Consider the following 57,120-nt stretch of genomic DNA (forward strand, 5'->3'; position numbering starts at 1 on the left):
GCGGGGCCCCGGTGTTCACGCTCACGCTGAGCACGGCGGGCGCATGGCAGTTTACGCTGGAAGGCGTGCTCGACCACGACGTAGCCGGCACCGAGGACGACATCGCAATCGACTTCGGCGGCCTGGTAACAGGCACCGACGCCGATGGCGACAGCGTCACCGCAACCGGATCGCTGACCGTGACGGTCGACGACGACAGTCCGGTGGCGGTCACGGGCGGTCCGGCGGGCGTGACGAATGGCCCCGCGCCGATCAGCGGGCCGTTCCTGCTCGATCTGGATGGTACGCTGGCCGACAATTATGGTGCGGATGGACCGGGAACCGTCCGGTTCCCCGACAGCATCGACGGGACCGACAGCGGCCTGACATCGAGCTTCCAGCCGATCATCTACAATCGCGTCGACGACCACACGCTACAGGGCGTTGCCGACGGCACGGTGATTTTCGAAATCACGCTCGACCCGGCAACGGCAACCTATCGCGTCGACATGGACGGAACGATCGATTCGACCAGCGACATCACATTCAACCCGCTGACGAACAATTTCGTCGGAGGCAATTCGAGCTGGGCCGGCTTCGTCCCAAATAACGAGGATGAAACTACCGATATCGACAACGACAGTCTCGACCTGCTGCTGACCCCCCAGGTCAACGGCCTCGACGATGGTACGATCAATTCCAACGATTTCGCCGGCGGCGTCGGCGGGGGTCCGGGCCAGGGTTCGGCAGTCGGAGCAACAGAGACCTTCAGAGTGGACTTCGTGGTGGACCTGACCGGGAATCCGGCCGACGGTCCGGGCGATTACGATCGCCCTGCGAACCGCGACTTCGACTTCGACCATCACTACACGGTCAACGGCGCCTTCGCCCTGCTGAAGAGCACGAGCGGCTCCAGCGTCAGGATTTCCGCATTCGATGACGACGACGGCCTGTCGCCGACCGATCCGCCGAATACGTTGCGCGCCGAGAACGATGTCGGTGACGGAGCGATGGATACCATTACGGGCGTTTCCATAGTCTATCGCGGCGTCGGCTATCAGGGGCCGGGCGGCGAGAACCTAATCACGACCAGCGGCACCTATACCGTCAACAACCGCGATTTCGTGGTGACGTTCAACGCCGATGGATCCGTGACGGTCGACAATGTCGAGGGCGATCCCGGGAATTCGCAGGTCGGCACGCAGATCGCCGTGTTCACCGACGATGGCTTCAACAGCGTCGAATACGAGCACGTCGGTGGAGAACCGTTCCAGATCGGCGGGTTTGGCGGGTCTTCGATCACGACCGACCCGGTGACCTGGGACGTGCCGGTCGAGGTGGTGGATTTCGACGGGGACGTGTCCGGCACGGCGGATCTCACGATTACCGCGACCACACCTACGGTGAGCGGTGTGCCAAGCAGCGCGCAGACCTTGACCGAATTCGATGGTGCGGCCGCGCAATTGCTGGCTGCCAATATCGACGAGGCGATGCCCGGGGCGTCGCTGTTCGGAGCGTCGCTTTCTCTGGCAATGCCGCATCACGGCATGGCCCGTCAGGCAGGTGTGGGTGCCATGGCGGCTGCCGCAGCCGGTCTCGCAATGAACCACCAGTTGTTCGAGTACGATGCGCATATCGCATTGCCGACCGGCGATTCCCGGTTCGAAGCTATCGGCCTGCAGCCGGTCGCCTCACCGGTCGCGTTCGAGACCGCGCCGGCAACGTTCGCACCTGCCGCAAGCTTGGGCACCGGCATGAACCTGGAATTCGCGCCAGTCGTTCCCGACGCCGCCACGCTGTCTGCGCAGGACCTTTCCGGCGCGCCATCTGTGGCAGTTGCGGGGAGCGCGCTGCGAGGCGCTGAACAAGCTTTCCATTACGACGACACGGGCATCGAGGTGGCCGGGACGGCTGCCAGCGCGATCCCTCTGGGCGATTACACGACGGGTATGGAAGCCTTGTTGGCAATGGCCGAGACATCTGCCGAAGCTCCGGCAAGTGGAGCCGCGAGCGACAGTCATCCAGCCATCGCGGACATTGCGGCAGAGGCCGAGATCGATCGCCTGGTCGAGCATTTTGCCGAGGACATCACGACGCTCGAGAGCGCCGGGCCCGCAGGCTTCGACGATCTGCCGGGCCTGCTGGCGATGCAGGTCGAATTCGATGTCGGGGGGCTGGCACGCCAGGCCGTGCTGCCGGATGCCGAAATCCAGGTGAATACGCCGACCGACGTCTGACCATCCCGGAAGCAACAGGGGGAAACAATGACAAGAACAAAAATCATGGTGGTGGGCACCGGTGCCATGCTGGCGCTGGCAGCGTCGCCCGTAGCAGCCCAGGACAATTGGCAGGACAGGGACATCTCGTCGCTGCGCGGCGAGACGCAGCAGCGCTACGATGCGGCTCTGGCGCTTACCGATGACGCTGCAGTGGTCGAAGCGAATGACCCGCGGTTCATCTGGGCATCCGAAGCCAAAGTCCAGTGCGGTATCGCGCTCGGCTATCTCAAGTCGCGCACTCGGGATTCCGTATCGCTCGGCAAATGCCGCGATGCCTATGCCCGCATGACCCAGACGACGCGGGCGATGGCCCCGCCGCCGCCGCCTCCCCCTCCTGCCGAAGCCTGCAACACCGAACTGCCCGGCCTGATTTTCTTCGAATTCGATTCCGCCGTACCCGGGACGGAGGCAAGCCAGATTGCAGACTATGTCGCCCAGAATGCGGCGGCTTGCAGCTGGCGCACTTTCAACGTGGTCGGCCATGCCGATCGATCGGGCAGCAACGCCTACAATATGGACCTGTCCCAGCGGCGTGCGGATGCCGTCGCCAGCCTCCTGGGCTCGCGCGGGATCGCGACCGGATCGATCGACACTACGGCGCGCGGCGAGGAAAACCCGCGCGTGCCGACGGACGATGGCGTGCGCGAACTACAGAACCGGCGCGTCGAAATCCTGGTCAACCAATAGGAGGAGGGAAATCATGCGTAAGCCAACCCTTATAGCCATCGGCGCAGCTCTGCTCGGCGGTGTGGCGCCCGCAGCGATGGCCCAGACCGCCGCGGTGGAAGCAGTGCCTGGCGACACCCAGGCCGTCACGATGCAGGAAGCGATCTCCGTCGCGATGCAGTCCAACCCGGAAATCCTGCAGGCGCAGTTCAACAAGGAGGCGATCGAGTTCGAACGCGAACAGGCGCAGGGTCTGTACTACCCGCGGGTCGATATCGAGGCCTCTGCCGGAGTGCGACGACTGGAGAACAACACCCGCCGCACCCTCGGTATCGCTTCCGACGAGCTCTATCCCCTGGAAGCGGGGATTACCGGCGAGTGGACCGTGCTCGACTTCGGTCGGCGGCGCGGTGAATTGCTACGGCAGGCCGCACGGGTCGACGGTGCATCGCTGCGCGTTGTCGAGCGTTCGGAATTCGTCGCACTGCAAGTCGCGCGGCAGTATCTCGACGTCTTGCTGCAGCAGCGCGTTGCCGCTGTATCGCAGGACAACGCCGCCTTTCATCGCAGCCTCGTGGCCGATCTCGGCCAGGGGGTGGAGCAGGGATCGATCAGCATCGCGGATCGCCAGCAGGCCGAAGAACGGCTGCAAGCGTCGCTCGTGCAGCAGGAAGAGGCGCTGCAGGGTTTGCAGAACGCCTTTATCACCCTGCGTCGCTTGACCGGCCTCGACGTGACAGGCGCAACCATGCCGCCCAATCTCGCATCGGCGATGCCGCCCGGCCTCGAAACGGCGGTCGGGCAGGCGCGCCTGCGCAACCCGCTGGTTCGCGAAGCGCAGGCGGACGTCGATGCCGCCAACGCGCTCGTGAAGTCGGCTGAGGGCGACTACTGGCCGACCGTCGGCCTCGAAGTCAGAGGGCGCGTGGGCGAGGACATCGACGGTTTTGCCGGCGAGACCAACGATATCCAGGGGCGCGTCGTGATGCGCTGGAATATTTTCGATGGCGGCATCAAATACGCCCGCGCGCAGGAGACGATCCGTCAGGCCAGCGTGGCGCGCTACGCCTTGCACGATCGCCAGCGGCAGGCCGAGGAAGACGTTCGCCTCGCCTGGCAGGCGCTGGAAACGCAGGGCCGGGTGGTTCAGGCTCTCGATCGCCAGAGCCAGGTCAGTGACGATTTGCTCCTGTCATACAGAAGCCAGTTCAATGTCGGCAGGCGATCGTTGCTCGATGTGCTCGATGCACAGAACACGCGCTACAACACGCAGGTGCGTCTCGAAACGGCACGCTTCTCGCAATTGTTTGCGCAGTATCAGACCCTTGCTGCTACCAATAACTTCCTCGACGCGTTGCAGATCGCGCCGGGTGCCGGCGCCGGGGCGGCGGAGCGCGAACGCTTCGACTTCGGGCCTCCGGTTCCTGCGGAATTGCAGCGCCGGGTCGAACCGGGCTGAGGGTGGAGCGGGACGATAGATGATGTCCAAAGAGGTGGAAATTGAGGCAGGCGTCGAGATAGACTCGCTTAGCGAGTGTATCGCGGAAGCCGCGCGCCGCTTCGGCCCCTCTTTCGACACCACGCTGCTCGTTCAAATCCCCAAGAACGAGCGCGGCTTTCTTCCCTGGCACCAGGCCGGGGCGGCGCTCGATCTTGCGCGCCTGAACTTCGATCCCGCCAATCCGCGAAGGCTCCCGGTCGGGGCCGCCAACTACCCCGCCATTGCGAAGTTCGCCGAAGGAGACGCCGCGCTCCTGCTCGATGCGCGCGATGGCGAGATCCTCGTCTGGCGACCCGGGACCGGGCTGGAACAGTGGGAGGCCCATGCGCGGCTTGCCAAGGGCTATGCCGGGACGCTCTATCGGGTTTTCGGCGATCCGGACGAAATGCGCGAGAGCGAGGCGCCCTGGCATGCCAAGGCGCGCGGCCACTGGTTCTGGACCGAAATGCGCAAAGAGCGGCGGTCTTTCGGCCCGGTTTTCCTCGCATCGTTCCTGATCAACCTGCTAGCCATCGCGCTGCCAATCTTCACCATGAACGTCTATGATCGCGTGATTCCGAACCGCGCGGCCGAAACGCTCTGGGTTCTGGCCGTCGGCGTGGTTCTGGCCTTCGGGCTCGAATTCTTCCTGCGCCGGGCCCGGACAGCAGTCGTCGACCAGACTGCTCGTCGCCTCGATCTCAAACTGTCGCAAAAGATCTTCGGCCGCTTGCTCGCTTCCCCGCTGCAAGAGCGAAAAGGGCACACCGGATCGCTCGCCGCGCGCGTCTCCGAATTCGCAATCGTCAGGGACTTTTTCGCCTCGACCACGCTGGTCATGGTCATCGACGTGCTGTTCCTGTTCGTATTCGTCGGTGTGATCGCCATAATCGGCGGCTGGCTCGCGCTGGTCCCGCTGACGATCATCCTCGCGATGCTGGGGGTGGGTTACGTGCTTCAGCGCAAGGTGGTCGACGCGGCGCGGGACGCGCAGGCGGATTACGGTCTCCAGCAGACGATGCTGGTGGAATCGCTCGCCGGCATGGAGACGTTGAAAAGCGTTTCGGGCGAGGGGACGATGCTGTCGCGCTGGCACAAGCTGGCAGACATCGGCAGCCATTCCCAGCAGCGCCTGCGCGATATCAATTCGCTGGCGGTCGGCCTGGCCCAGACCTTCCAGCAGGTTTCGACCGTATCGCTGATCGTCGGCGGTTATTACCTGTTCGCCAATGGCGACATCACGATGGGCGCGATCATCGCCATCGTAATGCTTTCGTCCCGCTCGCTCGCGCCCGCAGGCCAGATTGCCTACCTGCTGACCCGTGGCCGCCAGGCGCAGGAAGCGCTCGACAGTATTGAAAAGCTTTTTGAAGGGGGGGACGAGCGCAAGCAGGGCAGTAGCCTGGCGCTGGGAGCTCTGGAAAAGCCGACGATCCGGCTGGAAGACCTCTCGTTCGCCTACGAAGGCACGGCACAGTCCGCTCTTTCGGGGATCGATCTGACGATCACGCCCGGAGAGAAGGTCGCCATCGTGGGGCGGGTCGCTTCGGGCAAGTCGACGCTGGGCAGGGTGATCTGCGGGCTATACCCGCCAAGCGACGGTGCCCTGCTGCTGAATGGCATCGACGCCCGGCAGTTCCGGCCCGAATTGCTGAGGCAGGCCTTGCGCTTCGTCGGCCAGGACGCCGTGCTGTTCACCGGATCGATCAAGGACAATCTGGCCATCTCCGATCACGGCATAGCCGACGAGCGGTTGATCGAGGCGATGCGCAAGACCGGCGCCGACATGTTCCTGTCTCGCGACGCGGGCGGCTTCGACCGCCCCGTCGGCGAGGATGGCCGCATGCTTTCGGGAGGCCAGCGCGCTTTCATGGCGCTGACCCGCGCCCTCGTCACCGATGCCGAGGTCCTGTTCCTCGACGAACCCACCGGTGCGATGGACAGCCACACGGAAAAGCTACTGGTAGAGCGGCTCGGCAAGGCGCTGGCACCGGAACAGACGCTGATCATCGCGACCCACCGGCCAGCCCTGTTTTCCATCTGCGACCGGCTCATCGTGCTAGATGCCGGCAGGATCGTTGCGGACGGTCCGGTACAGGACGTCTTGAAGCAGGCAGGGTCCGAATTGGCGAAAGGGGACCCGGCGTGACCTCCGTCCCGATCGCACGCATCGGCGGCATTCTGACCGTGGTCGCCGGATGCCTGCTGGCGGCAGCGCCTTCGATCGCACCCCTGCCGCAAAAAGCGCAGGCCATGGAGTTGGCGAAAGTGCCGGACGTCGGCGATATCGCCCAGATGTCGACCGGCGAGGACCAGCCGCTCAGCGTCTCGGCCGAGAGCGCGGAGGCCCGCAACGCGGCGATCCCGCTGGCCAGATTGCGGCTCGAGCAACCCGGCCACATATCGCGCCGGGACATGTCTGCGGGCAGTCTCGCAACGGCCGAGAAATGCCTCGCGCAGGCGATCTATTACGAAGCGGCGCTGGAACCGGTTTCGGGGCAGCGTGCCGTGGCGCAGGTCGTTCTCAATCGCGTGGCGCACCCGGCCTATCCGAACAGTGTTTGCGGCGTGGTCTACGAAGGGGTGTCGCGCCCGGTCTGCCAGTTCAGCTTCACCTGCGACGGGTCGTTGCTGCGCCAACCGATGGCGAGCCACTGGGCATCGGCCAAACGGATCGCCCGGGAGATGCTCGATGGCGGCAGGGCTCCCGAAGTCGGCACCGCAACGCATTATCATGCCGATTACGTCGTGCCGCGCTGGGCGTTCACGCTCGGCAAGATCCGTCAGATCGGCCGGCACATATTCTACCGTTTCCCCGGCAGGGCGGGCTCGGCAATGGCATTCAACCGCGCCTGGTCGGGCCGCGAGGCGATACCCATGGTGAATTTCGCCCGGCTGCGAGACCGCTTCGCGAGCGAGGAAGAAGCGGGCGCAGAGATCGCGCATGATCTGGTCCCCGGCACCACCGTTGTGCCCGATGTAACCGATCGGCACGCGGCTTCGGATGTGGGCGGGCGGCTCGATACGACGACAGGCTGGACGCTGAGCATTCCCGATCCCGTTTCCGCCAGCGCGGGTTATCGCGCCACTCTTGCAGGGCAGGCAGGCAATTCCGTCGAGCCGATGGTTGCGGGAGGCGGAGAATGAGCGGGCTGCGGCAACGCTTCGCGGGCCTAGATGCGCCGCAGCGCCTGATCGCGATTGCCGCCGTCGGGATCCTGCTGCTCTTCTCATGGTCGGCCTTCGCCCAGGTCGAACAGATCACCCGCGGCACCGGCAAGGTTATCCCGTCGAGCAAGGCGCAGCTTGTCCAGCCGGCCGAACCGGCCGTCATCTCCGAGATTCTCGTACGTGGAGGGCAATCGGTCAGCAAAGGCGACCTCCTCGTCCGCCTCGACGATACCCAGTCGGCTTCCGCACTGGGCGAGCTCGAAGAGGAAAACCGCAGGCTTGCTGCGCGGGCCCAGCGGCTGGAGAACGAAGCATCGGGCGGGGCGGCCGGGTGCGAGGCGGGCAGCCTGTGCGCAGAAGAACGACGGTTGCAACAGGTGCGCACTGCGACCGCCAGGGCGCGCGAAAGCGCACTCGGCTCGGCGATCGAACAGCGCCGCCGCGACTTGCAGGAAGCGCAGGCGACGGCGTCGGCCCTCGAAAACAGCGTACGGCTCGCGCGCGAACAGGTGCAGATGCTGGAGCCGCTGGCGCAGAAGAATATCGTCCCGCAAACCGAATTGATCCAGGCGCAGCGGGATCTCGTCGACACCCAGGGCCGGCTGGCTGCGGCCCGGCAGGCCGTGGGCCGGTCCTCGGCCGCGATCCGGCAGGCGCAAGCGGATCTCAGCCAGGCACGGCTCGATTTTCGCCAGCAGGCGCTTGCCGAACGTAGCGAAGTCACCACGCGCCTCGCGGTCAATGAGGAATCGATCCGCGGCGCCGCAGCGCGCCAGCAGCGCAACGAACTACGCGCACCAGCCGACGGGATCGTGAACGACGTCCAGATTACCACGGTGGGCGGGTTCGTGAATGCGGGCGAGAAGATCATGCAGGTCGTGCCGGTTGGCGACAAGCTGCTGGTCGAAGCGCGCATCGCTCCGAGCGACCGGGCCTTCATCAAGGTCGGCGATCGCGCAAACGTAAAGGTCACCGCCTATGATTTCTCGATCTACGGCGGGCTGCGCGGCAAGGTGCAGCAGGTTTCGGCCGATAGCATCTACGACGAGGCGGAACGCGAAGCTTACTATACCGTGGTGATCGAAACCGATCGCTCGTTCATCGTCAAGAATGGCCAGCGCCTGCCGATCGTGCCGGGCATGATCTGTGACGTGGAGATCATTACCGGACGCCACAGCATCCTGACCTACCTGTTCAAGCCGGTAAACAAGGCCCTGGACCGGGCGATGACCGAACGGTGATGCCGGCGATCAATAGCCGTGCAGCCAGCTCTTGCGGCCGCTGAAGCTCAACACCGGCCGATAGTCGTTGGCGGAACTGGCGTCGAGAACGGGGTCGCTTGCATTGTCGAGCATGCGGAATCCGTCCGGTGTACGCACGATCAGCACTGCATGATCGGCCCGGCGCACGAGATCCCGCGTGATGGTCAGGAACATGTCCTCACGCGGTACACCGGCCGCAGCGAGCATGTGCATCTTCAAAAGAGCGTAATCTTCGCAATCGCCCTGGCCCATCCGCAGGGTCTTGCGCGGTCCGGCCCAATAGTCGGCCTGCCCGAACAGGTCGCTATCTTCCCTGTAGGTGATCCGCTGGTTGACCCAGCGGTTGACGATAGCGAGTTTGTCTTCGAGTCCCTCGGACTGTCCGAGCAACTGGCGCGCCGAGCGACCCACGGAACCGCGTTCGCGGTTCACCCGGTCCCACGAGGCGTCGAAATTGGTCGTTGCGATCGGCACCCGGCGGCTGGCGAGGAAGTCGTTCGGTCCCGGCAAGCTTGTGCCGGCAATGGGTGAAGAAAGCTGCGCCAGTCTGGCGAGCGCCGTCCCTGGGCTAGAAGCGCATTCTGCCATGGGGGGAAGGGCCAGGGCTGCCGTGGTGGACATCGTTTCGACCGGCGGTTCGGCCGTTCCCGCCCCCGGCATCAAAGGGCCCATCGTTTCGAATCCATCCTGCCGCGCGCGGATCGTTTCAAGCGCGCTGGATGCACCGCCGAGAATCGCGGATGCCTTCGAGACCCCTGAACCGCTCGGCCGAGGCGTTGCGAGCGACGCGGATGCTGCAACCGGACACACGCCCGTCGACAAGGCCGAGCTCAGGGCGGGAAGGATCACAGGTGCGTAAACCTGTGCCGCCGCCGGAGCGGCAGTCATCCAAGCCGAGAGCCCGAGGCCGAGCGTGGCAATGACCTTGCGGTTCGGAAAGGTGAGGCGCTTTTCCATGCAGCATGGATTAGGTCGCCATCGTCAATCTACGGTTTCCGGTCTTGGTTAACGGGCGTTTGCCTCGAGGGAGCTGCTGCCCGGCTCGCCGGGACCGTATTGTAGGGAAATCACATGCGGCCAACGCCCGGGTGGCATGCGAAACGAAAAAGGGCGGCGCCATCGCTGGCACCGCCCTTCCTCGATTTCGAAAGTAAGAAAGAAGCTTACTTGAGCTCGACGGTACCGCCGGCTGCTTCGATCTTGCCCTTGATTTCTTCGGCTTCAGCCTTGTTGACGCCTTCCTTGAGCGGCTTGGGCGCGCCTTCGACAAGAGCCTTGGCTTCGGTCAGGCCCAGGCCGGTGATGGCGCGGACTTCCTTGATGACCTGGATCTTCTTGCCACCGTCGCCGGTCAGGACGACGTCGAATTCGTCCTTTTCTTCGGCTGCGGCACCACCGTCACCACCGCCAGCGGCGGGGCCGGCAACGGCAACAGCAGCGGCGGCGCTGACGCCCCACTCTTCTTCGAGCGCCGTAGCGAGCTCGGCAGCTTCCATGACGGTCAGTTTCGACAGTTCTTCAACAAGCTTGGCGATATCGGCCATGATGTTTCACTCCAAATAATAGGCCGGGGCGTCCGATCGGATCGACCCCGATGAATATGTGTTCGTCTCAAGAACCAGCTCTTACGCGGCTTCCTTGGCGCCATAGGCACCGAAAACGCGGGCGAGCTTGGCTGCGGGTGCGTTGACGACCTGGGCAATTTTCGTTGCCGGGGCGTTGACGAGACCCACGATCTTGCCACGCAGTTCGTCGAGGCTCGGCATCGAGGCGAGTGCCTTGACCCCAGCTTCGTCGAGCTTCGTTGCGCCCATCGAACCGCCGACGATTTCGATCTTGTCGGTGGTCTTGGCGAACTCCACCACGGCTTTCGCCGCAGCAACCGGATCCTCGGAATAACCGAGGGCGGTCGGACCGCTCAGGAATTCTTCGATTCCCGCATAGTCGGTGTCCTTCAGGGCGAGCTTGGCGAGACGGTTCTTCGCGACCTGGTAGGACGCACCGGCTTCACGCATCTTCGTACGCAGTTCGGTCGACTGGGCGACCGTAAGGCCCAGGTTGCGGGTCACGACGACCACGCCAGCCTGGTTGAAGACATCGCTGAGCTGGGCGACCGCGTCGGCTTTTTGCGAACGATCCATGCCATACTCCTTCACTATGGCCGCAACGGGCGAACCCGCAGCGACCGGCTACGTTTGTCCATGCCACCGGAGCGACACGGGCGAGTCCGTTGATGGGGGAAGGAGTGCGCCGGACTGCTTGGAGTTCCTGACGCGAAACGGCGAGCGCATGGCCCACCGGAAAATCTCTTTTCCCCGTCTAGGCTGGAAATTAAGACCGGCCAATCCCGGTCACCAACTGTCTCGGACGGATGAGGGCGAATACAAAGAGACCCGCCTTCGGGGGCGGGCCTCTAAGCTTTTCTGGCAGCGAGTCAAGCGAAAGCGCGTTTCGCCGGGCTCTCGATTATTCCGCGGGAGGGGTGCCCATGTCCTCGTCCATGACGGGGGGCTCGTCCATCGGCTCCATGGTTTCGTCGGCGGGCACGACGTCGTTCTGCAAAGGGCCGTCCTCGCCCGGCTGATACGTGTCGTCGGTCGTCTCGCCGGTTCCTGCCGTCACGGCATCGGGCGCGAGGTCTGCTGTGTCTCCCCCGTCGGGTGCTTCTCCGCAGGCGGCCAGCGCGATGGTTAGGGGGAGGGTGGCGAGAAGGGCGGATGTTTTCATGATCTGTCTCCGTGGGTCTGCAGTGGAAATGGCCTCAACTGGCCGATGTTCCCGCTGCAGCGCCTTCGATCGGCGAAGGCCGGGTGGCGATGGTGTACTGCGCCGCGACCATGACGATACCGAGCAGTGCGGTGACGAAACTGTCGACGACCAGCAGCGTCCACTTCAGCGCGTCGCCCTCGACGAATATCGCGCCGATGCCCAAGGCGTAGTGTATCGCCATGAGTGGCAGGATCGCGACAATCGAGAAGGCGATCGCGAACAGTGCGTCGCTTGCCATGACCTTGATCGATTCCAGCGGCGTGACGAGAATGCCAAGCGGTGCCGCCACCACGAACCGCACGATCAGCGGCATGAAGATCAGGGAAAAGACGAAGAACCCAATCCCCATGTAGCCGTCGGTCCAGACGAAGAGCGAAAGCCAGGCAAGGAACAGGCTCAGCGCCAGCACGAGGCCGAAGAGCGTGACCGCCTTGCGCGGGAAGGCGAGAGCGAAAGCCCGGTCCCCACCCGAATGCAGCCAGCGGATGACGAAATAGCCGACGACGTTCAACGCCGCGACCTTCGCGAAGCCGAACCACATGCGCGCCGGATCGTTCTCCGCGGCCTTGGCTCCTTCCACGCCGTCGTACATGCCGATCTGCATCTCGATCACGTGCTGGACGAATTCGGCAACCAGCGGGATTGCGAAGACAAGCGGCAGGGCGGCAGCGAAGGCGAGGCTGCTGCGATGCACATCGCGAAAGGCGGTCAGGAAGTTTCTCATCGTTTGTCCCCCTTGGATTCGTCGTAAGTCAGAAGATCGCCCGGCTGGCACTGCAGTTCGCGGCAAATCGCCTCCAACGTCGAGAAGCGGATCGCCTTCGCCTTGCCGGTCTTGAGGATGGATAGGTTGGCGAGCGTCAGTCCGATGCGCTCGGACAGTTCGGTCAGCGTCATGCCGCGATCCTGCAGCAGCTCGTCGAGCCGGACCGCGATGGCGTGCGTGTCTTCGGCGGGCATCAGACGGTGCCCTCCAGATCTTCGCGCATCGCCGCGCCCTCGCGGAAGACACGGGCCAACAAGAACAGCAGCAGCACGGCGAACCAACCTGTAAGCGAGAAAGTCCAGCCGAAATACTCGCCGCTGGCTTCGCTCGCCCAGATCGAAATCTGGCCGAATACGAGGTCGAGTATGTTCACGACCAGCAGCGCCCAGCCGACGGTCATCAGGCGCTTCGCATTTATCTCGCTGAACGCCCGACCTTCGGCCGCGTCCCGGAGCAGGGCGATGAGCCGGGTGAAGATGAGATGGATACAGACCGCCATAGGCACGACCAAAGCGCAAGCCGACACCAGCCATGTCCATACGGCCTCGACCGCCTGCTGCCCCTGAACTTCGAAGGCCTGCGTAATCGCTGGATAGAAGTGCTCGTTCGCAAGCAGCAGGGCGGCAAGGAGCAATGCGAAAAGCACGGCCCCGATCCAGTTGAGCCAATTTGCGATGCGTAAAAGCCAGATGGTGGTTCCGAACATGAGCGCGTCTCCCTTATCGATTTTCGATATGAGGGGACTCCGGCTTATCGTCAATCGATAATATCGAAAAACGATATGTCTGTCGGAGCGTCCGCCGCTTGACCCTACGCCGGTGGCTCCCTATATGCCCTCTCGACCGACCGCTTCGAGCGAGTCCGATTCATGCGCGGGGATCGGAACCAGGATGGAAGCGGCGTTTCCATATCGCGACGTTCTAGAAGAGCTGCAGCCGCCGCCCGACCGGGCGTGCATGTCCTGCGGCCTTTTCGCGTCCCGTATGGCTCTCACGCGCATGGGACATGAACTTCCGGCTCGCACTCCCGGGCCGATGCAGCACTGATACGAGGCACAGCACCTTTATGGCTACCAAGGCGAAGGCACCCCGCAACACATCGTCGGGCACCGCGAAACGGCGTATCCGCAAGATCTTCGGCGACATCCACGAAGTCGTCGACATGCCGAACCTGATCGAGGTTCAGCGCGAGAGCTACGAACAGTTCCTGCGCTCCGACAAGGAAGCGGGCCATGTGTCGGGGCTGGAAAAGACCCTGCGTTCGGTCTTCCCGCTGCGCGACTTCGCCGGCACCGCCGAACTCGACTTCGTCCATTACGAACTCGAACCGCCGAAGTACGACATCGTCGAATGCCGCCAGCGCGGGATCACCTATGCCGCGCCGATGAAGGTCACGCTGCGCCTGATCGTGTTCGAAGTCGACCAGGAAACCGAAACCCGCTCGGTCCTCGATATCAAGGAGCAGGACGTCTACATGGGCGACATGCCCCTGATGACGGGCAACGGCACCTTCATCGTCAACGGTACCGAGCGCGTGATCGTGTCGCAGATGCACCGTTCGCCGGGCGTCCTGTTCGACCACGATCGTGGCAAGACGCACAGCTCGGGCAAGCTGCTGTTCGCGGCCCGCATCATTCCCTATCGCGGCAGCTGGCTCGATTTCGAATTCGACGCCAAGGACATCGTGAACGTGCGTATCGACCGCAAGCGCAAGCTGCCGGTCACCGCGCTGCTCTATGCGCTGGGTCTCGATAGCGAAGACATCCTCCACCACTTCTACGACATCGTCAGCTGGAAGCGTGCCAAGGAAGGGTGGGAAATCCCCTTCGTCGCCGAAAACTGGCGCGGGCAGAAGCCGGCCTTCCCGCTGGTCGATGCCAAGACGGGCGAGGAAGTCTTCCCCGCCGGCCAGAAGATCAGCCCGCGTGCCGCCAACAAGGCCGCCAAGGACGGTCTCGAAACGCTGCTGCTGCCGACCGAGGAAATCTTCGGCCGTTATGCCGCGCGCGACATGATCGACGAGAAGACCGGCCGCATCTATATCGAGGCTGGTGACGAAGTCGCCGCCGAAAACCTCGAAGCGCTGGACGCTGCGGGTGTCGATGCGGTCGACCTGCTCGACATCGACCACGTCACCACCGGCCCGTGGATCCGCAACACGCTGAAGGTCGACAAGGCCGAGAATCGCGACGAGGGCCTCGAAGCGATCTACAAGGTCATGCGCCCCGGCGAACCGCCGACCAAGGAAACCGCCGAAGCGCTGTTCGAAGGCCTGTTCTTCGATGGCGAGCGTTACGACCTGTCGGCCGTCGGCCGCGTCAAGCTCAACATGCGCCTCGACCTCGATGCCGAAGACACCGTCACCACGCTGCGCAAGGAAGACATCCTCGCGGTCGTCAAGGAACTGGTCGACCTCAAGGACGGCAAGGGCGACGTCGACGACATCGACAACCTCGGCAACCGCCGCGTCCGCTCGGTCGGCGAGCTGCTGGAAAACCAGTACCGCGTCGGCCTGCTGCGCATGGAACGCGCGGTGAAGGAGCGCATGAGCTCGGTCGACGTCAGCACCGTCATGCCGAACGACCTCATCAACGCCAAGCCCGCCGTGGCCGCGGTGCGCGAGTTCTTCGGCTCGAGCCAGCTCTCGCAGTTCATGGACCAGACCAACCCGCTCTCGGAAGTCACCCACAAGCGCCGCGTTTCGGCGCTCGGCCCGGGCGGCCTTACCCGCGAGCGTGCCGGCTTCGAAGTGCGCGACGTTCATCCGACGCACTATGGCCGCATCTGCCCGATCGAAACGCCGGAAGGCCCGAACATCGGCCTGATCAACTCGCTCTCCACCTTCGCCCGTGTCAACAAGTACGGCTTCATCGAGACGCCGTATCGCAAGGTCGTGGACGGCAAGGTGACCGACGAGGTGATCTACCTCTCGGCCATGGAAGAGCAGAAGCACACGGTCGCCCAGGCTTCGGCCGAGCTGACCGACGACGGCAGCTTCGTGGAAGAGCTGGTTTCGGCTCGCCACGACGGCGACAACCTGATGGCGCCGAACGACCAGATCACGCTGATGGACGTCAGCCCCAAGCAGCTCGTTTCGGTTGCCGCATCGCTCATTCCGTTCCTGGAAAACGATGACGCCAACCGGGCGCTCATGGGCTCGAACATGCAGCGCCAGGCCGTGCCGCTCGTGAAGGCGGAGGCGCCTTGGGTCGGCACCGGCATGGAAGAGACCGTGGCCCGCGACAGCGGCGCGGCCATCACCGCGACCCGCGGCGGGATCGTCGACCAAGTCGACGCGACCCGTATCGTGATCCGCGCGATCGGCGATGTCGAACCCGGCCAGTCGGGCGTGGACATCTACACGCTGCAGAAATTCCAGCGTTCGAACCAGGACACCTGCATCAACCAGCGTCCGCTGGTGAAGGTGGGCGAAACGGTTTCGGCCGGCGACGTCATTGCCGACGGCCCGTCGACCGATCTCGGCGAACTGGCTCTGGGCCGCAACAGCCTCGTCGCCTTCATGCCCTGGAACGGCTACAACTACGAGGACAGTATCCTCATCTCCGAGCGTATCGTGAAGGACGACGTCTTCACCTCGATCCACATCGAGGAGTTCGAAGTCATGGCCCGCGACACCAAGCTCGGGCCCGAGGACATCACCCGCGACATTCCGAACGTCGGCGAAGAAGCGCTACGCAACCTCGACGAGGCGGGCATCGTCTACATCGGCGCCGAAGTGCATCCGGGCGATATTCTTTGCGGCAAGATCACGCCCAAGGGCGAAAGCCCGATGACGCCGGAAGAAAAGCTCCTGCGCGCCATCTTCGGCGAAAAGGCCAGCGACGTGCGCGACACCTCGCTCCGCCTGCCGCCGGGCGTGGCCGGGACCGTCGTCGAAGTGCGTGTCTTCAACCGTCACGGTATCGAGATCGACGACCGTACGCGCGCCATCCAGAACGAGGAAATCGAACGTCTCCGCAAGGATGCGAACGACGAACGCGCCATCCTCAACCGCGCGACCTACAACCGCCTGCGCGACATGCTGCTCGGCCAGACCGCTTCGGCGGCGCCGAAGGGCGTGAAGAAGGGTACCGAGGTCACCGAGGAAGTTCTCGAGGGCGTCGACAAGCACGAGTGGTTCAAGTTCGCCGTGGCCGACGATGGTCGCCAGCAGCAGCTCGAAGCGGTCAAGTCGCAATACGACGAAGCCGTCAAGACGATCGAAGAGAAGTTCGAGGACCGCAAGGAAAAGCTCGAACGCGGCGACGAACTCGCCCCGGGCGTACTCAAGATGGTCAAGGTCTTCGTCGCGGTGAAGCGCAAGCTGCAGCCGGGCGACAAGATGGCCGGCCGCCACGGTAACAAGGGTGTGATCTCGCGCATCCTGCCGGTCGAGGACATGCCGTTCCTGGAGGACGGGACCCCGGTCGACATCGTGCTCAACCCGCTGGGCGTGCCATCGCGCATGAACGTCGGCCAGATCTTCGAAACGCATCTCGGCATGGCAGCCCGCAACCTGGGCATGCAGATCGGCGAGCAGCTCGAGGAGTGGAAGAAGGCCAATCCGAACGCTTCGGAAGATTACGCCATGGCGAAGCCGCCCGAGGCCGTGATCGACCGGCTGAAAGACGTCTATGGCGAGCAATATATTGACGCCATCGACAGCCGCTCGACCGAGGAAATCGTCGAACTCGCCACCAACCTTCGCGCAGGTGTCCCGATGGGTACGCCGGTGTTCGACGGTGCGCGCGAAGGCGACGTGACGGTCGAGCTGGAAAAGGCCGGCCTGCATAGCTCCGGCCAGTCGGTGCTCTACGACGGGCGCACGGGCGATGCCTTCGATCGCAAGGTCACCGTGGGCATCATATACATGCTCAAGCTGCACCACCTCGTCGACGACAAGATCCACGCGCGTTCGATCGGCCCCTACAGCCTCGTCACCCAGCAGCCGCTGGGCGGTAAGGCGCAGTTCGGCGGCCAGCGCTTCGGGGAAATGGAGGTCTGGGCGCTCCAGGCCTACGGTGCGGCTTACACGCTGCAGGAAATCCTCACCGTGAAGTCGGACGACGTGATCGGGCGCACCAAGGTCTACGAAGCCATCGTCAAGGGCGACGACACCTTCGAGGCCGGCATTCCGGAAAGCTTCAACGTGCTCGTGAAGGAAATGCGCAGCCTGGGTCTCAACGTCGAACTCAAGTCGCATGGCGACGAGGACGAGGACGACGACCCCTTCGCGATCGCGGCGGAATAGGGGAGCCACGCGCTCCCAACCGCTCTTCCGCCCATTTGAATTCACCCGTTTAGGGAAAAAGTCATGAACGAACTGACCAAATTCACCAACCAGCTCGCGAAGCCCGAGACTTTCGACGAGATCCAGATCGGCATCGCCAGCCCCGAGCGCATCCGCTCGTGGTCCTTCGGCGAAATCAAGAAGCCGGAAACGATCAACTATCGCACGTTCAAGCCCGAGCGTGACGGGTTGTTCTGCGCGCGCATCTTCGGTCCTGTGAAGGACTACGAATGCCTGTGCGGCAAGTACAAGCGCATGAAGTACAAGGGCGTCGTCTGCGAGAAGTGCGGCGTTGAAGTCACCGTGACCAAGGTCCGCCGCGAGCGCATGGGCCACATCGAACTGGCCGCCCCGGTCGCGCACATCTGGTTCCTGAAGTCGCTGCCGAGCCGCATCGGCCTGCTGCTCGACATGCAGCTGAAGCAGCTCGAGCGCGTGCTCTATTTCGAAAGCTACATCGTCACCGAGCCCGGACTGACGCCGCTGGAGAAGTTCCAGCTGCTCACCGAGGACGAGCTGCTCGAAGCGCAGGACGAATATGGCGAAGACGCCTTCTCGGCCAGCATCGGCGCCGAAGCGGTCAAGATGATGCTGATGGATCTCGACCTCGAGCAGGAAAAGGAAGACCTGCTGGAAGAGCTCGCGACCACCAAGTCGAAGCTCAAGCCCGCCAAGATCATCAAGCGCCTCAAGGTCGTGGAAAGCTTCATCGAATCGGGCAACCGTCCGGAATGGATGATCCTCGAAGTGATCCCGGTCATTCCGCCCGAATTGCGCCCGCTGGTCCCGCTGGATGGCGGCCGCTTCGCGACGTCGGATCTGAACGACCTCTATCGCCGCGTGATCAACCGTAACAACCGCCTGAAGCGCCTGATGGAGCTGCGCGCGCCGGACATCATCGTCCGGAACGAGAAGCGCATGCTGCAGGAAGCCGTCGACGCATTGTTCGACAACGGTCGCCGCGGCCGCGTGATCACCGGCGCCAACAAGCGTCCGCTGAAATCGCTGTCCGACATGCTGAAAGGCAAGCAGGGCCGCTTCCGCCAGAACCTGCTCGGCAAGCGCGTCGACTATTCCGGCCGTTCGGTCATCGTGACCGGTCCGGAACTCAAGCTGCACCAGTGCGGCCTGCCCAAGAAGATGGCGCTCGAGCTGTTCAAGCCGTTCATCTACGCCCGCCTCGACGCCAAGGGTCTGTCGATGACCCTCAAGCAGGCCAAGAAGTGGGTCGAGAAGGAGCGCAAGGAAGTCTGGGACATTCTCGACGAAGTCATTCGCGAGCACCCCGTGCTTCTCAACCGCGCGCCGACGCTCCACCGCCTCGGCATCCAGGCATTCGAGCCCGTGCTGATCGAGGGCAAGGCGATCCAGCTTCACCCACTGGTCTGCGCCGCCTTCAACGCCGACTTCGACGGCGACCAGATGGCCGTCCACGTCCCGCTGAGCCTCGAGGCACAGCTGGAAGCGCGCGTCCTGATGATGTCGACCAACAACATCCTCTCGCCCGCCAACGGCAAGCCGATCATCGTACCCTCGCAGGACATGGTGCTGGGTCTCTATTACCTGTCGATGGAACGGCAGGAGAAGACGCCTGAATTCGTCGAGAACGAAAAGGGCGAGAAGGTCGAAAAGCTGCCCATGTTCTCGGACATGGCGGAAGTGCACCAGGCGCTGGAAACGAAGCAGGTTTCGCTCCACACCAAGATCCTCGCCCGCGTCCCGCAGGCCGACGAGGACGGCAATATCGCCATGAAGCGGTTCGAAACGACCGCCGGGCGCATGCTCATCGGTGAATGCCTGCCGAAGAACCACAAGGTCCCCTTCGACATCGTCAACCGCCTGCTGACCAAGAAGGACATCGCCGACGTGATCGACGAGGTCTATCGCCACACCGGCCAGAAGGACACGGTGCTGTTCGCCGACGCCATCATGTCGCTCGGCTTCCGCCACGCGTTCAAGGCCGGCATCTCCTTCGGCAAGGATGACATGATCATCCCCGAAGAGAAGGAAGGCATGGTCGAGGAAACCAAGGCGCTGGTTGCCGACTACGAGCAGCAGTACCAGGACGGCCTGATCACCCAGCAGGAAAAGTACAACAAGGTCATCGACGCCTGGAGCCGTTGCGGCGACCAGGTGGCCGACGCCATGATGGAGAAGATCAAGGCCCGCCCGATCGGCAAGGACGGTGTGCAGGCGGAGATCAACTCGATCTTCATGATGAGCCACTCCGGTGCGCGCGGTTCGCCGGCGCAGATGAAGCAGCTCGCCGGCATGCGCGGCCTGATGGCCAAGCCGTCGGGCGAGATCATCGAAAACCCGATCATCTCGAACTTCAAGGAAGGCCTCAACGTCCTCGAATACTTCAACTCCACCCACGGCGCTCGTAAGGGCCTCGCGGATACGGCGTTGAAGACGGCGAACTCGGGTTACCTGACCCGCCGTCTCGTGGACGTGTCGCAGGACTGCGTCATCGTCGAGGAAAACTGCAAGACCGAGAACGCGCTCGAAATGCGCGCCATCGTGCAGGGCGGTAGCGTGATCGCGTCGCTGGGCGAACGTATCCTCGGCCGCACAACGGCAGAAGACATCGTCAATGCCGCGACCGACGAAGTGATCGTCAAGGCCGGTACGCTGATCGACGAGCCGATGGTGAAGGAAATCGAGGCTGCCGAAGTGCAGGTCGCCAAGATCCGCTCGCCACTGGTCTGCGAAGCGAACCAGGGCGTCTGCGCCACCTGCTACGGCCGCGACCTCGCTCGCGGTACGCCGGTCAACATCGGCGAGGCTGTCGGTGTCATCGCCGCGCAGTCGATCGGTGAGCCCGGCACGCAGCTGACCATGCGTACCTTCCACATCGGCGGTGCCGCACAGCTCAACGAGACTTCGCATCTCGAAGCCGTGTCGGACGGCAAGGTCGTCTATCGCGACATGCCGACCATCACCGACAAGAAGGGCCGTATCCTGTCGCTCGCCCGTAATGGCGAACTGGCCGTAATCGACGCCGAAGGGCGCGAGCGCGAAATCCACAAGGTGCCGTACGGTACCGTGCTGATGCACAAGGATGGCGCGAAGGTTAAGGAAGGCGATCGCCTGGCGGAATGGGATCCGTTCAGTCTGCCGATCATCACCGAAACCTCGGGCGTGGTGAAATACCAGGACCTGATCGACGGTACGACCATGGAAGAACGCGTCGACGATGCCACCGGCATCGCCCAGCGCGTCGTCACCGAAGTGAAGACTTCGGGCCGCAAGAAGAACGAGGATCTGCGCGCGCGTCTGACCCTGTTCAACGATGCGGGCGACGAGAGCGAGCATGCGCGTTACATGCTGGCGCCGGGCACCGTGCTTTCGGTCGAGGACAACCAGCAGGTCGAAGCGGGCGACATTCTCGCCCGTGCCTCGCGCGAAGCGGCCAAGACCCGCGACATCACCGGCGGTCTGCCGCGTGTTGCCGAGCTGTTCGAAGCCCGCCTGCCGAAGGACAATTCGATCATCGCCAAGATTTCGGGCAAGATCGAATTCGTTCGCGAGTACAAGGCCAAGCGCAAGATCGCGATCGTTCCCGAGGAAGGCGATGCAGTCGAGTATCTGATCCCCAAGACCAAGGTGATCGACGTGCAGGAAGGCGACTTCGTGAAGAAGGGGGATACCCTGATTTCCGGCTCGCCCAACCCGCACGACATCCTCGAGGTGCTGGGCGTGGAGGCGCTGGCCGAATATCTCGTCAACGAGATCCAGGAAGTCTACCGACTCCAGGGCGTGAAGATCAACGACAAGCACATCGAGGTGATCGTTCGCCAGATGCTGCAGAAGGTCGAGATCACCGATGGCGGCGATACCGTGCTGCTGCCGGGCGAACAGGTCGATGCCGAGGAACTGGCCGAAGAAAATGGCAAGCTCACCAAGAGCAAGCAGCCGGCAACCGGTACGCCGATCCTGCTGGGCATCACCAAGGCTTCGCTCCAGACGCGCTCGTTCATTTCGGCCGCGTCCTTCCAGGAAACCACCCGCGTGCTCACGCAGGCGGCGGTCGAAGGGAAGAAGGACACGCTGATCGGTCTGAAGGAAAACGTGATCGTGGGCCGTCTCATCCCCGCCGGTACCGGCGCGGGCATGAACCGCATGCGCATCACCGCCTCCAGCCGCGATGCTGCCCTGCGTGCCCAGTGGAAGAAGGCACAGGAAGCGATCATCGCCGCCAACACTGCCGAGGAAGAGCATGAAGCCGAACTCGAGCAGGGGCCGGAAGCAGCGATCGGCGACGATCCGCTGGCGACCATGGAAGGCGAAACCCACGGCACCGATGCCGATGCGGGCAAATACCTGAACGAGGATGCCAAGGACGGCGAATAAGCCGACCGGTCATCCACCAAATCTTGAGGGCCCCGCGGAGCGATCCGCGGGGCTTTTTCGTTCCCGCAAACGGCCTTTTCGCGCGTGTGTGGAGAAGCTGTTGGAATCGGTGGAAAACTGTCGCATAGTGTGTCGACTACATGGGAAGCGAGACGTCCGGGGGCAGGAGTGGCGCGCTTGACAGGCCGATGACATATTCGGGCAAGACCCTTGCGCAGGCACTGAGCTTGCGCTGGCGGCTGGCGGATGCGCGCAGCGGCGCTGCCATCCTGCTAGTGCCGTCATTCTTCGCTGTTTTCGTCATCGCCTTTATCTTTTCAGACGACGTCCCGCCGCTATCCCTGGTGGCCTGGGCGGGCATCCAGTTCCTGTTCGTCGGGCTGCTCGCAGCGCTCTTCGTCCGGATGCAGATCGAGGAAGCGTCGCTCGCGCGATTGCGGCGTCAGTGGAGGCTGATCCAGTTCACGCAGGGCCTGATCACGGCCGGCTGGATGGCGATCTTTCCCTACCTCACACCGGTCGCCGGGCCCCGCGAGATGTCGGTTCTCGGGATCATCGCGACGGCCGTCTATTGCGCCACGCTGATCGTCCATCGCGGCAGCCCCCGCGCGGCGACCTTTCACATTCTGGCTCTGTCCGGCGTATTCGGCTGGTGTGCCTTCCTCGTCGCCGGATGGCGTAGCTGGCCGACCTTCCTCCTGATCGGCACGTTCGGCGCCGTACTGCTCGCGGCGGTCTGGCTGTACGAACGCAACTTCAAGCGGTCGGTGCGTTCCGAAATCGATCGGTGCGAAGCCGAAGAAACCGTGCGCATGCTCCTTAACGATTATCAGGAGCACACCAGCGACTGGTTGTGGACCGTCGGGCCAGACGGCAATTTGCGCGATGTCGGGCCGCGTCTTGCCGCGGCCTTCAATAGCAATATCGACGCGCTCGAAGGCACGCCTCTGGCAGGGTACTTCGAAGAGACCGACAATCGCCAACGACTGATCGATCTTCTGGCCGCGGGCGAACCGTTTCGCGACCTGCTCGTCCAGATCAGGGTCGAGGGTGTGAGGCGCTTCTGGCGGCTCTCCGCCCACCCGCGTCAGGATGGCCGGATGAGCGGGGTAGCACGCGACGTAACCGACAGCCGGCGAGCGGAAGAGCAGATCGCCTATATGGCGCATTTCGACAGCCTGACCGGCCTCGCCAATCGCCACCAGTTCGACGAGCGGTTGCGCAACGCCCTGAAGGCCAAGCCCTCCCGCAGCCGCAATCTGGCGCTGTTTTACCTCGATCTGGACGATTTCAAGTCGATCAACGACACGCGCGGACACCTCACGGGCGACAAGGTTCTAAGGGAGGTTGCCGCACGCCTCGGCGAAGAGGTGCGTCCATCGGACATCGTGGCGCGGCTGGGCGGGGACGAGTTCGCAATCCTGCTCGAAAGCCGGGCGGGCGTGGGCATGCTCATCGAACGTGCCCACCGTTTCCTCTCCGCCGTTCGGGAGCCGCTGGAGGTCGATGGCCACCTCTATCGGCTGTCGACCAGCATCGGCGTCGCGCGATGCAGCGAGGGCGAATGCGACGCGCAGGAACTCATGCGGCGCGCGGACCTCGCGCTGTTTGCAGCCAAGCGCAAGGGACGCGACACGCTGGCCCTGTACGAGCCCGCCATGGATCGCGAGGCGAGAGAGCGGCGCGATCTGGAAAGCGACTTGCGCGAGGCGCTCTCGCGCGGCGAGCTGCGCGTCCATTACCAACCGGTGATCGATCTCGATACCGCAGAGACCACAGGATACGAGGCGCTGCTTCGCTGGAACCATCCCCAGCGCGGCCTGATCGGGCCGAACGAATTTCTCGAGCTCGCAGAAACGACCGGGCTGATAATCCCGATCGGCGAATGGGTGATCCGGCAGGCCCTGGCCGAAACCGCGCCTTGGGCGGGCACTTTCCGCATCGCGATCAATCTGTCGCCGACACAGGTGCGGAGCCCACAGCTGGTGTCGCAAGTCGCCCAGGCGATTTACGCCAGCGGCATCGATCCCGGGCGCATCGAGTTCGAGATCACCGAACATGTGCTGATGCAGGAGGGCAAGCGGATTCCCGAAGCGCTCGCGCGCCTGCGCGAGCTCGGCACACGGATCGCCCTGGACGATTTCGGTACCGGCTACAGCTCGCTCAGCTACCTGCGCCGGTTCCCCTTCGATCGCATCAAGATCGATCGGAAATTCGTCGAAGACGTCGTCGAAGACAACGATAGCCAGGCCATCGTTTCCAGCATCACCCGCCTTGCCGATGCGCTTGGTATGGGGAGCACGGCGGAAGGCATCGAAACGCGAGAGCAGCTCGACCTGCTGCGCAAGCTGGGCTGCCAGGAAGCGCAAGGCTTCCTGATCTGCAAGCCGGCTCCGGCGGAAACCTTCGCCACGCCCGAAGCGGTGGAAGCGGCGCTGACCGATCACGGCCCCGACGTGGTCGATTATCGCAAGGCGCGCGAAGCCGTGCTGCGCAAGCGCGAAGGCCGCGTCGCCTGACCTCTCGCAATGGCAGGCGGGCTCGGCTATCGGCTCGGTCATGACCATTACAACCCGTTTCGCGCCGTCGCCGACCGGCCGCCTGCATGTCGGCAATATCCGCACCGCGATGCACAACCGGATGCTGGCGAAGAAGGCGGGTGGCAAATTCCTGCTGCGGATCGACGACACCGATGCGGAGCGCAGCCGTGAGGAATATGTCGATGCCATCCGCACCGACCTGGCGTGGCTGGGCCTTGAACCGGACGGCGAAGAGCGGCAGTCGCAGCGGCTCGCGATATACGAAGCGGCTTTCGAGGCGCTGAAAGGTGCGGGGCGGGTCTATCCGGCTTACGAGACCTCGCAGGAGCTGGAATTGAAGCGCAAGATTCAGCTCGGCCGTGGACTGCCGCCGATCTACGATCGCGCCGCGCTGGCGATGAGCGATACGGAGCGCGCCGCGAAGGAGGCGGAGGGCGCGGTGCCGCATTGGCGCTTCAAGCTTGATCACGACGAGCCCATCGCGTGGGACGATGGCGTCCGCGGCGCCCAGAAATTCGATCCCGCGCAGCTGTCCGATCCGGTAATCAGACGCGCCGACCGTAGCTGGCTCTACATGCTGCCGAGTGCGGTCGACGATCTCGACATGGGAGTCACGGATGTGCTCCGCGGCGAGGATCACGTCAGCAATACTGCCGTGCAAATACAGATGTTTACCGCACTCATTGCTGCACTATATCCGGCGCAGCAAATGCCGCGGTTTGCGCATGAGGCGCTGCTGATCGGACGCGAGGGCAAGCTGTCCAAACGGCTCGGCTCGCTCGGCTGCGATGCCTTTCGCGAGCAGGGGATCGAGCCGCAGGCGGTGATCGCGCTGCTGGCCCGGCTTGGCACATCGCTTCCGGTCGAACCGATTGCGGACCGGCAGGTTCTTCTGGAGACATTCGACCTTTCCACCTTCGGGCGAGCCCCGGCGCGTTTCGACGATGCAGAACTGGAGCGGATCAATGCGGCCCTGGTCCACCAGCTGGACTTTGCCGAAGTCGCGCATCGCCTGCCCGAGGGCATGGACGAGGCGGGCTGGCATGCCATTCGTCCGAACCTCTCGCATGTCGGCGAAGCGGCGGAATGGTGGCGCCTCGTGACCGGCCCGATCGAACAACCGGCGTTCTCGGACGAGGATCGCGCCTACCTCGAGGAAGCGACAAACGCGCTTAGCTGGAGCGAGGATCCTTGGCGGGATTTGACTGCAGCGCTTAAGGAGCGGACCGGGCGCAAGGGCAAGCAGCTATTCCTCCCGTTGCGCCAGGCATTGACGGGGATGGATCACGGCCCCGATATGGGCGAGCTTCTGCCGCTGATCGGCGAAGAACGCGCGCGCAAGCGGCTGGAGGCGGCCGCCGCGCAGTAACAGGGGAGACCGGCATGGCACCGACACTGGCTTCGCAGCTCGAACTGCCTTGCGGGGCGGTGCTGCCCAACCGCATCGCCAAGGCGGCGATGACCGAAGGCATGGCGACGCCCGATGGCCGCCCGACGCCGGAGCTGGAGCGCCTCTATGGCATCTGGTCCGACGGCGGTGCGGGCATGCTTCTTTCCGGCAACATCATCGTCGATCGGGACCATCTCGAACGCCCGGGCAATGTCGTGATCGAGCACGAGCCCGACGCGGACATGAAGGCCCGGCTCGCCAGTTGGGCCAAGACCGCGACGCGAGGCGGCAACCATTTCTGGGCGCAGATCAGCCATGGCGGGCGGCAGACCCAAAAGCTGGTGAACCCGCATCCCAAGTCGTCGTCCGACGTGCAACTCGCGCTGCCCGGCGGTCAGTTCGGCAAGCCTGAGCCGCTGACGAAAGACGAAATCGCCGACCTCGTGAACCGCTGGGCCATCGTCGCGCGCGCTTGCCAGGAAGCGGGCTTCACCGGCGTGCAGATACATGGCGCGCATGGCTATCTGATCTCGCAATTTCTCTCCCCGCGCGTGAACTTGCGGACCGACGAATATGGCGGGACCCTTGAAAACCGCGCGCGCTTCCTGCTCGAGGTCGTCGCGAAGGTTCGCGCTGCGGTCGGCCCAAGCTTCCCGATTTCGGTCAAGCTCAACAGTGCCGACTTCCAGAAGGGTGGCTTCGATTTCGGCGACAGCTTGCAGGTCGTAAAATGGCTCGAAGCGGCTTCGGTCGATCTGATCGAGATTTCCGGCGGGACCTACGAACAGCCCAAATTGCTCGGGGTTGCGGGCCAGGAAGCCGAAGAGACGCAGGACATCGCGCCATCAACTGCGGCGCGCGAGGCCTATTTCGTCGATTTCGCCAAGGCGATGCAGGCCGAGGTCTCGGTCCCGCTCATGGTCACCGGCGGCTTCCGCACCCGCCCAGCGATGGTGCAGGCGCTGGAGAACGGTGCCGCGGATGTCATCGGCCTCGGGCGACCCATGTGCCTCGACACCCAGGCCCCGGCGCAGCTTTTGGCGGGGGCTGGCCAGCTTGCCCGTTACGAGGACGATCTCGACCTGCTGCCGGACTGGCTCGGCTTTCTCAAACGCTTCCAGACGATGAAGGCGATCAACGGGTTCGCGGGGATTTACTGGTTCTACGAGCAACTCTGGCTGCTCGGCCACCATGGGCGCGTCGATCGCGCTCTCTCGGTGATGAAAGCATTTCGCACCGTCGACGCCCGCAACAGGCTGATCATGAAAGCGCGGCGCGCGAGTTAGCCGCCGTGCTTCTCCAGCTCGTCGCCGCTGACATTCACGACATGCATGAGATTAGTCGAGCCCGGCGTGCCGAACGGGACGCCTGCGAGGGCAATAAGTTTGCTGCCCGCTTGGCCGAAGCCGTGGCGCAAGGCCATGCGCTTGCCCTTGGCGATCATCTCCTCGAAGCTGCCGATGTCCTTGGTGGCGACCGCATGGGCGCCCCATAGCAGGCCGAGCCGGCGCGCGGTCTTCATGCTTGGCGTCAGGACCAGCATCGGTACGCTCGGTCGCTCGCGCGCCACGCGGCGTGCCGTCGAGCCGGAGCCCGTGAACACCGTGATAGCGCTGATCGAAACCGTGTCCGCCACCGTCATGCAGGCATGGGCCAGCGCATCGGCGGTGGTCGCATCGGGCGGCGTGTCGAGGAAGCGCACACGGTCGAGATAGCTTTCGTCGCCTTCGACCTGGCGCGCGATTCGGTGCATGATGGTGACGGCTTCTTCCGGCCAGTCGCCCGCCGCGGTTTCGGCGGACAGCATCACGCAATCGGCTCCGTCGTACACCGCATTGGCCACGTCCGAAACTTCGGCGCGGGTCGGGGCGGGGCTTTCGATCATGCTTTCCAGCATCTGCGTCGCCACGATCACCGGCTTGCCCTTGAGGCGCGTCGCATTGACGATCCGCTTCTGCAGCGGCGGGACTTCCTGCGGCTCCAGCTCCACACCGAGGTCGCCGCGCGCGACCATGATGCCGTCGCTCATCTCGATGATCTCGTCGAGCCGGCGAACCGCCATCGGTTTTTCGATCTTGGCGCACAGCGATCCGCGGCCACCCATCAGCTTGCGCGCTTCGGCAAGATCCTCCGGCCGCTGGACGAAAGACAGGCCGATCCAGTCGACGCCCTGCTGGATGGCGAAGGCGAGGTCCTTGCGATCCTTCTCGGTCAGCGCGGGGATGGGGATCTCGGCGTCCGGCACATTTACGCCCTTGCGGTCGGAGATGACCCCGCCGACTTCGGCCGAGCACTTGATCGCGTTTTCGTCTGCACTGATGACCTTGAGGCGGATCTTGCCGTCGTTGATCAGCAGGCGCTGGCCCTTTTCGAGCAGGCCGAACAATTCGGGATGGGGCAGCTGGACCCGGGTTTCGTCGCCCGGGGTGGGATCGCGATCGAGCGTGAAGTGGCCGGAGTGGCGGATAACCGCCTCGCCGTCCTTGAACTTGCCGACGCGCAGCTTCGGGCCCTGCAGATCGGCAAGGATCGCGATCGGCCGCATGAATCGTTTCTCGAGGTCGCGGATCGCCTTGATCGTATCGGCGTGATCCGCATGCTCGCCGTGGCTCATATTGACCCGGAAGGCATCCACGCCGGCCTTGAACAGGCGCGCGAGCATTTCGGGAGAGCGGCTTGCCGGACCGACGGTGGCGAGGATCTTGACCTTGCGGCCGCGCGGATCGAGCTTGGGAGCGCCGGAGCGCGAGGACGGGGTCTTTGCCATGGCCGATGGCTATGGCACAGGCAGGCTGCAACTCAAGGACAAGTGCTTCATGGATACGAATACAGACCCGCTCGACACGCTCGACGATGCCGTCGCGGCGGCGGCTTTCCGCCGTCTGGTGCGCCATCTGCGCCATCGCCACGATGCGCAGAACATCGACCTCATGGGCCTCTCGGGCTTTTGCCGCAATTGCCTGGCCGACTGGATCCGCGACGCCGGATACGAGGGCGACAAGGGGGCTGCGCGCGAGCTGATCCACGGCATGCCGCAGGAAGAATGGAAGGCCACCCGCCAGACGCCCGCGACCGAAGAGCAGCTCGCACGGATGCAGGCCAGCGTCGCGAAGAATGCACAGGGTCACGCACAGGAATAGGGATTCGCACCCTTCACCCGCAGGGCATGGCTGGCTATCGCACCCGCCACGCGCCCCTGGGGCGATTCTCATTTCACTGGAGCTGACTGACCATGGCCGAAGCCACCGACGACCGCCTGCGCCTTCTGATCGAGCGCATCGAACGACTCGAGGAAGAGAAGAAGGGCATCGCCGACGACATTCGCGACGTCTATGCGGAAGCCAAGGCCGTGGGCTACGACACCAAGATCATGCGCCAGGTCATCCGCCTCAGGAAGATGAAGCCCGACGAGCGCAGCGAGCAGGAAACCATCCTCGATACTTACAAGGCCGCGCTCGGCATGGGCTGAGCGCGCCGCGCATCGATCAGCAGGACATGACCGCCAGGTTCTGCGTGTTCGAGATCGTGCGGTTGCTGGAATCGCGAACGTTGAACGCGGTTTCGTAGCGGATCGTCCGCTCTTTGACGAAACCGTTCAGGAACAGCGGTTTGTATTTATAGGACACCTCGGCGAACATCACCGCATTGCCGTTTTCGGACTTGATGCGCTTGCCCGGCGGGCCGAGGCCGTCCTTCAGCGTCGCATCGTTCTTGCCCTTGCCCTGCTTGCCGTATTTCGGTGCGACGGCGAGATCGCCCCAGCAGCGCTGCCATTCGATCTTCTGGCCCTTGGCCCCACCCTTGCCGCCATTGTCCTGGAGCGAGGAAATCACCACTCGTCCCTCCGGCTCGAAGTCGATGGATTTGCCGAGCACGCCTGCCCCTGCGAAAATCTCGTAGACATTCGCCTCGTCCATGCCGTTGGTCACGCGTCCTGCATTGTCGGACACTGTATTGGCGATCTCGCTGACGCGCATGTGAGTGATGGCCAGATTGGCGAGTTCCAGGCCGCCGATGGTCAGCGCCGCCATCAACGGGGCGATCAGGGCGAATTCCAGCATGGCGATGCCATCTTCCGACCGGGCGAGGCGGCGCGTGAACGCAGTGGGCTTCAGCTTCATGTTCCATCTCCGCACAGGACCGGCGGGGTCGATTGGTTGGCGTACGGCTGGTTGCGGACCGCGGTCTCGACCGTGAAATCGATCGTGTCCGAAAAGCCGATCAGCTCCGGCGTCGGGAACAGTCGCGGATGCTGCACGCGCACGGAGTAGAAGGTCACGTCGTTGGCACCGCCCACCCCGACGCGTCCGGAATCAAGATCGTAGGTCCCGTTCTCGTTCAGGTCTTCCCAGCAATCGGCATCGGCATTGTCGAACTGGCCATTCCCATTGACGTCCGTCACCAGCCGTTCCGGATTGCCGATCCCGTTGAAATCGAAGAAGTTCTTTTGCGTGATCGTATATGTCGCTTTCGGAGCGACATTGTCGATCTGCTGCTTCAACGTATTCTCGACGCGTTCTTCCAGGGTCGAGCCGGATGCGATGAAATTGGGTTCCTCCACCGAAGCGCGACGGCTCACATCGTCGAGCGCCCCTTGCGCCACGCCGCGCATGTAGAACTGATGGCCCAGGTCCATCGCTCCGATAAGCATGACGAGGAACGGCGTCAGCAGCAGGGCGAACTCGACCGCGGCCGCCCCGGTTTCGTCTCGGCTCAGTCGAGCGGCCTGCCTTTGGCTAAATACACGCATTATTCGGTCAGCCTGAGATTGCCGATGCCGCGACCGATCGTTTCGAAGATTTCTTCGAGGTCGCTGCCATCGCTGGTGTGGAAGTGGGAATCGCTGGTCGCGCATTTTTTGATATCGTCGACATTGGTGACATCAAGCGCGATCACCCAGACGGTGACCTTCATCGATTTTGCCAGGGTGCAGATCGACTCGAAGCGATTGACGTGCTTTTGTGTCTGAGTGCCACTGCCCTGCATGCGGTCAGTCAACCAATCGACGCCATATGCGGAATAAAGAGAAGGGCCGGTGTCGAGCTTGCCATCGGTCATGAACACGATGTGCTGATTGACCGGATACTGCCCGCGCGTTTCGGGATTGTCGGATGCGAAGAACCCGTTCCGCGATATGAAACGCAGGCCCCACAGCATGCCGATGTCGTGATAAGTACCGCCGGTCACGCGCGCCGTGGCGTTGCTGATGGCGTTATTGAAAGCCGTTTCGTTGGCGTATTCGCGCAAGGTGGTCGCCTCAGAAGGACAACCATCCTGCGTGTGGCCATTCTGGACCCCGGGATCGTAGCGGCCGAACTGCATTGCGGAATCATTGCCGTTTGCGGGAACGCCGTCGACATCCTCCAGCGAGACCGTGTCTGCATATTCGATGGGATTGCTGCTGTACCCGTTCGACGCCCGTTCTTCGATGCAGGCATCACCGCTGGTACGGAACCCTTGGCGGTTGCCACCCGAATTGCCGCCACCGTTGCCAATGTTCCAGCTAGACTGGTTTATGTGCACGGTTTTCAGCCCGTTATTGGCGAAATAGGTGCGTCCGCGATTCTGGTAAAAGTATCCGTCGACATACTGCTGCTCGACCACGATGTCCCTGTTGCGGAGTGAACGGCCAACGTTCACCGTGTGCGAATAGGGCACGATGCCGTAGCGCGTGGTCGAACCGTCGTTCGCTTCGAGTGCGCGGTAAAGGCCTGACGCGCCCGTCCTAAGCTTGGAAATCTTCGAGCCGCCACCGGTCGAGGGATTATCGTTCATCGATCCCGTCACGTCGAGCACCATGACGATGTCGTTGTGGCCGAGGTCCTTCTTGGCATTGCAGCTCACCGAAATCGAAATCTCGGTGTAATCGAAGACCCGCATCAAAGAGGTCGGAACGTCGGCCGATGCGGTCCCTTTCAGCTCTGATGCCGCGGAGCTGTTCTGCGCGACGTTGAATTTCAGATTCTTCGTGTTGTAGAGACCATTGGGGAAGTTGAAATCGAAGAACTTCTTCGCCTGGTCCTTTTCGGAGTCGCCGAACTGGGTTCCGGTCATCGATTGGCGGCCGGCCAGAACGCCCGCGTCGCACGCCTTCTGGAGCTTGGACCGCGCCATATAGGCTATGCTGATGTCCATCGCCCCGCCGACGAGCGCGATCAGCGGAAAGATGCCTGCCGCGAAGAGCGGGAGAACATTGCCCCCTTCATCTCTGGCGAGCCTTTTCATGAATGGACGACGCATAAAATTTCCCCTGGTGATTACTTAGGGGAATAAAGTATTTTCCATAGGATTTGCGTGCTAGACATAGTTGAGAATTGAAGTCTGACTACGGTAAACGCAACGTTTATATTTAGGTTACCAGCCCTTGTCGTCATGAGGTTTCGGGATCGGCAAGGCAGTTTCTCCGACAGTCCGTTCACCATTTTCCTTTGATACGATTAGCGACATGGCCGTTCAGTCGAATCAGCTTGCGCGTCGGCACCGCCTTGAAACCGGTAATTGGTGAGTTATATAAATAACACACGCAAGGAGAAAGATATGCCCCCACACTGGAAAGACGCGCGCGGAGTAACCGTGACGACCACGCCGACCATCGAAGGCCAGCCGATCCGGGAATATCTCGGCATTGTCACCGGCGAGGTGATCGTCGGGGCCAACCTCTTTCGCGACCTGTTCGCCAATATCCGTGATATCGTCGGGGGGCGGTCCGGGAGCTACGAACGCATCCTCGCCGACGCGCGCGAGCAGGCGATCCAGGAACTGCAGGCGGAAGCGGCCAGCCGCGGCGGCAATGCGGTGGTCGGGATCGACCTCGATTACGAGGTGATCGGGGACACAGGCTCGATGCTGATGGTCAGCGCCAGCGGCACGGCAGTGAAGGTCTGAGCTAGGCGGCCGCCTGTCCTGCAAGCAGGACGAGGCCGACGAAGGTGCCGTTGTGGAGCGTGTGCAGCAGGATGCTCGCCCACAGCCCGTAATTCACGCGGATGTAGCCCAAAATTGCGCCGGTCGCGAATTGCGGCAGGACGAGGGGCAGCGCCATGATCATCTGGTCCGCCGGAAAGTTGAAGATGTGGATCAGCGAAAAGGCGAGCGTGCTGAGCCAGAAGAACAGCGGGAAGAGCCGTTGGAACCAGCCCATCGCGTCGCGCTTGCGCAAGGCATAGATCGTTGCCAGCGCGACGACGGCTGCGACCAGTACTCCGATCAAGGCGCCGAGCCAGATTTCTCCCAAACCTTCTCCCGCAAATGCCGACGTGACTGCCACCGCGACAAGGGCGGCCGGGATTGCAAGAATGATCGCGAGAACATGTCCCGGCCGCCCGGATAGCCAGCCGCGGAATGCGATCTCCTCGGACAACGGCGCGACCACGACTGCGGCGAAGACAAGTCCCACCGTCATTTCCATCCCGGCAATGGCCGTCTCCGGCAGCTCCGTCCCCGCAGCCATCACGATACCCGCGATCGCCAGCAACGCGAGCATGATCGCGAAGTCGAGCAGCAGCAGTCTTAGTGTCGCCAAGAGGCTGGCCATCCGCGGCATCGGCGCGCGCGGGGGTAGGGTCGGGCGCTTGAGAAAGCGACCGAACTGGCGCCATTCGCCCATGATCGAACCGGCGGGCGCGATCGCGCCGCTTGCACTTGTGGTCACTGCGTCCATGCGGCTAAGGCTGCCCCCTGATTCCACCGAGGTGGTTCCCACCACAGCATTGCAAAAAGCGACACCATGGCAGGCCATTCCAAATTCAAGAACATCATGCATCGCAAGGGCGCGCAGGACAAGAAGCGCAGTGCGATGTTCTCCAAACTGTCCCGCGAAATCACCGTGGCGGCCAAGATGGGCATGCCCGATCCGGACATGAACCCGCGCCTGCGGCTGGCAGTCAATGCGGCGAAATCGCAATCCATGCCCAAGGACAACATCCAGCGCGCGATCGACAAGGCGAGCGCGCAGGACGGCGAGAATTACGAGGAAGTACGCTACGAAGGCTACGGCCCGGGCGGCAGCGCGATCATCGTCGAGGCGCTGACCGACAACCGCAACCGCACGGCCACCAGCATCCGCACCGCCTTCAGCAAGAACGGCGGCAATCTCGGCACGGAAGGCAGCGTGGCGCACGGGTTCGAGCGGCTCGGCCTGATCATCTATCCGGCGGACGCAGGCAGCGAGGATGCGGTGCTCGAAGCAGCGATGGAAGCCGGCGCCGAGGACATCGCCTCGACCGACGACGGCCATGAGATCTGGACCGCTGCGGAAGATTTGCACCAGGTGTCCAGCGACCTCGAAAAGGCGCTGGGCGAGGCGGAGACCGTCAAGCTGGCGTGGAAGCCCAACCTCACCGTCGACATGGACGAGAAGAACGCCGCGACCCTGCTCAAGCTGATCGACACGCTCGACGACGACGACGACGTGCAGACCGTCTGGGGCAATTACGACATCTCCGACGAGGTGATGGACAAGCTGGAGGGGTAAGAAGGTTCTCGTTGGGTGCGGTCGGGACATCCGTCCCGACCTTGCTGTTCCATCCCGCTCCCCCACCCGGCCACCCACGGCACTATACTGTTTGGGTGCCCGGGTGGGGGAGCGGGATGGCACAGCCGCAAGCCTTCGACGGATGTCGAAGGCACCCCCGACAATCGGGAGACAACTATGCGCGACTGGGCCATCGCCGGAGTCTTGGGAGCCTGCTTCCTGCTGGCGATCGCGTGGCGGCTCGGCTGGCTGATCGGCTTGTCGTGAGCGAGCGCCGCGTATGATCATTCTGGGCCTCGACCCTTCGCTCAGTTGCACCGGCTGGGGCGTGATCCGCGCGGAAGGCTCGCGCATCGCCCATGTGGCGAACGGTCAGGTGCCGACCGACGCCAAGGCTACGATAACCCAGCGGCTGGCCACATTGCAGTCGGCGCTGGCCGAGGTCATCGCAGCGCACCGACCCGACCGGGCGGCGGCGGAGGAGATCTTCGTCAACAAGAACCCGCAATCGACGCTCAAGCTGGCGCAGGCGCGCGGCGCGGTGCTGGCGGCGTGTGGCGCGGCCGGGCTGACCGTGAACGAACACGCGGCGCGGCTGGTTAAGAAGGCGGTGGTCGGCACGGGCGGGGCCGACAAGACACAGGTCCAGGCGATGTTGAAGGTCCTGTTGCCGGGCGCGCAGATCGCGGGCGCCGACGCAGCCGATGCTCTGGCCGTGGCGATAGCCGACGCGCACCTCGTTCAACGTTTCTAATGGAGTTCGCGACATTATGATCCACGTCTATGGCATTCCGAATTGCGATACGGTCAAGAAGGCGCGCAAGTGGCTCGATGCGCAGGGGCTCGAGTACACCTTTCACGACTACAAGAAGGAAGGCGCCGATCCCGAAAAGCTGGCCGCGTGGATCGACGCGGAGGGCGTCGATACGGTGCTGAACCGGCGCGGTACGACCTGGCGCAAGCTGTCCGATGCGCAAAAGGCCGATCTGGACGCGGCCAAGGCAGTCGCATTGCTGCAAGCGAACCCGAGCATGATCAAGCGGCCGGTGGTCGAACACCCCGGTGGCCTTCTGGTCGGTTTTTCGGAAAGCGAGTGGGCAGCGGCGCTTCAGTAACCGCTGCCGGTGCCCCAGCCGTCGTGAGAATTGCCTGTGACCCCGCGCGCATTCTCGTTCGAGGCGCTGGTCACCATGCGTTTCACCGAAGACAGGTCTTCGCCCGATCCGTACACCAGGCCAAGGACGACCATCGTCGCTAGGAGGAGTTTCTTGATCATGGCGCTGAAAATTGCAGGGGCGTTCGTTAAGTCCCTTTTAACGCTCATCCTTGCCGGCGCGGCAACCATAAGCTGGGCGCAGAACGGGGACATGCTGGTGATCGCCCATCGCGGCGCGAGCGGGGAGCGGCCCGAGCACACGCTGGCGGCCTATGAACGTGCGATCGACCAGGGCGCGGATTATATCGAGCCGGACCTCGTGGCGACGAAGGATCTGGTGCTGGTCGCTCGGCATGAAAACGAACTGTCGGAAACGACCGATGTGGACATGCGCGAGGAGTTCGAGGATCGCCAGCGGTCCAAGACCATCGACGGGCGGCTAGTCACCGGATGGTTCGCGGAAGATTTCACACTCGCCGAATTGCGCACCCTGCGCGCGAAGGAGCGAATCCCGGCGCTTCGGCCGGCCAACGCTCGCTACAATGGCCTCTACGCGATCCCGACCCTTGCCGAGATCGTGCAGCTGGTCCGCGCCAAGGAAGCGGAGACCGGGCGGCGCATCGGGCTGTATCCCGAACTCAAGCACCCGACTTTCCTGTTGCAGGAGGCCGGCATCGACATGGTCGACTTGCTGGTGACGCAGCTGCGCGCACTCGATCTCGACGATGCGGACGACCCCGTCTTCGTGCAGAGTTTCGAAGTCGGGCCGTTGCGGCGGCTCGACAGCATGATCGAGGTGCCGCTCGTCCAGCTGGTTAAAGCCGAGGGCGGGCCGGCCGACATTCCGGCGACGAGCTACGACGAGATGCTGAGCGCTACCGGTCTGGTCGACATCGCCAGCTATGCCGACGCGATCGGAGCGGATCTGCAGCTACTCTTCGGACCGGAGGGTATTCCGTCGGGCTTTGTTGACGAGGCCCAGCAGGCCGGGCTGCAGGTTCACGTCTGGACGCTGCGCAAAGAGAATGCCTACCTGCCGCCCTTCCTGCAGCGCGGCGACGCCCCGGGTGCGACAGGCGATGTCCCCGGCATGGTCAACCTGCTCGAGGTGCAGGGCGTCGACGGCGTGTTCACCGACGATCCCGGACTGGTCATCAGCGCGCTCGCGCAGTTACGAGGTAATTGAGCGAGAGATCGTCCGACAGATGCAGGCCCTTGGTGGGCGAGAAGGCGATTCCCGTCGGCTCGCCCATGTCGAGACCGGCTTCGTCCAGCAGCTCGCCAAGTTCTTCGGGAGAAACGAAATCGTCCCAATCGTGCGTGCCACGCGGGATCAGGCCGAAGGTTTCGGCCGCGCCGACCATCAGAAGCCGCGATTGCGGCGTCCGGTTGGGAGTGGATAGCACCAGCAAGCCTCCGGCTGCGAGGCGCGCGGCGAGGGCGGCGATAAAGGCGCGCTTGTCTGAGACATGCTCGATCACCTCCATCGCGGTGACCAGGTCGAATGTGCCGATATCGAGCGCACCGATCTCCCCCGCCATATAGCGAATAGCTAGCCCGGCACCCTCGGCATGGATCGCTGCCGCCGCGACGTTCTCGGGCGCGGCGTCCACCCCCGTGACATCTGCTCCGAGCCGCGCGAGCGGTTCGCATAGCAGCCCGGCACCGCAACCGACATCGAGCGCGCTCTTGCCCGCCAGCGGCTTGCGTGCCTCGATGTCGTTCGCCCAATGGAGGTCTATCGCCTCGCGCAGGAATTTAAGCCGGACCGGATTGAGCCGATGCAGCATGGCCGAGGAGCCTTTCGGATCCCACCAGTCCTTCGCCAGCCTGCCGAAGTGCGCCGCTTCGTCGGGGCGGATCGTCTTGCCCGACATTGTGCCTGCCGAAGTATTGCTACGCGCTTGCGTGGTTGCATCGCTCATGCGCTCTGGCTAGCAGCCTTAGCCCACGCATTCCAGCACGGAGACGCACGCGCTTGGCCCGTATCGTGATGAAATTCGGCGGCACCTCCATGGCGGGGACCGAGCGCATTCGGCGCGTCGCCAATATCGTGCGCAAGCAGCAGGCGCGCGGGCACGAGGTCGCCGTGGTCGTCAGCGCGATGGCGGGGGAGACCGACCGGCTGGTGAACTTCTGCCGCGAAGCCAATGCGCTTTACGATCCGGCCGAATACGATGTCGTTGTGGCCAGCGGGGAGCAGGTGACCAGCGGGCTGCTCGCGCTGACGCTGCAATCGCTCGGCTGCAAGGCGCGCAGCTGGCTAGGCTGGCAATTGCCGGTCCATACGATCGAGGCGCATGCGAAGGCGCGCATCGACGACATCGACGCCGCAGCGCTCATCGCCAGCATGCAGGCGGGCGAGATCGCCGTCATCCCGGGCTTCCAGGGCCTGTCGGACGACGGCCGTATCACCACGCTCGGCCGCGGCGGCTCCGACACCTCGGCTGTCGCCGTGGCGGCGGCGATCGATGCCGACCGCTGCGACATCTACACCGATGTCGATGGCGTCTACACCACCGACCCGCGCATCGTCGCCAAGGCGAGGAAGCAGAAGGCGGTGACCTACGAGGAAATGCTCGAGCTCGCGAGCGTCGGGGCCAAAGTGCTCCAGACGCGCTCGGTGGGTCTCGCCATGAAGGAGGGCGTGCGTGTGCAGGTCCTCTCCAGCTTCGTCGGAGAGGATGCCATCCCGGCCGACGAACACCCCGGCACGATGATCGTGTCGGAGGAAGAAATGAACGAACTGGTGGAGAAGGGCGATATGGAACGCCAGCACGTGACCGGCATCGCGCATGACAAGAACGAGGCCAAGGTGATCCTCACCCGTGTGCCCGACAAGCCCGGCGCGGTGGCCCACATCTTCGAACCGCTCGCGCAGGCCAGCATCAATGTCGACATGATCATCCAGAACGTCGGGCGCGACAAGGGAGAGACCGACGTGACCTTCACCGTGCCCCAGGCCGACCTCGCCCGTGCGCAGGCCCTGCTGGAGGACAAGCGCGACGACATCGGCTTCAACCGCCTGATCACCGACAGCAAGATCGCCAAGATCAGCGTCGTCGGCGTCGGCATGAAAAGCCACGCGGGCGTCGCCGCAACCATGTTCAAATCGCTCGCCGATCGCGGGATCAACATTCAGGCGATCACCACCAGCGAGATCAAGGTCAGCGTGATGATCGACGAGGACGAGACCGAGTTGGCGGTGCGCGTTCTGCACACGGCCTACGGGCTGGATGCCGCGGATGAGGCTGCGTAACTTCTCGCTCGACCGTGCCCTCGATACCTGGAGCGACTTTGCAATCGAGTGCTGGGCTTTCACGCTCCGGTTGGCCCTTGCTGGGCTTGGCGTCTTTTACGCGTGGGGATTAGCTGGACGTTGGAATGAAGCAGTCTTCGACCGCCTCTCTGCCAACTGGCTCGGGATCATAGGTTTTATCTTTGCTGGCGGCGTACTTTTGGCCATCCTGTATCGCCTTGAGCGCGCCTTCTCGAAGGAGAAAAAGCATCGCGGACCACAACTCAGCGGCGGCAGGAATGCCCCGGCGAAAAAGCGCCAGCGGAGCAGATGGGGCAACCGAAAGCGAAAGAGGAATACGTGAGCAACACTGCGAAAATCCTTCTCCTCGGCTCCGGTGAGCTTGGCCGCGAGTTCGTAATTTCGGCCAAGCGATTGGGCGCCTACGTCATCGCCTGCGATTCATACGACCATGCGCCTGCTATGCAGCTTTCGGACGCGCGCGAGGTGTTCTCCATGCTCGATGCCGAGCGGCTGCGCGCTGTCGTCGTGCAGCACCGGCCCGACTATATCGTGCCCGAGATCGAGGCGATCCGGACCGAGGTGCTTGCCGAACTCGAAAGCGAAGGTTTCACGGTCGTGCCCTCGGCGCGGGCGGCACAGCTTACGATGAACCGCGACGGTATCCGCGATCTTGCCGCGAACGAGCTTGGCCTCGTGACGTCACGCTATCGCTACGCCAAGAATTTCGAGGAAGTGCGCGCCGCCGCCCAGCACACCGGTTTCCCGTGCGTGATCAAGCCGGTCATGTCGTCGAGCGGCAAGGGCCAGACGACGGTTCGGGATGAAGGCGGGCTCGAGGCTGCGTGGGACTATGCCGTCGCCAATATGCGCGGCGACCGGCAGCGCGTGATCGTCGAGCAGTTCGTCGATTTCGATTACGAGATCACCCTGCTGACCGTGCGCCACAAAAGCGGCGTCACCTTCTGCCCGCCGATCGGCCACCGGCAGGAACGCGGCGACTATCAGGAGAGCTGGCAGCCCACACCGATGTCGGACGATGCCATCGCCAAGGCGCAGGACATGGCGCGCAAGGTGGTCGACAATCTCGGCGGATACGGCCTGTTCGGCGTCGAATTCTTCGTGAAGGGCGACGAGGTGATCTTCTCCGAACTCAGCCCGCGCCCGCACGATACCGGCATGGTCACGCTGGTCAGCCAGAACTTGACCGAGTTCGATCTCCACGCCCGCGCCATCCTCGGCCTTCCGGTTCCCGCCGAGTTGCGCGCCCGGCCTGCCGCCAGCGCCGTGATCCTTGCCGACCGCGACAGCGAAGCGCTGTCCTATGGCGGGCTGGCCGAGGCGATGGCGAACGGCGCGGACGTCCGCATTTTCGGCAAGCCGAGCAGTCGACCCTATCGCCGCATGGGCGTCGCACTGGCGACGGCGGGCGACACCGACGCGGCGAGACATACGGCACGCGATGCCGCGCACAAGGTTCATATCCACTACGGCGACTGATGCACTGCCGCTTGCCGTGCCGGCACAGCGGCAGTAAGCGCCCTGCGGATGAAAAATTACACAAGAACCACCGGCCTGATGCAGCGCGGCATCGACTTCCTCGGCAGCGAGACCGCGATCCTGTGCGGCGCGATGAGCTGGGTGTCGGAGCGCAATCTGGTCTCCGCCATCTCCAATGCGGGCGGCTTCGGCGTGATCGCCTGCGGGGCGATGGACCCGGACCTGCTCGACAAGGAAATCGCCGCCACCAGGGCGCTGACCGACAAGCCGTTCGGCGTGAACCTCATCACCATGCACCCGCAATTGTTCGATCTGATCGAGGTCTGCGGGAAGCACGGGGTCGGCCATGTCGTGCTTGCGGGCGGCATTCCGCCAAAAGGCAGCGTCGAGGCGATCAAGGGCGGTGCCAACCCGGCCAAGGTCATTTGCTTCGCCCCGACGCTCGCGCTGGCGAAGAAGCTGCTGCGCTCGGGCGCGGATGCGCTGGTGATCGAGGGCATGGAAGCGGGCGGCCATATCGGCCCCGTCTCGACCAGCGTGCTGGCGCAGGAAATGCTGCCCGAGCTGGCCGAGGAGCATTTGATCTTCGTCGCCGGCGGGATCGGCCGCGGCCATGCGATCGCGGGCTATCTGGAGATGGGTGCGGCGGGCGTCCAGCTCGGGACGCGCTTCGCCTGCGCGATGGAGAGCATCGCGCACGCCGATTTCAAGAAGGCCTTCTTCCGCGCCAGCGCCCGCGATGCGGTCGCCAGCGTGCAGGTCGATGCGCGCCTGCCGGTGATCCCGGTGCGCGCGCTCAAGAACAAGGGCACCGAGGAGTTCACCGCCAAGCAGCGCGAAGTCGCCGCCGTGCTCGACCGCGAGGAGATCGCGATGGCGGAGGCGCAGCTTCAGATCGAGCATTACTGGGCCGGCGCCCTGCGCCGCGCGGTGATCGACGGCGATGTCGAGAACGGCAGCCTGATGGCAGGCCAGTCGGTCGGCATGCTGAAGGAAGAGGAACCGGTCGCGACCATCATCGACAAGCTGATGGCACAGAGCGAGGACGCGCTTACGCGCCGCTGACCCGCATGGAAATCCGCCGCCTCGACGTGGACGTGTCCATCTATCGCAACCGGATACAGGTGACCGATCGCACGACCGGCAAGTTCGTGGACCAGACCGCGCAGCATGCCTTCTCGTCCGATAGCTCGTTGATCGCGAATACGCGATACCTCGAAGACACGATCGTCCGCGCCATCCGGCAACTTTTGGTCGGCGGCTTTTCGCTCAAGGACCCGATCGCGCACGTGGTGTCGACCGAATTGCCATTGTCGCCGAGCCAGAAGGACATCGTTGCCATTGCCTTGCGCGAAGCAGGCATGCGCGAAGTGGTGTTCGACGACTAAGCCATCGTTGAACGCGCCATAGGCGGTTTGCGGTTGTCGCGTGCCGGACTGCGGGGCAAACGAATGGATATGTCCGCCCCACTCGTCCTCACCCTGTCCTGCACGGACCGCCCCGGCATAACCGCGCGCGTCACATCATTTCTGTTCGAACGTGGCGGCAACATCCTCGAAGCGCAGCAGTTCAACGACCGCGCCGCCGATGCCTTTTTCATGCGCGTCGAATTCGACCCGGGCGGCGCCTCGGCGGGCAGCCTGCGAGAAGATTTCGCGGAGGTTGCAGGCGCGTTCGGGATGGACTGGAAGCTGGTCGGCCGCGATCGGCCGCGCCGTGTGCTCATCATGGTGAGCAAGTTCGACCACTGCCTCGCCGACCTGCTTTATCGCTGGCGGATCGGGGAGCTTTCGATGGAGCCTGTCGCCATCGTCTCCAACCATCCGCGCGAAGCGATCGCGCACACGCATCTGGGCGACATCCCGTTCCACTATTTGCCGATCACCCGCGATACCAAGTCCGAGCAGGAAGCGAAGGTGCGCGGGGTTGCCGAGCAGACCGGCGCCGAGCTCGTGGTGCTGGCGCGGTACATGCAAATCCTGTCGGACGAGCAAGCCGCCCATTTCGCCGGGCGCTGCATCAATATCCACCATAGCTTCCTGCCGGGCTTCAAGGGGGCCAAACCCTATCACCAGGCCTATGAGCGCGGGGTCAAGATGATCGGCGCAAGCGCGCACTACGTCACCAGCGATCTGGACGAAGGGCCGATCATCCATCAGGCCGCCGAACCGATCAGCCATGCGGACACGCCCGAAGAGCTGGTCCGCAAGGGCCGCGAGATCGAAAACCGCGTGCTGGCGGAGGCTGTGCGGCTGCATCTCGAAGAACGTGTGCTCCTCAATGGCCGCCGGACGGTGGTCTTTCGTAGCTGACAGGTCGCCGAAAGCGCCTGTCATGGAGGTGTCGTCTGCGATAGCTAGCCTGGCAGCAGACTTCGCAGGAAACCAATGATGACCATCGACCGCCGCAACCTTTTAAAAACCTCCAGCGCCGCCTTCGTCGCTTTTGCAGCACTCGGTTCGGGCAGCCTCACGCGTGCGTACAGTGCCAACCCCGGCAAGCGCTTGGTGCCCGATCCGCGCGGGTTTCTCGATCTGCCGGAAGGCTTTTCCTATCGCCTGCTGACGCAGACCGGCAAGCTGATGAGCGACGGCTTCGCCACACCGGGACGACCAGACGGCATGGGCTGTTTCGCGCACCCGACGATGGCGAACTACTGGGTCCTTGTGCGCAATCACGAAAACTGGGCGAGCATCGACGATGGCCGTCCTTTTGCGGCTGGATCGAAATCGCTCGCCGACTTCGATACTTCGCGCATCTACGACGCGCGGCGGGAGGGTGATCCGTTCTTCGGCGGCACGACCAATGTCGTCATCGATGCGGCCTCGGGCGAGGTCGTGCGCGACAACATCTCGCTTCTCGGCACCGCTGCGAACTGCTCGGGCGGGACGACGCCCTGGGGCAGCTGGCTGACGTGCGAGGAGCAGCCGCTGAAAGTCGGCGAGGAAGACGCGCAAAAGGCCCACGGCTTCGTCTTCGAAGTGCCTGCCGATGCCACTGGCCCGGTCGATCCCGTCCCGCTGACCGCCATGGGCCGCTTCGCCCATGAAGCGGTATCGGTCGATCCCGAAAGCGGCATCGTCTACCTGACCGAGGACGATCGCGAAGGTCTGTTCTACCGCTTCATCCCGAACGAGCGCGGCAAGCTCGCCGCGGGCGGGCGCTTGCAGGCGCTGGCAATCGCCGGTCGCGATAGCGCGGACACGCGCAACTATGCGCGCGACTGGAGCCGTGGTTCGGCCGAGCGGATCGAGGCGGGGCAGGCGATGGCCGTCCGCTGGATCGATCTCGAGGATGTCGAATCGCCCGAGGGTGACCTGCGCCAGCGCGGCTTCGCGGCAGGCGCGGCGATGTTCACGCGCGGGGAAGGGCTTGCCTACGGTTCGCGCGGCGACGGCCAGGGCGCGCATTTCTTCAACTGTACGGAGGGCGGCGCCGATCACACCGGGCAGGTCTGGCAGCTTGCGCCGGGCAAGAACGGCGCGGCGGACATGCTGACGCTCATCTACGAGAGCCCGGGCGCCGACACGCTCGACCTGTGCGACAACCTCGCGGTCACGCCGTGGGGCGATCTGATGATCTGCGAGGACGGGCGCGGCGACAACTACCTGCGCGGCCTTACACCCGAGGGCGCGATCTACGATTTCGCCCGCAACGCGCATGAAGACAGCGCCGAATTCTGCGGCGCCTGCTTCTCGCCCGACGGCAGCACGTTGTTCGTCAACGTGCAGGAGCCGGGCTTTACCTATGCCATCACCGGCCCGTGGGAGAGCCTGCGCAGCGCCTAGCGGCGCGCCACCCGGTCGGTCGCCAGTTGCGCTTCCATCGCCTTGTCCTCGTTCGCGCGCTTGATCACATATTCGCGGATCGCCTGCATTTCCTCCTTGCTAAGCGAATCCGCGAAGCTGGCCATGCCGTTGTCCTTCAGCGCTCCGTCGTGGACGATCTGCAGCCACGCCGCCGGGTTCTCCAACGCGCCCGAGCGGCGCAGATCCGGCAGCACGGTCGATCCGACCGCGCCCGGCGCGTGGCACACGGCGCAGTAACGCGCGTATTTCTCCCGTCCGAGCTCGATGGTCGCGGCGCTCGCACGGCTGGGCGGCGGGTCGAGCGGAGCGCGGGCCAGCGTCGGCGCTTCGGGCAGGGCAGCTGTCCCGCCGAGCTTGAACACCAGCAGGCGGCTGATGTTGCGGACCGGCTTCATCTGGTCGATCAGCGTGCCGTCTGCGCTCAGCGCAAAAGCACCGCCCCAGCCGGCCAGTACGGCGACATATTGCTCGCCGTTCACGGTATAGGTGATGGGCGGGGCCACGACGCCGGTTTGTGCGGCAAAGCTCCACAATTTGTCGCCGGTCGCGCTGTCATAGGCGGCGAATTCGCTGCCCGAATTGCCCTGGAACACCAATCCACCGCCGGTGGCGAGCACGCCGCCGTTCCACGGGCCGGGATGTTCGACGGTCCATTTGGCTTCCTGATTGACCGGGTCCCATGCCATCAGCTTGCCCGTGATCGTCCCTTGCACCTCGCGGCGGATGCCGAGATCGGGTGGCAGGTCGCCTGCGCCGAGATCGAAGCCGACATTGAAGCCGCGCGCACGGTCGGGCTTCCAGTCCGCTTCAGGTGCATAGAGCATCGCCGCCTCGAAGGCCGGGATGTAGACGAGGTTTTCGTCCGGGCTGTAAGCCATCGGATGCCAGTTGTGCCCGCCAAGTGGCCCCGGCATGACCAGCGCCGGTTCGCCCGTCACGTCGATACGGGTTTCCGGGTTCATGATCGGCCGTCCGTTCTCGTCCATCCCGGTCGACCAGTTCAGCGGGATATAGGGCTCGGCGCTGATAAACTCTCCCGTCGCGCGGTCGAGCACATAGAAATAACCGTTCTTGGGCGCCTGCATCAGCACCTGCCGCTCGCGCCCGTCGATCTCCATGTCGGCGAGGACGATGTGCTGCGTGGCGGTGTAGTCCCAGGTTTCGCCCGGAGTGGTCTGGTAATGCCAGACATACTCGCCCGTATCGGGCCGGATCGCGACGATGCTGGACAGGTAGAGATTGTCCCCTTCGCCCGTCCCGTCTGCGCCGGGGCTGCGATAGGCCCGGTTCCACGGGCTGCCGTTACCGACCCCGAAATAGAGCAGGTCCAGTTCGGGATCGTAGGCCATCGAATCCCACACCGTGCCCCCGCCGCCGATGCTCTCTTCGCCGTAAAGCGTGTCGCCCGACCAGGTTTCCGCCGCGGCCTTGAGATACTCCGGCTCCGCCTCGCGGTCCTCGCCGCCGGGCACGGTGTAGAAGCGCCACAGCTCCTCGCCATCGGTCGCGTCATAGGCGGCGATATAGCCGCGCACCCCGAATTCCGCGCCGCCATTGCCGATCAGCACCTTGCCGTCGATCACGCGCGGCGCGCCGGTGATGGTATAGCTGGCGTTCTGATCGACGGTGACCTTCTCCCACGCCACCTCGCCCGTATCGCGATCGAGCGCGACGAGCCGCCCGTCGAGCGTGCCGAGGAACAGGTGCTCGCCCCAGGCGGCCAGCCCGCGATTGACCACGTCGCAGCAGGCCTTCACGCCGGTTTCCCCCGGCACTTGCGGATCGTAGCTCCACAGCGGCTCGCCGGTTGCGGCATCGAAGGCGAAGACCTTGCTCCACGCGCTGGTGACGTAGAGCTTGCCATCCATGACCAGCGGCGTCGCTTCCTGTCCGCGCGCCGTATCCATGTCCGCGAACCAGGCGAGGCCGAGATCGCCCACGCTGTCGCGATTGACCTGCGTCAGCGGGGAATAGCGCTGCTCGGCATAGGTGCCGCCATGGGTGATCCAGTTGGCCGGATCCTGGCCCGCATTGACGAGGCGGATATTGTCGATGCCGCCCTCCGGCACCTCCTCCGCACCCAGATTGCACGCCCCAAGCGATAGCGCGGCCAGCGCCGCCAGCACGATCCTCGTCATCATCCTCTCCCCTGGCGACTATCGGTCGCTCTATGAAACCTATCCTGCATCGAAGTCGCGGGCTTGTCCATCGCCCAATCGCAGGTAGGATGCGCAGCGGACGGGAAGCTGGAGAGACCAAATATGTGCGACCGCGAAGACCTTGCCCGCTGGGCCAAGACCACCCTCAGCCGCCGGGGCTTCGGCGCGGGCGCACTGGCGGGGGCCGCAATGGCCTGCGCACCGATGGACAATGCGGCGACCGGAGCAGACACGCCTGCGGGCTCAGTCACCGGCCGCCCGGTCAGCTTCCGCACGCCCGACGGTACGCTCGACGGCGAATTCTTCGCGGCCAGCGGTACTTCTCGGCCGGGCGTCGTCATGTGGCCCGATATCGCCGGCGTCCGTCCGGCCAAGCGGCAGATGGCGCAGCGGCTGGCCGAGGCGGGCTACGCGGTACTTCTCGCCAACCCCTATTATCGCGACGTCGCCGGGCAGCAGTTCGAGGATTTCGCCAGCTTCGCGGCCAGCGGCGGCTTCGATAAAGTCAAACCGTGGCGCGACAGGTTCACGACCGCCACCAAGCAGATCGACAATCGCGCCTGCGCCGCATGGCTGATGGCGCAGGCCGAGGTCGACGGGGCTCGCGGGATCGGAGTGCAGGGCTATTGCATGACCGGCAGCTATGCCGTCGTCGCCCCCAGCGCGGACGAGCATATTCATGCCGGGGCCAGCTTCCACGGCGGCGGCCTGGTGACCGACGATCCCTCCAGCCCGCACCGCACCTTGCGCGAGGATGCGCATTACCTGATCGCCATCGCCGAGAACGACGACGAGAAGGCGCCGGGCGACAAGACCGCGCTTCGCCAGGCAGCCGATGCGGCGAACACGACGGCCGAGATCGAGGTCTATCCCGCCGATCACGGCTGGTGCGTGCTCGACTCACCTTCGTATAACGAGGTGCAGGCCGAACGCGCGTGGTCCAATCTGCTGGCGATGTACGCCGACGTTCTGTGAAAAGACTGTACGCTATCGCGGCGCTCGCTGTCGCAACGCCGGCTGCCGCGCAGGAAAGTGAGCCCTTCGCGCCCGATTGTTCGGCGATCGCCGCCACGCTCGACGGCATGGTCGCCGAAGGACGCACGGTCGGCGCATCGACGCTCGTCTACAAGGATGGCGAGGAAACCTGCTTTGCCGTCGCAGGCGATGCCGAACGCGAAACGAGCCGTCCGTTCGCACGCGATACGCTGGTCCAGATATTTTCGATGACCAAGCCGGTCACCGGCGTCGCGCTGATGCAATTGTGGGAGCAGGGCCGGTTCGGTCTCGACGATCCGCTCGAATGGCATCTGCCAGAATATGCGACTATCGAAGTGCTGGTTGGTGAAGATGGCGATGGCAACCCGATCACCCGGTCGCCAAAACGGAAGATCACCGTGCGCGACGTGCTGCGCCACACGGCGGGGTTCACTTACGGCGCCGGGGGCAATCCGCAGAACGCGGCCGATCGGATATGGGAGGACCGCAGCCCGCTTTCCGTCGATAAGACGCTCGCCGAGTTTTCGCGCGCCATGGCGCAGGTGCCACTTCTCTACGAACCCGGAACGCACTGGAACTATTCGGCCGGAGTGGACGTCCAGGCGCGGATGGTCGAGGTCCTCTCCGGGCAATCCTTCGCCGATTATGTGCAGGACCATATCTTCGCACCGCTCGGCATGGACGACAGCGGATGGCGGCGGAGCGAGGCCGACCTGCCGCGGCTGGCGCGGATATACGTAGCGCAGGAGAATGGGGCGCTCGCCCCCATGCCGCGCGAAACATGGCTTGAACCCAACTTCATGGCCAAGCCTATGACCATGGGCGGTTCGGGCATCGTCACCACGGTTGACGACTACATGCTTTTCGCCCGCATGTTGCTCGGACGCGGGAGCCTCGACGGAGTGACGATCCTCGATCCTGCCACTGTCGAGTTGATGGCGACCAACCATCTCGATCCACGCATTGCGGCTGACGACCGCTCATGGCTGGTCGGCAAGGGCAATGGCGGCTTCGGTTTCGATTTTTTCGTGCGGACCGGACCGCCGCTCACGCCGGAAGAAGCACGCGGTAGCGTCGGCGAATTTTACTGGGACGGTTATCCCTCGATGCTGTTCTGGGTCGATCCGCTGCAAAACATGGCGGTCGTCTTCGCCACGCAGAAGATCGACTTCGACGCGAGCTTGCACCGCGACATCCGCGCGGCGGTCTATGGCGCGGACTACCCCGGTCGCTGAGCCGTCAGGCGCCCATCAGATCGGTGAAGCGGCCATGTTTGCGGTAGCGCACCATCCATTTGTCGAGGAACAGTCCGATCGGCTTGGGCTCGATCCCCAGCTTCGCGAAACCCGGGAAGTCGCCCGAAACTACATTGCCCTGCTGGAGCAGCTTCCACTGGTCGCTCGACATCGGCGTGCCCGGTAGCGCGGCAAACGCGCCCGAGACCGGATCGGGCATCGGCAGGAATGTACGCTTGCGGCCCTGTGCGGCGGCGATCCGGCGGTTGATTTCCAGCATAGTGAGCTTCTCCGGCCCGCCCAGCTCATAGGTCTTGCCGCCATGCGCCGCCGGGTCTTCGGCCGCGCGGGCGCAGGCTTCGGCAACATCGTCGACATAGACCAGCTGCAATTTGCTGTCTGGCGCAAACACCGGCAGAACCGGTAGGCGCGCGATCAGCCCGCCGAACATGTTGAGGAACTCGTCATCCTTGCCGAACAGGATAGAGGGACGCAGGATCGTCGCCTTGGGGAACGCCGCCATAACGCGCTCCTCGCCCAGTTTCTTCGCCTCGGCGTATGCGATCTCAGTTTCCTCGTCCGGTTCCGCCGCGATCGCGCTCACGTGGACGAAAGCGCTCGCGCCTTGCGCCTTGGCAGCCTCGGCCATCCAGCCCGGGCTCTCGCCCATGAGCTTGTAGAGATCGCCCTCGAAGCTGCCAACCAGATTGACGACCGCATCTGCACCTTCGATGCAGCGCTCCACGCTCTGCCGGTCGGTCGCATCGCAGCGCGCGAATTGCAGCTGGCCGAGATTGGCGAGCGGCTTCAGCGTGAAGGCCTTTTCAGGGTTGCGACTGGCGATCCGGACGCGCGCCCCGCGCTCCAGCATAGCCTGCGCCACGTAATTGCCGATGAAGCCGCTGCCGCCCATCAGCACCACGAGCTTGCCGTTCAACGCACTGCTTTTCGCCATCGTTACTGCCTGTGTCCGGATCGTAAGAATTGTCGCTGCGCCCCTAGCCACAACCCGCGCCGCGCCGCAAGCGTTCCGAGGGACGGAACGCCTTGGGGGGGCATGCGATTGCAGTTGACAAGAATCGCCCCCCTTCGCTAGTGGCGCGCTCCTACCCGCGGACCGGCGCAGACGACCGGCTGCCGCATGTGTGCCCAGATGGCGGAATTGGTAGACGCACCGTCTTCAGGTGGCGGCGCTCGCAAGGGCGTGGAGGTTCGAGTCCTCTTCTGGGCACCATTTGTTCTTCTCACGTTCTCCCAAATAATCTATAAAACCCGCAGAAATCCTTGGGATTTGGCCCTTGGATCGTTCCGGATCGTCCCGCCTGTTCTCGGGGGTTCCAGACACTTTTGTGGGCCTTTTGAGGCCGTTTCGCAAAGGCCCAGATGAAAAGGCCCCCACATGCCTCTGACAGATACTCGCCTCCGCGCTCTCAAGCCCAAGGATAAGCCGTACAAGGTAGCCGACGAGCGCGGCCTATATGTTGAGGTCACGCCGACCGGCGGCAAACTTTGGCGATTCCGATACCGGATCGGCGGCGCGCAAAAGAAGCTCTGCATCGGTAGCTATCCAGACATCAGTCTCAAGCAAGCGCGAGACGAAGCCTACGAGGCCCGACGAGCTGTTGCTTCAGGGGGCGACCCGGCCTTTGAGAAGCGGAAGCGGAAAATCCGCGCCGAGTTCCTTTCTGCACAGACGTTCGAGGCAGTCGCACGTGAGTATATTGAACAGATGATGGTCCAGAATGGCCGTGCCGATGGCACGATCGTCAAGGCCAATTATTTCCTCGATAAGCTTGCGCCTGCCATCGGGAACCGACCCATCAACGAGATCGAGCCGTTCGAAGTCCTGGCTCCTCTCAAACGACTGGAAGCCACCGGTAAGCACGAGACTGCGAAGAAATGCCGCTCTTTCGCAGGCCGCGTGTTTCGCTACGGTGTTGCTACCACCCGCTGCAAATCCGATCCGACCAGTATGCTGAAGGGCGCTCTCGTAACGCCGAGAGCCACGCATTATGCAGCAATCCTCGAGCCCACCGAGCTAGGCGGGCTGCTGCGCGCAATCGACGACTTCACTGGCTACTTGGTGACGAAGTTAGCTTTGCAGATAGCGCCGCATGTGTTCGTGCGCCCTGGCGAACTCCGGCACGCCGAATGGCATGAGATCGACCTCGTCGATGGGGTCTGGAAGATCCCTGCCGGTAAAATGAAAGCGCGCCGAGCGCATGCCGTCCCGCTTTCCAAGCAGGTTAGAGGCTATCTCACTGATCTGGCCGAGATGCTCGGCCGCGAAGGATATGTTTTCCCATCTGCGCGCAGCTCCAAGCGTCCCATGAGTGAAAACACGCTCAATGCCGCATTCCGTCGCATGGGATACTCGAAAGAAGAAGTCACCGCGCACGGACTCCGTGCGACAGCATCGACATTCCTGAACGAGTCGGGCCTTTGGAATCCCGATGCGATCGAGCGTGCCCTGGCACATGGCGACAGCAATGTTGTGCGTGGCATCTACCATCGTGGCAAGCATTGGGACGAGCGCGTGCGAATGGCTCAATGGTGGAGCGACTACCTCGATGAGCTGCGGACAGGAGGAAAGGTCATCATGGGGAAGTTTGCGAAGGGTTGATCGGGAGATCGAATTTCTTCTCAGCCAATGCAGGATTGAAGGCTCAGGATCAGCCCTATCAGGGACACTGACGCCAGCACGGCGAACTCAATTCTGATGCCCCAGATTCGAAGCCAATTCCGCATCGTGCCGAGCCTCAGTTCGTAGAGCTTTGGCAGCTAAGTTGATCGAAGCGCTCAGCAACAGTCTTCCACGTTGCTATGCCTGCCTCGTCCCCTTCGTTGGATAGCCGCTGGATTTGCTGCGCGATATACGCGGTTCCCTCTTCGCCATGGTTCTTTTCGACCCAGAGCGCGACGGCCCACAATTCCTGATCGCGGTTCAGCACCATGGTTCACGTCTCCCGATCCAGGTTCGCGCCAGGCCTTCGCTGACCAGCTGATCGCCAAGCGAGCGGCCGCCGCGCGTTACAACCCGCAACTTGCGACCGTACTGATCCTCGTCTCTGCTACCGATGGTCCTCAGTTCAAAGGGCCCGTCATTGAGCAATTCGACAAGGCGGTGCGTCGCACGTATGCCAAGTTGGTATTCATAGTCGCAACGAGGCTCGCTAATCTCGGGAGTGTCGATGTCGGCAATGCGGATCTTCACGCCATCAAGCCAGAAAGTATCTCCATCCACGACGCATGTGCGCCGGATGGATCCGCAGATGTCGAACTGTGGGGAGCTCGCTTGCTGGATTAAAGCCTGAGGCTGCTGATCGTCGTTAGCAAGGCTGGCATCATGGACTGGCCAGTTGAGTGCCAGCATCCCTCCAGCAAATACGATCGCGAATGCTCCCAAACCCAATGCGATCTCCTTTCTCAGCTTCCGGCGCTTTTTTGCCTTCAACGCCTTGCGAAAGTCGAACGGCTCACTGGGGGTCTCACTCACTAGCGTTGTCCGTCTTCATTCCGGCACATGACTTCAGACAATAGCCGGAAATCAGGCAGTTTCGTCAATTGTACGTACCAATTGCTTGCCAACGTCCCAACACGGACCGGACATATTGCGGCGTTTCACCATTGTTGGGAATGCCGCGTGATCGGGAGACGGCACCTGGGCCAGCATTGTAAGCTGCCAAGGCTAGGTGGACCGCGTCGAACCGGTCCAACATATCGCGAAGGTACCTGGCGCCACCGTCGATCGATGCAAGAGGGTCATGACGGTTCCGGACGCCCAGTTCTCGCGCCGTGGCCGGCATAAGCTGAGCCAGCCCGGCAGCACCGGCTGGACTCACAGCCATCGGATTGAAGCGGGATTCAGCCCAGATGAGAGCCCGAAGCAGGTTGGTCGGAAGCCCGTACCGGCGCTCGGCCTCGGCTATTGCCGCCATATACAGGCCTTCTCGGTAGGACACGTTTGCTGGCCCGGCCTGGTAGATTGCAGGAAGATATTCCCTTGCCGGCTGCTGGTCCGCCTTCGGCGGAACGATTGCGTGCTCGAACAAGGTGAAACCCTGGGCGCGGACTTGCTGTGAGGAGGTCGCGATCATTCCTAAACAGGCGAACGCTATCGCGGTCCGACGATTGAGGCGGGTCATCTCGAGTGGTGCTCCATTGATTCGAATCGAGATAGAACATAAGTAGAACATATGCCTGTAGGAAAGCAGCGAATGCCTGCCTTTGGGAGAGAAGAGGAACGCTGACGAGGGGGCCACTTTGCTTGCTGAGGAGCTCGCATGTCCCTGTCTGACCAAGCTCATCCCAACCGGTCGCTTGCCGAGACCGCCCGTCGCATTTGCGAATCGCGAGGGGGCAAATGGTCCGGCACAAAGGGCATGGCCTGCTGCCCTGCGCATGATGACCGCACGCCGTCACTCGGTGTGTCGCTCGGCCAAAAGGCCATCCTCTTCCACTGTTTCGCGGGATGCGATCAGCAGAGCGTGCTGGCTGCTCTGGCGAGAGAAGGTGTCGACGTAACCTCGCTCTTTTCAGCTTCTGCGACTACCGAAGGTCCCGAGCAGACCAGAACGCGCAAACCCTCGGCGGCAGCGCTGAGGATCTGGCGCGATGCACAGCCACTGCGTGCCAGTCCGGCAAAGGCATATCTTGAGAGCCGCGGCATCCTCGCCGCATCGCCGGCGCTCCGCTTCCATCCACGAACGCCGCTTGGTCCGAAGGGATGCACCCGCTTTTTGCCTGCCATGATTGCGGCGGTCAGCCTCGACGAGGGGCCGATCGCCATCCATCGCACGTTCCTTTCGGGCAATGCCAAGGCCGAATTCGACAAACCGAAGCGCGCGCTCGGCGCGCTGGGTGAAGCTGCTGTCCGTCTCTTCGCTCCGGCCTCCGGCAAGCTCGGCCTCGCCGAGGGCATCGAGAGCGCGATGTCGGCCTATGCTCTCACCGGCATTCCCGTCTGGGCGACCCTTGGCAATGAGCGATTCGGCCTCGTCAGCGTGCCCGAGAGCGTGACCGAGCTTCATCTTTTCGTCGATCACGATGCTGGCGGCGAGCTGGCTGCATCGCGTGGCATTGAAGCTCATGCCCGCGATGGGCGGACGATCCAGGTCCGCAATCCATCCTCACGCGATACCGACTGGAACGATGAACTCACAGCATGGCTGCGCCGCAAGGCGGCGCGGTAGAGGAGAGAAGGCTTCTCGAATTCCTGATCCGGCAGAGGGCGTGTCCCGATGCCTTCATCAGGAGGACGAATTGCCATGTTTCAATCAGACCTGTTTCCCGCCGGCGAGCAGTTTCCGTCAATGCCCCTGGCCTATGCCATCGGCACCCGAGTTGCCGCGCTTCTTGCTTCGGGACGTCACCTTTCCCGTGTCGATATCGCTGGCCTTTTCGCCGAAGAGACCGGTGTTCTGGACTGGGGAGGTGCCTGGACCATCGACGACTACAACAACGCGGTCGAGATCGGCGCACTGCTCTGGCTTCGGGAGTCCTCACGCATCGATCTGGCAACAAGCGTGCAAGAAGCCGACGCGCGGTTTGACTGGCTCGAAGCAGCCTTGCCGCCGCGGCACGTTCGCAGCGAAGCACAGGTCGAGCTCCAGCAGTTCTCGACCCCGCCAATGCTGACCTGGCTGATGGCAAAGGGCGCAGCTATCTCTGAGCACGACACGCTACTCGAACCGTCCGCCGGCAATGGCGCCCTCGCTCTCTGGGGCTGCCTCCAGAACGCTTCGCTGCTCCTCAACGAGATCGATCCGGCAAGAAGAGACGGTCTGGCCCATATCTTCCCTTCGGCCACGATCACTGCGCATGACGGGGAACTGATCGCCGACCTGCTTCGCGGCCCTGTTCCGTCGTCCGTGCCCGATACTGGGAGGCGGATTTCTACGTCCCACGAACGGCAAGGGCACGGCACTGGCTCGCCCAGGTGTCGGGACGCTTTATTGACCTGTTCGGGGATCTGCGCCTGGTCGGGCGATTCTCGAATGGCGAAGCGATCTTCGAGCGCTCCCGATCCACCTGCGACATCGGGACCTGATCCTGCCTCATCCCTGTCCGCCGGGAGAGGCCCTTGGGCCGGTCGGGGCGCGCCGCAACCTGCGGCCCGTCGGCCCGTGTTGCCCGCGCCAGCCGCAGGGCCGCAGGTTTCCCGCTGCGCGGTGCGTCACGCCCCTTGTCCCGGCCCTGATCGGGCTCCGGCGGACAGGACCGAGGCAATGGTGCCTCCTCTCCTTGTCCCCGCGATCAGGAGACACCCCATGTACGACAGCTTCATCGACCAGTTGAGCGGCCTCGACCTTTCAGGCCTCAGCATCAGGTCAGCCCCCTTCAACGAGACCGACTTTCCCTGCGAGGACGCGATCGACCAGACGCTTGGCGCCGTATGGTCCGACCTTTTCGCGATGTTTTCCGATACGGCCCTGGAGGCTGATGCCGAGGACATTGCCTGGGGCGTGGTCAATCTCTTCCACCGCGCAGCCAGCCGCAAGTCGGCTCAGCTTGACCGGGCCAGCGACGAGATCCGGGTCCTCCTCGCATCAGCCGATGGCTCCGAAGTGCATTCGAGCAATCTTGAAGAGCAGGTTGAGCGCGCGCAGGCTGCCGAAGCGAGCATGCTGGCCTTCGAGCAGATGCGCGAGGCTGCGGCAGCACTCTATCGCGACGAGACCGGTTCCTCGTGGAAGCCCGTTTCCGGCTCGCGGACCAGTCATTCGCGCCACCTGACCTCGGCTGTGATTGATGCCCGCGATTTCCTCCGCGCACGTGCTGAGAACCGGCGTCACGCTCTGATTCCGGAAGGAACTCCGGTCGTTTTCGCCGGTGGTCGCCAGAGCTTCGAGAGCGCCGAGGATGCGAAGCGATATGCCGACAATATCTGGGCCACGCTGGACAAGGTTCGCGATGCAGTTCCCGATCTCTTCTTGGTCCATGGCGGCGACGGCAAGGGAGCCGATCGCTTGGCCGCGAGTTGGGCTGAACGCCGCGAAGTGCAGCAACTGACCTACTCGCTTGATCGTCGGCTTGGTGCCCGCGCCGGGTTCAAGCGCAACGAGCAAATGCTTTCGCTCAATCCGCGTTATGTCGTCGCCTTTCCGGGCAATGGCGTCACCGAACGACTGGTGATCGATGCCAAGACGCGCCGGATCACCGTGGTCGATCGCAGGACCGTCACGTCCGGATCCAAGACTAAGGGATAATAGCCTGTTGGTCGCCGCAGCATTTCTACCATCGGTTAGCTGCGGCGATCATCACAGATGATCGTCGTCGAATGCCTTTTCGGTTGGAGAGGGGATTTCTTGGAAAGGCATCTCGGGGTATCAGCCTCGCATGCATCACGCCGACTCCAATCCGCTCGCCCATGACCACAACTTCCTGAGCGCCTCGCACGACGCCCATGAGCGGCGCACGCGTTATGTCGTTGCCTTGACCGCCGCGATGATGGTGGTCGAAATCGTCGCTGGCCTGTGGACCGGATCGATGGCGCTTCTCGCCGATGGTATCCACATGGCGACCCATGCAGGTGCCTTGGGGGTCGCGGCCTTCGCCTACTGGTTTGCCAGGCGCCATGCGAACAACCCGCGTTTCACATTCGGTACCGGCAAGGTGGGCGACCTCGCCGGCTTCGCGAGCGCGCTTGTCCTCGCCATCTTCGCAATCGGGATCGCGGTTGAATCGGCTCAAAGGTTCGTCAGCCCGCTCACGATTGCCTATACCGAGGCGATCTGGATCGCCGTGCTCGGCCTTGTGGTGAACCTCGCGAGTGCCTGGCTGCTTGGTGCCGATCATCACCATGGGCATGATCACGACCATCATCATCACCACCACCATGCGCATGCCGATAACAATCTGCGCTCCGCCTATTTCCACGTGCTTGCCGATGCCCTGACCTCGGTCCTGGCTATCGTGGCCCTTCTCGCCGGCATGTACCTCGGCTGGGCATGGATGGACGCGGCAATGGGGCTGGTGGGTGCATTCGTGATCGGGCGCTGGTCATGGTCACTGCTGCGCGATACCGCTGCCGTGCTTGTGGACGCCGAAGCGGCCTCTCAACGGTACACAGAGGTGCGCGAGGCGCTCGAGGACCGGGACGCCGCGATCGGCGATCTGCACATCTGGCGGATCGGCCCTGGCAAGTATGCGGTCATCGCCTCGCTCATCGCCGGTGATCCGCTCGCGCCCGACCATTATGCGAGCCGACTTTCAGAGCATGCGGAATATGTGCACGTCACGATCGAAGTGCATCGCTGTGAGCATCCCCATCCCGAGCTTCGCGCAGCCTGATCGTCCCGTTCTTGCAAGGCCGAAACAGTATTCGAGGACTGTTATACTGTAACAAACGACTTATACTTCATTGTATTACGGAGCTTGCAATCTTGATCCGGTTTGCTAGGAGCCGTCGGAATCCATGACCACAAGCTATCGTCGCCTTGTCCTGCATCCTTTTGTCGTCCTGCTCATGCTGGTCGCGATGGTGTTCGTGACCGCGGCGGATGCTGCTGCTTGCGGCGCCGAAGTGGCGCCCGGAAGCACGCCCGTTCTGGCTTCGCTCGACAGCGCGTCCGCGTCATCCGCAGCTAC

50 protein-coding genes, 1 tRNA gene and 1 pseudogene (1 of these 52 only partly in view) are annotated in these 57,120 nt (G+C 63.5%); 33 read left to right on the forward strand and 19 right to left on the reverse strand.

Features of this window, described 5'->3' with window-relative positions; translation table 11 throughout:
• From P8R33_RS09845 to P8R33_RS09870, 6 genes and pseudogenes are all read left to right on the forward strand, one after another.
• Positions 1 to 2,216: pseudogene (locus P8R33_RS09845) on the forward strand (hypothetical protein); the annotation flags it as partial.
• Between the two features lie 27 nt (positions 2,217 to 2,243).
• The gene (locus P8R33_RS09850) at positions 2,244 to 2,945 is read left to right on the forward strand and encodes an OmpA family protein (protein WP_278328839.1); all 702 of its coding nucleotides are present in this window, start codon (positions 2,244 to 2,246) and stop codon (positions 2,943 to 2,945) included.
• 13 nt (positions 2,946 to 2,958) lie between these two features.
• Positions 2,959 to 4,383 (forward strand): TolC family protein, encoded by a 1,425-nt coding sequence (locus tag P8R33_RS09855; protein ID WP_278328840.1) that lies wholly within the window; start codon positions 2,959 to 2,961, stop codon positions 4,381 to 4,383.
• 19 nt (positions 4,384 to 4,402) lie between these two features.
• Positions 4,403 to 6,553, forward strand: coding sequence for an ABC transporter transmembrane domain-containing protein (locus P8R33_RS09860; RefSeq protein ID WP_278328841.1), 2,151 nt, complete (start codon positions 4,403 to 4,405; stop codon positions 6,551 to 6,553).
• Positions 6,550 to 7,551, forward strand: coding sequence for a cell wall hydrolase (locus P8R33_RS09865; RefSeq protein WP_278328842.1), 1,002 nt, complete (start codon positions 6,550 to 6,552; stop codon positions 7,549 to 7,551). The genes P8R33_RS09860 and P8R33_RS09865 overlap by 4 nt, the downstream gene beginning before the upstream one ends.
• Positions 7,548 to 8,816, forward strand: coding sequence for an HlyD family type I secretion periplasmic adaptor subunit (locus P8R33_RS09870; protein WP_278328843.1), 1,269 nt, complete (start codon positions 7,548 to 7,550; stop codon positions 8,814 to 8,816). Before P8R33_RS09865 ends, P8R33_RS09870 begins: the two co-directional genes overlap by 4 nt.
• A gap of 9 nt (positions 8,817 to 8,825) precedes the next feature.
• Here P8R33_RS09870 and P8R33_RS09875 read toward each other — a convergent pair whose 3' ends face one another.
• From P8R33_RS09875 to P8R33_RS09905, 7 genes are all read right to left on the reverse strand, one after another.
• The gene (locus P8R33_RS09875; protein WP_278328844.1) at positions 8,826 to 9,794 is read right to left on the reverse strand and encodes a transglutaminase-like cysteine peptidase; all 969 of its coding nucleotides are present in this window, start codon (positions 9,792 to 9,794) and stop codon (positions 8,826 to 8,828) included.
• Between the two features lie 206 nt (positions 9,795 to 10,000).
• Positions 10,001 to 10,381, reverse strand: coding sequence for a 50S ribosomal protein L7/L12 (gene rplL, locus P8R33_RS09880; protein ID WP_278328845.1), 381 nt, complete (start codon positions 10,379 to 10,381; stop codon positions 10,001 to 10,003).
• Positions 10,382 to 10,462: 81 nt separating this feature from the next.
• Entirely contained in the window at positions 10,463 to 10,978 is a 516-nt protein-coding gene (gene rplJ, locus P8R33_RS09885; RefSeq protein ID WP_278328846.1) for a 50S ribosomal protein L10, read from the reverse strand.
• A gap of 325 nt (positions 10,979 to 11,303) precedes the next feature.
• Positions 11,304 to 11,564: a hypothetical protein gene (locus tag P8R33_RS09890; protein ID WP_278328847.1), complete on the reverse strand. Its 261-nt coding sequence runs from the start codon at positions 11,562 to 11,564 to the stop codon at positions 11,304 to 11,306.
• A 34-nt stretch (positions 11,565 to 11,598) separates the two neighbouring features.
• Positions 11,599 to 12,330 (reverse strand): hypothetical protein, encoded by a 732-nt coding sequence (locus tag P8R33_RS09895; protein WP_278328848.1) that lies wholly within the window; start codon positions 12,328 to 12,330, stop codon positions 11,599 to 11,601.
• Complete coding sequence (locus tag P8R33_RS09900) at positions 12,327 to 12,566, reverse strand: helix-turn-helix domain-containing protein (protein ID WP_278328849.1); 240 nt, start codon at positions 12,564 to 12,566, stop codon at positions 12,327 to 12,329. The genes P8R33_RS09895 and P8R33_RS09900 overlap by 4 nt, the downstream gene beginning before the upstream one ends.
• On the reverse strand, positions 12,566 to 13,078 hold the full coding sequence (locus P8R33_RS09905) for a DUF2975 domain-containing protein (protein WP_278328850.1): 513 nt from the start codon (positions 13,076 to 13,078) through the stop codon (positions 12,566 to 12,568). The genes P8R33_RS09900 and P8R33_RS09905 overlap by 1 nt, the downstream gene beginning before the upstream one ends.
• Positions 13,079 to 13,437: 359 nt before the next feature.
• Between P8R33_RS09905 and rpoB the strand changes: the two genes are divergently transcribed.
• The 5 genes from rpoB to P8R33_RS09930 all read left to right on the forward strand — a co-directional run bounded on the left by rpoB (position 13,438) and on the right by P8R33_RS09930 (position 27,230).
• Positions 13,438 to 17,622: a DNA-directed RNA polymerase subunit beta gene (gene rpoB, locus P8R33_RS09910; RefSeq protein ID WP_278328851.1), complete on the forward strand. Its 4,185-nt coding sequence runs from the start codon at positions 13,438 to 13,440 to the stop codon at positions 17,620 to 17,622.
• Between the two features lie 63 nt (positions 17,623 to 17,685).
• Entirely contained in the window at positions 17,686 to 22,014 is a 4,329-nt protein-coding gene (gene rpoC / locus P8R33_RS09915; protein WP_278328852.1) for a DNA-directed RNA polymerase subunit beta', read from the forward strand.
• A 140-nt stretch (positions 22,015 to 22,154) separates the two neighbouring features.
• Positions 22,155 to 24,533, forward strand: a complete 2,379-nt coding sequence (locus P8R33_RS09920) for a putative bifunctional diguanylate cyclase/phosphodiesterase (protein ID WP_278328853.1) — start codon at positions 22,155 to 22,157, stop codon at positions 24,531 to 24,533.
• A 40-nt stretch (positions 24,534 to 24,573) separates the two neighbouring features.
• Positions 24,574 to 25,923 carry a glutamate--tRNA ligase gene (gene gltX, locus P8R33_RS09925; protein WP_278328854.1) on the forward strand — a complete coding sequence of 450 codons (1,350 nt, stop codon included), beginning with the start codon at positions 24,574 to 24,576 and terminating at the stop codon, positions 25,921 to 25,923.
• A 14-nt stretch (positions 25,924 to 25,937) separates the two neighbouring features.
• Positions 25,938 to 27,230, forward strand: a complete 1,293-nt coding sequence (locus tag P8R33_RS09930) for an NADH:flavin oxidoreductase/NADH oxidase family protein (RefSeq protein ID WP_278328855.1) — start codon at positions 25,938 to 25,940, stop codon at positions 27,228 to 27,230.
• Here P8R33_RS09930 and pyk read toward each other — a convergent pair.
• Positions 27,227 to 28,711 carry a pyruvate kinase gene (gene pyk / locus P8R33_RS09935; protein WP_278328856.1) on the reverse strand — a complete coding sequence of 495 codons (1,485 nt, stop codon included), beginning with the start codon at positions 28,709 to 28,711 and terminating at the stop codon, positions 27,227 to 27,229. The two genes, P8R33_RS09930 and pyk, sit on opposite strands and share 4 nt — an antisense overlap.
• Positions 28,712 to 28,760: 49 nt before the next feature.
• Here pyk and P8R33_RS09940 point away from each other — a divergent pair, with 49 nt between their 5' ends.
• Both P8R33_RS09940 and P8R33_RS09945 read left to right on the forward strand, forming a co-directional pair.
• The gene (locus P8R33_RS09940; protein WP_278328857.1) at positions 28,761 to 29,084 is read left to right on the forward strand and encodes a DUF1244 domain-containing protein; all 324 of its coding nucleotides are present in this window, start codon (positions 28,761 to 28,763) and stop codon (positions 29,082 to 29,084) included.
• A 92-nt stretch (positions 29,085 to 29,176) separates the two neighbouring features.
• A complete protein-coding gene (locus P8R33_RS09945) occupies positions 29,177 to 29,413 on the forward strand; it encodes a DUF2312 domain-containing protein (RefSeq protein WP_090477501.1) in 237 nt (78 codons plus the stop codon).
• Between the two features lie 16 nt (positions 29,414 to 29,429).
• On the opposite strand, the gene P8R33_RS09950 is transcribed toward P8R33_RS09945, so the two are convergent.
• Genes P8R33_RS09950 through P8R33_RS09960 form a run of 3 tightly spaced genes read right to left on the reverse strand, consistent with a single transcriptional unit; the run spans position 29,430 to position 32,169 of the window.
• Positions 29,430 to 30,065, reverse strand: coding sequence for a TadE/TadG family type IV pilus assembly protein (locus P8R33_RS09950; protein WP_278328858.1), 636 nt, complete (start codon positions 30,063 to 30,065; stop codon positions 29,430 to 29,432).
• Positions 30,062 to 30,694 (reverse strand): TadE/TadG family type IV pilus assembly protein, encoded by a 633-nt coding sequence (locus P8R33_RS09955; RefSeq protein WP_278328859.1) that lies wholly within the window; start codon positions 30,692 to 30,694, stop codon positions 30,062 to 30,064. Before P8R33_RS09955 ends, P8R33_RS09950 begins: the two co-directional genes overlap by 4 nt.
• Positions 30,694 to 32,169: a pilus assembly protein gene (locus P8R33_RS09960; protein WP_278328860.1), complete on the reverse strand. Its 1,476-nt coding sequence runs from the start codon at positions 32,167 to 32,169 to the stop codon at positions 30,694 to 30,696. The genes P8R33_RS09955 and P8R33_RS09960 overlap by 1 nt, the downstream gene beginning before the upstream one ends.
• 312 nt (positions 32,170 to 32,481) lie before the next feature.
• Between P8R33_RS09960 and P8R33_RS09965 the strand changes: the two genes are divergently transcribed.
• On the forward strand, positions 32,482 to 32,829 hold the full coding sequence (locus P8R33_RS09965) for a heavy metal-binding domain-containing protein (RefSeq protein WP_278328861.1): 348 nt from the start codon (positions 32,482 to 32,484) through the stop codon (positions 32,827 to 32,829).
• A 1-nt stretch (position 32,830) separates the two neighbouring features.
• Here the strand turns inward: P8R33_RS09965 and P8R33_RS09970 are convergent, their stop codons facing one another.
• Positions 32,831 to 33,595: a CPBP family glutamic-type intramembrane protease gene (locus tag P8R33_RS09970; RefSeq protein WP_278328863.1), complete on the reverse strand. Its 765-nt coding sequence runs from the start codon at positions 33,593 to 33,595 to the stop codon at positions 32,831 to 32,833.
• 75 nt (positions 33,596 to 33,670) lie between these two features.
• Here P8R33_RS09970 and P8R33_RS09975 point away from each other — a divergent pair, with 75 nt between their 5' ends.
• The 3 genes from P8R33_RS09975 to P8R33_RS09985 all read left to right on the forward strand — a co-directional run bounded on the left by P8R33_RS09975 (position 33,671) and on the right by P8R33_RS09985 (position 35,532).
• Positions 33,671 to 34,417, forward strand: coding sequence for a YebC/PmpR family DNA-binding transcriptional regulator (locus tag P8R33_RS09975; protein ID WP_278328865.1), 747 nt, complete (start codon positions 33,671 to 33,673; stop codon positions 34,415 to 34,417).
• Between the two features lie 280 nt (positions 34,418 to 34,697).
• The gene (gene ruvC / locus P8R33_RS09980) at positions 34,698 to 35,171 is read left to right on the forward strand and encodes a crossover junction endodeoxyribonuclease RuvC (protein ID WP_278328866.1); all 474 of its coding nucleotides are present in this window, start codon (positions 34,698 to 34,700) and stop codon (positions 35,169 to 35,171) included.
• A 13-nt stretch (positions 35,172 to 35,184) separates the two neighbouring features.
• Positions 35,185 to 35,532, forward strand: coding sequence for an ArsC family reductase (locus P8R33_RS09985; protein ID WP_278329060.1), 348 nt, complete (start codon positions 35,185 to 35,187; stop codon positions 35,530 to 35,532).
• Here P8R33_RS09985 and P8R33_RS09990 read toward each other — a convergent pair.
• On the reverse strand, positions 35,526 to 35,693 hold the full coding sequence (locus P8R33_RS09990) for a hypothetical protein (protein WP_278328867.1): 168 nt from the start codon (positions 35,691 to 35,693) through the stop codon (positions 35,526 to 35,528). The genes P8R33_RS09985 and P8R33_RS09990 overlap by 7 nt on opposite strands.
• On the opposite strand from P8R33_RS09990, the gene P8R33_RS09995 reads away from it, so the two are divergent.
• Positions 35,692 to 36,759 (forward strand): glycerophosphodiester phosphodiesterase family protein, encoded by a 1,068-nt coding sequence (locus P8R33_RS09995; protein WP_446532508.1) that lies wholly within the window; start codon positions 35,692 to 35,694, stop codon positions 36,757 to 36,759. The two genes, P8R33_RS09990 and P8R33_RS09995, sit on opposite strands and share 2 nt — an antisense overlap.
• Here the strand turns inward: P8R33_RS09995 and ubiG are convergent.
• Positions 36,728 to 37,498 carry a bifunctional 2-polyprenyl-6-hydroxyphenol methylase/3-demethylubiquinol 3-O-methyltransferase UbiG gene (gene ubiG / locus P8R33_RS10000; protein ID WP_278328868.1) on the reverse strand — a complete coding sequence of 257 codons (771 nt, stop codon included), beginning with the start codon at positions 37,496 to 37,498 and terminating at the stop codon, positions 36,728 to 36,730. The genes P8R33_RS09995 and ubiG overlap by 32 nt on opposite strands.
• 53 nt (positions 37,499 to 37,551) lie before the next feature.
• Between ubiG and P8R33_RS10005 the strand changes: the two genes are divergently transcribed.
• The 7 genes from P8R33_RS10005 to P8R33_RS10035 all read left to right on the forward strand — a co-directional run bounded on the left by P8R33_RS10005 (position 37,552) and on the right by P8R33_RS10035 (position 44,120).
• Positions 37,552 to 38,832: an aspartate kinase gene (locus P8R33_RS10005; RefSeq protein WP_278328869.1), complete on the forward strand. Its 1,281-nt coding sequence runs from the start codon at positions 37,552 to 37,554 to the stop codon at positions 38,830 to 38,832.
• Positions 38,819 to 39,175, forward strand: coding sequence for a hypothetical protein (locus P8R33_RS10010; RefSeq protein WP_278328870.1), 357 nt, complete (start codon positions 38,819 to 38,821; stop codon positions 39,173 to 39,175). The genes P8R33_RS10005 and P8R33_RS10010 overlap by 14 nt, the downstream gene beginning before the upstream one ends.
• Entirely contained in the window at positions 39,172 to 40,332 is a 1,161-nt protein-coding gene (purT, locus tag P8R33_RS10015; RefSeq protein ID WP_278328871.1) for a formate-dependent phosphoribosylglycinamide formyltransferase, read from the forward strand. Before P8R33_RS10010 ends, purT begins: the two co-directional genes overlap by 4 nt.
• A gap of 48 nt (positions 40,333 to 40,380) precedes the next feature.
• Positions 40,381 to 41,397 carry an NAD(P)H-dependent flavin oxidoreductase gene (locus P8R33_RS10020; RefSeq protein WP_278328872.1) on the forward strand — a complete coding sequence of 339 codons (1,017 nt, stop codon included), beginning with the start codon at positions 40,381 to 40,383 and terminating at the stop codon, positions 41,395 to 41,397.
• A gap of 5 nt (positions 41,398 to 41,402) precedes the next feature.
• Entirely contained in the window at positions 41,403 to 41,720 is a 318-nt protein-coding gene (locus P8R33_RS10025) for a hypothetical protein (protein ID WP_278328873.1), read from the forward strand.
• Between the two features lie 69 nt (positions 41,721 to 41,789).
• A complete protein-coding gene (purU, locus tag P8R33_RS10030) occupies positions 41,790 to 42,644 on the forward strand; it encodes a formyltetrahydrofolate deformylase (RefSeq protein WP_278329062.1) in 855 nt (284 codons plus the stop codon).
• A gap of 78 nt (positions 42,645 to 42,722) precedes the next feature.
• Positions 42,723 to 44,120 carry an alkaline phosphatase PhoX gene (locus P8R33_RS10035; RefSeq protein WP_278328874.1) on the forward strand — a complete coding sequence of 466 codons (1,398 nt, stop codon included), beginning with the start codon at positions 42,723 to 42,725 and terminating at the stop codon, positions 44,118 to 44,120.
• Here P8R33_RS10035 and P8R33_RS10040 read toward each other — a convergent pair.
• Positions 44,117 to 46,282 (reverse strand): PQQ-dependent dehydrogenase, methanol/ethanol family, encoded by a 2,166-nt coding sequence (locus P8R33_RS10040; protein WP_278328875.1) that lies wholly within the window; start codon positions 46,280 to 46,282, stop codon positions 44,117 to 44,119. The genes P8R33_RS10035 and P8R33_RS10040 overlap by 4 nt on opposite strands.
• Before the next feature lie 120 nt (positions 46,283 to 46,402).
• On the opposite strand from P8R33_RS10040, the gene P8R33_RS10045 reads away from it, so the two are divergent.
• Both P8R33_RS10045 and P8R33_RS10050 read left to right on the forward strand, forming a co-directional pair.
• Complete coding sequence (locus P8R33_RS10045; protein WP_278328876.1) at positions 46,403 to 47,275, forward strand: dienelactone hydrolase family protein; 873 nt, start codon at positions 46,403 to 46,405, stop codon at positions 47,273 to 47,275.
• On the forward strand, positions 47,272 to 48,531 hold the full coding sequence (locus P8R33_RS10050; RefSeq protein ID WP_278328877.1) for a serine hydrolase domain-containing protein: 1,260 nt from the start codon (positions 47,272 to 47,274) through the stop codon (positions 48,529 to 48,531). The genes P8R33_RS10045 and P8R33_RS10050 overlap by 4 nt, the downstream gene beginning before the upstream one ends.
• A 4-nt stretch (positions 48,532 to 48,535) precedes the next feature.
• On the opposite strand, the gene P8R33_RS10055 is transcribed toward P8R33_RS10050, so the two are convergent.
• Entirely contained in the window at positions 48,536 to 49,486 is a 951-nt protein-coding gene (locus tag P8R33_RS10055; protein ID WP_278328878.1) for a complex I NDUFA9 subunit family protein, read from the reverse strand.
• A 192-nt stretch (positions 49,487 to 49,678) separates the two neighbouring features.
• Here P8R33_RS10055 and P8R33_RS10060 point away from each other — a divergent pair.
• Both P8R33_RS10060 and P8R33_RS10065 read left to right on the forward strand, forming a co-directional pair.
• A tRNA-Leu gene (locus P8R33_RS10060) sits at positions 49,679 to 49,765 on the forward strand.
• 165 nt (positions 49,766 to 49,930) lie between these two features.
• Positions 49,931 to 51,154, forward strand: coding sequence for a tyrosine-type recombinase/integrase (locus tag P8R33_RS10065; protein WP_278328879.1), 1,224 nt, complete (start codon positions 49,931 to 49,933; stop codon positions 51,152 to 51,154).
• Positions 51,155 to 51,290: 136 nt separating this feature from the next.
• Here the strand turns inward: P8R33_RS10065 and P8R33_RS10070 are convergent, their stop codons facing one another.
• The 3 genes from P8R33_RS10070 to P8R33_RS10080 form a co-directional block, all read right to left on the reverse strand.
• Positions 51,291 to 51,485 carry a DUF6961 family protein gene (locus P8R33_RS10070; protein ID WP_061921215.1) on the reverse strand — a complete coding sequence of 65 codons (195 nt, stop codon included), beginning with the start codon at positions 51,483 to 51,485 and terminating at the stop codon, positions 51,291 to 51,293.
• A complete protein-coding gene (locus P8R33_RS10075) occupies positions 51,476 to 52,027 on the reverse strand; it encodes a thermonuclease family protein (RefSeq protein ID WP_278328880.1) in 552 nt (183 codons plus the stop codon). Before P8R33_RS10075 ends, P8R33_RS10070 begins: the two co-directional genes overlap by 10 nt.
• A 64-nt stretch (positions 52,028 to 52,091) precedes the next feature.
• Entirely contained in the window at positions 52,092 to 52,676 is a 585-nt protein-coding gene (locus P8R33_RS10080) for a lytic transglycosylase domain-containing protein (protein ID WP_278328881.1), read from the reverse strand.
• Positions 52,677 to 52,814: 138 nt separating this feature from the next.
• Between P8R33_RS10080 and P8R33_RS10085 the strand changes: the two genes are divergently transcribed.
• The 4 genes from P8R33_RS10085 to P8R33_RS10100 all read left to right on the forward strand — a co-directional run.
• Positions 52,815 to 53,723: a DUF7146 domain-containing protein gene (locus tag P8R33_RS10085; protein ID WP_278328882.1), complete on the forward strand. Its 909-nt coding sequence runs from the start codon at positions 52,815 to 52,817 to the stop codon at positions 53,721 to 53,723.
• A gap of 1,077 nt (positions 53,724 to 54,800) precedes the next feature.
• Positions 54,801 to 55,739: a DUF2493 domain-containing protein gene (locus tag P8R33_RS10090; RefSeq protein WP_278329063.1), complete on the forward strand. Its 939-nt coding sequence runs from the start codon at positions 54,801 to 54,803 to the stop codon at positions 55,737 to 55,739.
• Between the two features lie 130 nt (positions 55,740 to 55,869).
• Complete coding sequence (gene dmeF / locus P8R33_RS10095; RefSeq protein WP_278328883.1) at positions 55,870 to 56,823, forward strand: CDF family Co(II)/Ni(II) efflux transporter DmeF; 954 nt, start codon at positions 55,870 to 55,872, stop codon at positions 56,821 to 56,823.
• Positions 56,824 to 56,947: 124 nt separating this feature from the next.
• Positions 56,948 to 57,120: the 5' portion of a hypothetical protein gene (locus P8R33_RS10100; protein WP_156843013.1), read on the forward strand. 202 nt of this gene lie beyond the right edge of the window; 173 of the gene's 375 nt are visible here — the first part of the coding sequence; the start codon lies at positions 56,948 to 56,950; the stop codon falls past the right edge of the window.

This window comes from Qipengyuania flavescens (assembly GCF_029688735.1).
GTDB lineage: Bacteria > Pseudomonadota > Alphaproteobacteria > Sphingomonadales > Sphingomonadaceae > Qipengyuania.

Coding starts and splice junctions, on each gene's coding strand:
- P8R33_RS10085 (WP_278328882.1), top strand. CDS start 52,815: ATGTCCCTGTCTGACCAAGCTCATCCCAACCGGTCGCTTGCCGAGACC.
- P8R33_RS10035 (WP_278328874.1), top strand. CDS start 42,723: ATGACCATCGACCGCCGCAACCTTTTAAAAACCTCCAGCGCCGCCTTC.
- P8R33_RS09990 (WP_278328867.1), bottom strand. CDS start 35,693: ATGATCAAGAAACTCCTCCTAGCGACGATGGTCGTCCTTGGCCTGGTG.
- P8R33_RS09955 (WP_278328859.1), bottom strand. CDS start 30,694: ATGCGTGTATTTAGCCAAAGGCAGGCCGCTCGACTGAGCCGAGACGAA.
- P8R33_RS09920 (WP_278328853.1), top strand. CDS start 22,155: ATGGGAAGCGAGACGTCCGGGGGCAGGAGTGGCGCGCTTGACAGGCCG.
- P8R33_RS09945 (WP_090477501.1), top strand. CDS start 29,177: ATGGCCGAAGCCACCGACGACCGCCTGCGCCTTCTGATCGAGCGCATC.
- P8R33_RS10080 (WP_278328881.1), bottom strand. CDS start 52,676: ATGACCCGCCTCAATCGTCGGACCGCGATAGCGTTCGCCTGTTTAGGA.
- P8R33_RS10090 (WP_278329063.1), top strand. CDS start 54,801: ATGTACGACAGCTTCATCGACCAGTTGAGCGGCCTCGACCTTTCAGGC.
- P8R33_RS09895 (WP_278328848.1), bottom strand. CDS start 12,330: ATGAGAAACTTCCTGACCGCCTTTCGCGATGTGCATCGCAGCAGCCTC.
- ruvC (WP_278328866.1), top strand. CDS start 34,698: ATGATCATTCTGGGCCTCGACCCTTCGCTCAGTTGCACCGGCTGGGGC.
- gltX (WP_278328854.1), top strand. CDS start 24,574: ATGACCATTACAACCCGTTTCGCGCCGTCGCCGACCGGCCGCCTGCAT.
- purU (WP_278329062.1), top strand. CDS start 41,790: ATGTCCGCCCCACTCGTCCTCACCCTGTCCTGCACGGACCGCCCCGGC.
- P8R33_RS09950 (WP_278328858.1), bottom strand. CDS start 30,065: ATGAAGCTGAAGCCCACTGCGTTCACGCGCCGCCTCGCCCGGTCGGAA.
- P8R33_RS10020 (WP_278328872.1), top strand. CDS start 40,381: ATGAAAAATTACACAAGAACCACCGGCCTGATGCAGCGCGGCATCGAC.
- P8R33_RS09995 (WP_446532508.1), top strand. CDS start 35,692: ATGGCGCTGAAAATTGCAGGGGCGTTCGTTAAGTCCCTTTTAACGCTC.
- P8R33_RS09855 (WP_278328840.1), top strand. CDS start 2,959: ATGCGTAAGCCAACCCTTATAGCCATCGGCGCAGCTCTGCTCGGCGGT.
- P8R33_RS09930 (WP_278328855.1), top strand. CDS start 25,938: ATGGCACCGACACTGGCTTCGCAGCTCGAACTGCCTTGCGGGGCGGTG.
- P8R33_RS09940 (WP_278328857.1), top strand. CDS start 28,761: ATGGATACGAATACAGACCCGCTCGACACGCTCGACGATGCCGTCGCG.
- P8R33_RS09960 (WP_278328860.1), bottom strand. CDS start 32,169: ATGAAAAGGCTCGCCAGAGATGAAGGGGGCAATGTTCTCCCGCTCTTC.
- P8R33_RS09975 (WP_278328865.1), top strand. CDS start 33,671: ATGGCAGGCCATTCCAAATTCAAGAACATCATGCATCGCAAGGGCGCG.
- P8R33_RS09965 (WP_278328861.1), top strand. CDS start 32,482: ATGCCCCCACACTGGAAAGACGCGCGCGGAGTAACCGTGACGACCACG.
- rplL (WP_278328845.1), bottom strand. CDS start 10,381: ATGGCCGATATCGCCAAGCTTGTTGAAGAACTGTCGAAACTGACCGTC.
- P8R33_RS10065 (WP_278328879.1), top strand. CDS start 49,931: ATGCCTCTGACAGATACTCGCCTCCGCGCTCTCAAGCCCAAGGATAAG.
- rpoC (WP_278328852.1), top strand. CDS start 17,686: ATGAACGAACTGACCAAATTCACCAACCAGCTCGCGAAGCCCGAGACT.
- P8R33_RS10040 (WP_278328875.1), bottom strand. CDS start 46,282: ATGATGACGAGGATCGTGCTGGCGGCGCTGGCCGCGCTATCGCTTGGG.
- rpoB (WP_278328851.1), top strand. CDS start 13,438: ATGGCTACCAAGGCGAAGGCACCCCGCAACACATCGTCGGGCACCGCG.
- rplJ (WP_278328846.1), bottom strand. CDS start 10,978: ATGGATCGTTCGCAAAAAGCCGACGCGGTCGCCCAGCTCAGCGATGTC.
- pyk (WP_278328856.1), bottom strand. CDS start 28,711: ATGGCAAAGACCCCGTCCTCGCGCTCCGGCGCTCCCAAGCTCGATCCG.
- ubiG (WP_278328868.1), bottom strand. CDS start 37,498: ATGAGCGATGCAACCACGCAAGCGCGTAGCAATACTTCGGCAGGCACA.
- P8R33_RS10010 (WP_278328870.1), top strand. CDS start 38,819: ATGAGGCTGCGTAACTTCTCGCTCGACCGTGCCCTCGATACCTGGAGC.
- P8R33_RS09890 (WP_278328847.1), bottom strand. CDS start 11,564: ATGAAAACATCCGCCCTTCTCGCCACCCTCCCCCTAACCATCGCGCTG.
- P8R33_RS10025 (WP_278328873.1), top strand. CDS start 41,403: ATGGAAATCCGCCGCCTCGACGTGGACGTGTCCATCTATCGCAACCGG.
- P8R33_RS09860 (WP_278328841.1), top strand. CDS start 4,403: ATGATGTCCAAAGAGGTGGAAATTGAGGCAGGCGTCGAGATAGACTCG.
- P8R33_RS09850 (WP_278328839.1), top strand. CDS start 2,244: ATGACAAGAACAAAAATCATGGTGGTGGGCACCGGTGCCATGCTGGCG.
- P8R33_RS09870 (WP_278328843.1), top strand. CDS start 7,548: ATGAGCGGGCTGCGGCAACGCTTCGCGGGCCTAGATGCGCCGCAGCGC.
- P8R33_RS09875 (WP_278328844.1), bottom strand. CDS start 9,794: ATGGAAAAGCGCCTCACCTTTCCGAACCGCAAGGTCATTGCCACGCTC.
- P8R33_RS09905 (WP_278328850.1), bottom strand. CDS start 13,078: ATGTTCGGAACCACCATCTGGCTTTTACGCATCGCAAATTGGCTCAAC.
- P8R33_RS09900 (WP_278328849.1), bottom strand. CDS start 12,566: ATGCCCGCCGAAGACACGCACGCCATCGCGGTCCGGCTCGACGAGCTG.
- P8R33_RS10045 (WP_278328876.1), top strand. CDS start 46,403: ATGTGCGACCGCGAAGACCTTGCCCGCTGGGCCAAGACCACCCTCAGC.
- dmeF (WP_278328883.1), top strand. CDS start 55,870: ATGCATCACGCCGACTCCAATCCGCTCGCCCATGACCACAACTTCCTG.
- P8R33_RS10055 (WP_278328878.1), bottom strand. CDS start 49,486: ATGGCGAAAAGCAGTGCGTTGAACGGCAAGCTCGTGGTGCTGATGGGC.
- P8R33_RS10070 (WP_061921215.1), bottom strand. CDS start 51,485: ATGGTGCTGAACCGCGATCAGGAATTGTGGGCCGTCGCGCTCTGGGTC.